Origin of the sequence: Mesorhizobium sp. B2-4-13 (assembly GCF_006658535.1) — a bacterium.
GTDB lineage: Bacteria > Pseudomonadota > Alphaproteobacteria > Rhizobiales > Rhizobiaceae > Mesorhizobium > Mesorhizobium australicum.
Genome location: NZ_VFVB01000002.1, coordinates 331,254 through 388,924, shown reverse-complemented (window position 1 = coordinate 388,924; position 57,671 = coordinate 331,254). Strand labels below are relative to the sequence as shown.

Sequence of the window (57,671 nt, the reverse complement as noted above, 5' to 3'; positions counted from 1 at the left end):
CAATCGCGGGCTCGCCTCGGCGCGCGCGGCCAGACGCTGTTCGTATGCGAGTTCGGCAAACTGGGGCAGAATTACACCGTCCGAATCAGGCATCCTTTCGATGCCGGGCAGGATTTCATCGATGGGCTCATGCCGGCTGGTGCCGGGCGCGCCTGAGCTTTTGGAGACGACGCATGGCCAAGACAAAGGTAGAAGCAGAGCTCGACCAGCCGGACGAGCAGCTCGATCGCGCCATCGAGGAATTGCGGGGGGTCTTGCACGAAGAAGAGCAGCGCCCCGATGCGGCGTTCCGGGCTGCCGCGGGGGCCAATTCAAGCGTTATCATGAACATCCCCGTCGATGTCCAGATCATCCTCGGCAGCACCGAGATGGCGGTTGCCGATCTGATGGCGCTGCAGAAGGGGTCGACGGTCGCGCTCAATCGCCGCATCGGCGAGCCGGTCGATGTCGTGGTGAACGGCCGCAAGATCGCGCGCGGCGAGATCACCGTGCTCGAAAGCGACCCTTCGCGCTTTGGCATCAGGCTGACCGAAATCATCGCCGGCACGAAGGGCGCCTAGACATGGATCGCGGAGCTCGCCGGTGGCGGCGGAGGCGAAAGGCATGACGACGCCGCTGACGACCCTGACGCGCGCGCAGAAGGCGGCCGCCATATTGGTGGCGATGGGCAAACCGTCCGCCAGCCGCCTGTTGAAATTCTTCAAGCAGGAAGAGCTGAAGGCGCTGATCGAGGGCGCGCGGCTGCTCAGGACCATTCCGCAGAGCGATCTCGAGCGCATCGTCGCCGAATTCGAGGCCGAGTTCACCGAGGGCGCCGGCCTGCTCGATTCCGCCGACAGGATGGACACCATTCTCAACGAGTCTCTCTCGCCCGAAGAGATGAGCGCCATCATGGGCGACAAGAAATTCGAGGTCGCGCCTGAAGGGCCGCCGCCGATCTGGCCCGATCTCGAAAAGCTCGAACCCTCGCGGCTGGGCGCCTTCCTGGCGGGCGAACACCCGCAGACGGCGGCCATGGTGCTGTCGAAACTGGCGCCGCAGGCGGCGGCGAGTGTGCTTTTGACACTGACGAAGCCGATGCGCGGCGAGATCATCAAGCGCATGGTGACGATGGCCAACGTTCCGGCCGCCGCCACCAGGATCGTCGAGAACCGGCTGCGCTCCAGCGTGCTGTCGGATACCTCCACCAAGGACACTTCGGCCGGGCAGGCGCGCGTCGCCAGCGTGCTCAACGAGCTGGAAAAGCCCCTGCTTGAGGAGGTCATGCAGGATCTCGAAGCCGCCGGCACGCCCGACCTCGACGGTGTCCGTGCCCGGCTGTTCGCTTTCGACGACCTGCCGCTACTCACCCAGAAGGCGCGCGTGCTTTTGTTCGACGGGCTGTCGACCGAGCTGGTCACGCTGGCGCTGCGCGGCACGTCGGCCGCACTGGCCGAGGCGGTGCTGTCGGCGATCGGCGCGCGCTCGCGACGCATGATCGAGGCCGAACTCGGGCAAGGCTCGGAGGGTGTCCCGGCCGCCGATATCATGGCCGCGCGCAAGACGATCGTGACGACCACCATCCGCCTGTCGCGCGAAGGGGCCTTCGAACTTCCCTCGACGCAGAACGCCGCCTAAGGCATGTCCGACGCCACCGACAAGGACTCGAAAACCGAAGAGGCGACGGAAAAGAAGATCCGCGATACCATCGAACAGGGCAAGCTGCCCCATTCGAGGGAAACGGCGCTCCTCGCCTCGTTCGTCGCCATACTGGTGTTCACAGTCTTCTATGCCAAGGACGCCGTCGTCGACCTCAGCACGTTCCTGTCGATGTTCCTGGAGAAGCCCGAGGCTTGGCCGATGGACACCGAGACCGATGTCATCGCGCTTTACAAGCAGGTCTTGTTCGAAGTGAGTCGCGCCGTCGTGAGCCTGCTGGTGCTGCTGACGGTTGCCGGCATCGGCGCCTCCGTGCTGCAGAACATGCCGCAATTCGTCGGCGAGCGGATCAGGCCGCAGATGTCGCGCATATCGATCGCCAAGGGCTGGAACCGGATGTTCGGCGCCCAGGGCTGGGTCGAGTTTTTGAAATCGCTCGCAAAGGTCGGTTTCGCCATCACCGTGCTCACCTTCACGCTGTCGGAGGACCACCGCAAGCTGCTTGCCGGGATGATCACCAATCCCGTCGCTTTCGGCCTCGTCATCCGTGGCATCGCCGTCGACATACTGGTGGCGATCGTGTTCGTCATGGGACTGATCGCGGCGATCGATATCGTCTGGTCGCGCTTTCACTGGAAGCAGGACCTGCGCATGAGCAAGCAGGAGGTCAAGGACGAGTTCAAGCAGTCCGAGGGCGACCCGATCGTCAAGTCGCGGCTGCGCTCGTTGGCGCGCGACCGGGCGCGTAAGCGGATGATGACGGCGGTGCCGCGCGCGACGCTCGTTATCGCCAATCCGACCCATTTCTCGATTGCGCTGAAATATGTGCGCGACGAAGATTCGGCGCCGCTGGTCGTAGCGAAAGGGCAGGATCTGGTGGCGCTGAAAATCCGCGAAATCGCCAAGGAGCATAAAATCCCGATCTTCGAGGACGTGGCGCTCGCCCGCTCCATGTACAAGCAAGTTTCGGTCGATAATGTGATCCCGTCACAATTCTACCAGGCCGTCGCCGAACTGGTGCGGATCGTCTACTCGAAAAAGGCTGAGCGCAGACAGATTTCATGAACCGGCAACCGCACGCAAAATCCCGCGAGATCATCGTCGCCAGCGCCATCGAACAGGTGGTGGTGGAGCTCAGGCTGATCGATGTCGCCGACTATATCGCCTTCATCCGGCTGGAGCATTTCGCCTGCCTGTCGGATCTGGTCGATTCAGCGGCGGAGCTGTTCTTCATGCCGGGTACGCTTAGGCTCGGTCATGGCGGCGAGGCACATGTCGACTGGAGCGGCAGCCCGCGCATCGTGCTCGATCTGGAACTCAGGCCGCCCGGCGTGACCGTCTATTTCCAGCTGACGCTGAGCGAGACCGGCAGCACGGTCCTGGTCAATTACGTGTCGTTTGAAAAGCCGGGCGAAGACCCCGGGCACAACACGGCGCTGCTGGAGGCGGTGATCGAACAGGCCCGCATTCGCAAGGTCGAACCGCTGGCGTTCTAAAGCGCTTCCTTCAGCCGAGAGCGGCTACTCGATAAGCCCCAGCCGCAACGCCTTGGCGACCGCTTGGTTGCGGTTGACCGCATTGAGCTTTTGGGTCGACTGGGTGAGGTACTGGTTGGCGGTGTGCACCGACAGTTTCAGGAGCCGCGCGATCTCCTCGCTGGTGTTGCCGTTGGCGGTCAGCTTCAGGCATTCAAGCTCGCGCTTGGAGATCGAGCGCATTCTGCCGACGTCTCCCGGACGCATCCGCGCGACGGCGGCGAACAGCGAGAAGCAGCGAGCGTGAATTTCGTAGAGCGCATCCTGCGGCAGCGCGATCTCCGATCCCAGGAAGACGACAAGACCGCATTGACCGCGATCGGCATGGACGGGGAAGGCAATGCCGCTCGACCCGGGTGTCAGCGGCGCCATCTGTCCGGTCCAGGCGAGATTGCCGAACATGTCGGCCATGGCCGCCACGCCATCATCCGTCCACCAGCGCGGCTCGGTCGAAATCCGGCTATGGCGAACGATGTCCTCGCCATTGGCGCCTGAAATGAACTTGGTGGCCACCGCGACGCCTGGATAATCTGAATCAAAGCACGGGACCAGCCGCGCGCGCTCCGGCGACGGGCTGACGAAGTACAGGCCGAAGGCCGAGGCATTGATGTCGACTGAGATCCAGCGGCAGCGGCGCACCGCATCGGGAATGGTGACGGCGTGATGTGTTTCGGATCCCAGCGAGAAGGCACCGAACGGGCTGCGCTGCTCGTTGAAAAGGGCCTCCGCGGCCTCCTTGATGTCGGCGTGTTTCAAATGATGCCACTCCTGATCGCCGTGGCGATGGCCATCGCACGGTTCGAGGCCGCGAATTTCTGGATGGCGTGGGTGATGTAGCTGTTGACGGTGTTGGAGGAGACGCCAAGGATCACCGCCACCTCGTCGGTGGTCTTGCCTTCCGAGACCCAGAACAAGCACTCGCGCTCGCGGTCCGACAGCGGATCCTGCATCGCCGCGGCGGCGATCAACTGCGGGATGTGCGAAAGCGCGTAGCAGCATTTCAGCTGCGCCTTCATCAGCGCCGGCTGGTCGATCCGGCCGGCGGCGGCCGCCGAGAACAAGGCGAACAGGCGCTGACGGCCGACATTCAGCCGCAGTGAATAGACCTCGGCATGGCCGAGCACGTCGAGGAGCCGAGCCTCTTCGCCCGAGACCAGCCCGCCGGCATCCGGCGCCTGGGCCGCAACCAGCGGCGTCGGACGGATACCGGGTGCGGCGGTGAGCGGGCCCTGTGCAAGGCCGGCGATCAGCCGCTTGCCGATCAACTCGATGGCGTCGAAGATCCAGTTCGAAGACACGATACGCGCATCGTTGCGGTCCTGGTCATGGACAATGGCGACCAGCATATAGCTGTCGGCGCCGATCTCGGCGGTCAGCTCCATGAAGAAGGAGGTGAGATCACCGCGCGACGTCAGGCGCGAGCCCAATGTGTCGGATTGAAGAGGCGCGGCGGGACTGCTCATCTGCTGCTTTTTGGTCGGAATCAATTCTGATGCCCGGCTGCTGGAGTGCCAGCTGCCGAACCCGAAAACGCGTTACTTTTACGAGACACACACGAGGCGCGGGGCCGCGCCCAACCAGACGGAATCCATTCAGGGAACGCGAGACATCCGCGTCTGGCGCCGGAAAAATTCCGGAACGTGAGACTTTGGGTGGTCGCCGCGCCCCCCGAGGACCGGCTGATTCGGGTCTAATCTACCCGCAGATGAATCCGACATCAAACGCGATTTGACAAAATCGAATCCGGTGGACTCGGCCCGCGACTCAGCGGCCAATTTCTCTGCACTTCCTGGCACGGAAATCGAGCCGCGCAGGCCGGTCATGATTTTTGCGATGGGCTTACGCGGCGCCTCTGGGTGCAAAAAAGGGCGGCTGCCGCCATCCTTCCTTTGTCCGTCCTCCCCGCAGGCGCTGCGCTTGCTGGACGACCGCTCTACCGATCCTCGAACCCAGTCAGCACGCCGACGGCATTGATGCCGATCTCCTCGACGGCATAGCCGCCTTCCTGGACGAACAGCGTCGGCAGGCCGAGCTTGGCGATGCGCTGGCCGATCTTCGGATAATCCAGGCTTTTCAGCTTGAACTGGCTGATCGGGTCCTTTTCGAAAGTGTCGACGCCGAGCGAGACGACGACGATGTCGGGAGCGTAGGCGGCGAGTCTGGCGCAGGCATCCTCCAGCGACACGTTCCAGGCATCCCAGCCGGTGCCGAAGGGCATGGGGTAGTTGATGTTGAAGCCTTCGCCGGCCCCCGCGCCACGCTCATCGGCATGGCCGAGGAAGAACGGGTACTCGACCATCGGATCACCGTGCAGGTTGAGAACCTGTACGTCGGCGCGGTCATAGAAGATCTCCTGCGTGCCGTTGCCGTGGTGATAGTCGACATCGAGGATCGAGACACGCTTGGCGCCCTGGTCGCGGAACCATTGCGCGGCGACGGCCGCGTTGTTGATATAGCAATAGCCGCCCATGAAGCCGGCCCCGGCATGGTGGCCGGGCGGACGGCAGAGCGCGAAGGCCGACCTCTCGCCGTCCTTGACCAGGCCGGCGGCGGTCAGCGCGACGTCAAAGGACGATTTGATCGCGGCCCAGGTGCCCTCGACGAAGGTGGCGCCGCCGTCGAAGGAATAATAGCCGAGCAGGGCGTCGATGCGCTTGGGCGGCACGTCGCCGCGCAGGCCGCGCGTCGGCCAGGTGAAGGGCATCGCGGTGCCCGCATGGCCCTCGGCGATCCATTGCGGCCAGACGGTCGGCAGGAAGTCGATGTAGTCGGCCCTGTGGACGCGCTTGGCGGCGGCGAGGTCGTGCTCGACCGGGGCAATGATCGGTCCGAGCTTCTCGCTTTCGACCCGCGCCTTGATGAACTCCGCCCGCGAGGGCTTTTCGAAGCCGGGCACGATGGCTGACGTGACCAGTTCCATCTGCCCGGCATGACCGGCGTGAAGTGGCGAATAGACAGTCTTCATGAATTTCCTCTCGAAGTGCGAAGCGGTTTTCCGTCCGGGATTGCATTGAAATCGGTCAGTCAAGGTTGAGGTAGGGGCTCACCAAGGCGAGCCACATGGTTTCCACATCGTCCTCGATGAGGTCGAATGTCCTGCGGTCCTTCTTCAGCCCAACGAGCCGGCAGACGTGCCCGACCTCCATCATCAGCACGCCGAGCCGGCTGGCGATCTTGCCTTCGAGTGCGGGGTTCACATGCTGCAGCCATGCAGCATAGAGGGCGATGATCTGGTCGTCATATTCGTTCTGGATCGGCCGCAGGTCGGCATTGCCTGAAATGGCCTCGATCACCGGCATCAGGGTGGCGTTTTCGAGGTAGAGCTTGGACGTGTCGATGAACAGCTTGCGCACTTCCCGCCGAAATTCTTCGCGGTTGGTGGGCGGGGCGACCTTGATGCGCCTCGCGATCACCTCGGGAAAGGATGACAGCCAGCGCCGGGCGAGATCCAGAAGAATGGCTTCCTTGTTGGGAAAGTACTGGTAGACCGAACCGACCGACAGGCCCGCGCGCTGCGCGATGGCGAGCGTCGTCGGTGTCCTGGTTCCTTGCTCCCGCGTCAGGATCAGCGCAGCGTCGAGGATCCTGTCGACCACCTTGCTGGACCGTTGTTGCCGCGGCTGCTTGCGCGGCTCGAGCGCTATCCTGGTTTTGCGGTCGAGACTGCGCTTCACTGCTTGATGCCCTCGTTCCCTGCCTGGTCCCAACACAAGCGGGGCGTGCTGTCCACAATACATTCTAAATCCGGCATGTTGACAAACGCGAATAATCAGTCGCATTCTTTATCCACGCTGTCTCTTGGGATAACAAGGGAAATTTCGAAGACAGCGTACTGGCATCTATTTTTGTCCCATGGCGCCGCTCCTGTGGAGTGGGTCGTTGGGCACGGGGTTGTCGGGTCTAAAATCAGTCGTCAAAAGCGCGGAGTCGCGATGTCTGTTACGGGTGCGGGTCACAATGCGGATCTGATTGTCATCAACGGTCGTGTGCTGACCATGGACGGTGACAATCCCGCCGCCGAGGCCGTTGCCGTCAAGGACGGCGCCATCATCGCCATTGGCAGCCGTGCTGCAATCGAAGAGTTCAGGGGAACGGGTACAAAGGTCATCGACGCCGAGGGCGGTTCGGTGATCCCGGGTTTCATCGAGGCCCATATGCATCTGTTCGGCGGCGCGGCTGAACTCGACAATCTGCACCTGGCTGGCGTGCATGGCTTCGATGCCTTGCGCGATGCTATCCAGCTCTTTGCCGCGGCGCGGCCCAATGCCAAGCTTCTGATCGGCGCCGGCGTCGACTATGCGGTTCTTCCCGAGCCGGTTACGCGGCATCATCTCGACCGCATCATTCCCGACCGCCCCTTCGCCATGTCGGCTTCCGACCATCATACGATGTGGGCGAACACCAAGGCGCTGGAGCAGGCAGGGCTTCTGCATGGCCGCCAATTGGGGCCGGGCAACGAAATCGTCATCGGCGCCGACGGACTGGCCTCGGGCGAATTGCGCGAAGGTGAGGCATTTGGTCCGATTCTGGAATTCTTTGGCCAGAACCGCACGCGGCTTGGCCTGACTGGCATGGAGCCGGAGCCTTATCCTTCGGCCGAGGAATTGGCTGCCGACCGCGATCTGATGCATCGCGGTCTCGAATGGTGCGCCAGGCATGGCATCACGTCGATCCAGAACATGGATGGCAACCTCTACCAGCTTGAATTGCTTGCCGGCCTGGAGGCGGAAGGGCGGCTTATATGCCGTACAAAAATCCCGTTCCATTTCAAGAACTTCATGACACTGGGCATGCTTGAAAAAGCGTCGGGTATGGCCGCGACCTATAACTCCGAATGGCTCTCCTCGGGCATGGTCAAGGTGTTTTACGACGGTGTGCTCGATTCTTGGACTGCCGTGATGGTCGACGACTACGCCGACCGTCCCGGCTGGCGCGGCGAGCCATTGTTCACGCCCGAGCACTTCGCCGAGGTGGCAGTGGAGGCCGACCGCAGAGGCCTGCAGATCGCCGTTCATTCGATCGGTGACGGCGCAGTCCGCGCGGTGCTGGACGGCTATCAGGCGGCGCGGGAGAACAACGGCAAGCGGGACAGCCGTCACCGCGTCGAGCATATCGAAGTCATCACCCCGACGGATGTACCGCGGTTCGCCGAACTTGGCGTCATCGCTTCGATGCAACCGCCGCATCCGCCCGGCGCCATGAACTTTCCGCTGGAGCCGACGATTTCGCGCATCGGTCGCGAAAGGTGGCCGCTGAGCTATGCCTGGCGCACGCTGAAGGATGCTGGCGCCCGCGTCGTGTTCGCTTCCGACTGGCCGGTCTCGCCGGTTGATCCGATCCTGGGCATCCAAGCGGCGGTGATGCGAAAGCCTTGGGCAGAGGGCTTGGCGGACCAGAGTTTCTCGCTGCATGAAGCGCTTGCCGGCTATACGGTCGAGGGCGCCTACAGCGAATTCATGGAACACCGCAAAGGCGTGCTGAAGCCGGGTTATCTGGCGGATCTGGTCGTTTTGTCGGCCGATATCGAGAGGACTGCCCCGGAAGCGTTGCATACGGTGCGGCCGGTGACGACCATCTGTGGCGGCAAAATCACCTACCAAGCCTGACTGTGGCATGGGGCTTGCTACCCCAAGAGTACACTGAACTGTGAGTCAATGCCGGGCTTGCCAACATACCGGGCGTGTGGTCACATCCAACAGGGGAACAGCTCCGCCAGCAAGAGCGGGGTCAACAGTGAGGCGTAATCGTGCCGGACAAACCGGATCGGAATGCGATTGAAGTAGTAAACGTCAGCAAAATTTTCGGATCGGGTGAGGGGCAGGTCGCTGCCCTCGACAAGGTCTCGGTCTCCATTCGCGAGAACGAGTTTTTCACGCTGCTTGGGCCGTCCGGCTGCGGCAAGACCACTCTTTTGCGGCTGATCGCCGGATTCGATTTTCCAACAGCCGGCGAAATCCTGCTCTACGGCCAGGACATCGCGCCCTTGCCGCCGTTCAAGCGCCCGGTCAACACCGTTTTCCAGTCCTACGCGCTGTTCCCGCACATGACGGTGGCCGAGAACATCGGCTTCGGCCTGGAAATGCTGGGCAAGCCAAAGGATCAGATCAAGGCGCGCGTCGCCCAGATGCTGAAGCTGGTCAAGATGGAAGCGCTGAGCAATCGCCGCACCAGCCAGATCTCCGGCGGCCAGCAGCAGCGCGTAGCGCTCGCGCGGGCGCTCGCACCGCAGCCGAAGGTGCTGCTGCTCGACGAGCCGCTCTCCGCGCTCGACTACAAGCTGCGCAAGGAGATGCAGATCGAACTGAAGCGGCTGCAGCACGAGACCGGGATCACCTTCATCTTCGTCACCCACGACCAGGAGGAAGCGCTGACCATGTCGGACCGTATCGCCGTGATGTCGTCGGGCAAGATCCTGCAGGTGGGTTCGCCCTGGGACATCTACGACAAGCCGGCCGAACGCTTCGTTGCCGACTTCATCGGCGAGACCAACTTCTTGACCGCCGCCATCTCTGGCGTCAGCGATGGAAAGGCCCGCGCGACGCTCAAATCCGGGGCGATGATAAATGCCACGGTGGCGGAAGGCTTCCAGCCCAAGGACAACGCCACCGTGGTGGTGCGGCCCGAACATGCCAAGCTGACAACGACCAAGGGTGATCTTTCCGGAACGGTCGAAAACATCGTCTATTTCGGCACCGATACGCACATTCAGGTCCGCCTCGACAGTGGCGAGGCCTTCACGGTCCGCCAGCAGAACACCCGTAGCGCAGGCTGCGGTTTCGAGCAGGGCGACAAGGTCGGCATTGCTATTGGCAACGACGCCGCACAGGTGTTGAGGGACTGATGGCAACCGCACTCTCAAAAGCCGCCTTGTTCGAAGCAGGTGCCGCCAAGGCCTCGGCACGGCGCAACCGATTGCTCTCCGTGCCGGCGCTGATCATCATCGGCATTTTCGGCGTGCTGCCGCTCATCATCATATGCGTTTATTCGTTTCTCCAGGCAGCGCCCTATGGCGGCGTGCAATGGCAGTTCTCGACCGACGCCTATCTGAACTTCCTGTTCCAGCGCGATATTTTCGATGACACGCTGCAGTTCACGCCGGACTTCCTGATCATCTACCTGCGCTCGTTCCTGTTCGCCGTGGTGACGACGGTCATCTGCCTGCTGCTTGGCTTTCCAACCGCCTACTTCATGGCGACGCGGCCGCCGGCGCAGCGCAACTGGTGGGTGCTTTTGATCACTATTCCGTTCTGGTCGAACCTTTTGGTGCGTACGCTGGCGATCATGTTCATCATCCGCGACGAAGGACTGGTCAACAATGCGCTGATGGCGTTGGGTGTGATCGATAAGCCGATCACGATGCTCTATACTAATTTCGCTATCCAACTCGGCCTGCTCTATTCCTTTCTGCCGTTCATGATCCTGCCGCTTTATTCAAGCCTGGAAAAAATGGATTTCCGGCTGGTTGAGGCCGGCTATGACCTTTACGCCACCCGTCGCAAAGTGTTGTGGCGCGTGATCATCCCGCTGTCGTTGCCCGGCATCATCGCCGGCTGCCTGCTCGTCTTCATCCCGGCACTCGGCGCCTACGTCACGCCGCTGATCCTTGGTGGCGGCATCCATCTGATGATAGGGGATCTCATCGCCCAGCAATTCGGCTCGGGACGCAACTGGCCGCTCGGCTGCGCGCAAGCGCTGATTCTAATGGCCGCGGTGCTCGTGGCGCTGTACTTCTACGTTCGCAATACGTCGGGGAAGGTGCAGCATGGCTGATCCCCGCAACGTAGATATCAAGGATCAGCCGGGGTTCCGCACGATAGCCATCATATGCGTTGCCGTGCTTTACGTGCCGATCCTGATCCTGATGATCTTTTCGTTCAACACGGGTTCGCTTGTCACCCATTGGGAGGGCGTCGGCCTGACCTGGTACGGCACCGCACTGCTCAATGAGGAATTCCACAACGCCGCCGAGAACACGCTGATCATCTCGGTGAGCGCGACGATCGTTTCGACGATCTGCGCCACGCTGGCGGCGATCGGTATGACCCGGGTGAAGCCGTGGCGTGGCCTTCCTGCCGCCTTCATGGTCATAAACCTGCCGCTGATGGTTCCCGAGATCATAACCGCGGTGGCGACATTGTCCTTCTTCGCCCTGATCGCCGGGGCCTTCGGCCTGAATTTCGGCATCGGCAATCTGATCCTCGCCCATACCGTGTTCTGCATCCCCTTCGCCTACATGCCGATCCGGGCACGTCTCGAGGACATGGACCTGACGCTCGAATCCGCCGCGGCCGATCTCTACGCCACGCCGTGGCATGCGTTCCGGCGCATAACACTTCCCTTGCTTGTTCCCGGTATAATGTCGGGTGCGGCGCTCGCCTTTATCGTCTCCTTCGACGATTTCACCATCACGCAGCTCGTCGCTGGCCCCGGCCAGACGACCTTGCCTCTCTACATCTGGAACCAGATCAGGCGGCCGATGACGCCGGAGATCAATGCCATCTCCACTATCCTGCTGTTGGTCTCGATCCTCTTCGTCTCGGTGTCATTCCTGATCGCGCGCCGACGCGCCAAGTGACCAAAAGCTCCACGACAACAATGGGAAGGCAAGGAGAACAAAAATGTCTAGAAAGTTGATGGCGGCCGTTTCGACGGCCGTGCTTATGTGGGCAGTGCCGGCACTCGCCGACGGCGAGTTGCATATCTACAATTGGGGTGACTACACCAACCCCAAGCTGATCGATAAATTCGAGAAACAGTACAGCATCAAGGTAACGCTGGACGATTATGATTCCAACGAAACCATGCTGTCGAAGGTACGCGCTGGCAATTCCGGCTACGACATCGTGGTGCCTTCGGACTACACCGTTAAGATCATGGTCGACGAGGGCCTGCTCGAAAAAACCGAGCCCAATGCAATGCCCAACGGCAAGAACATCGATCCGCGTTTCGTCGACGTCTATTGGGACAGCGGCCGCCACTACACCGCGCCGTGGCAGTTTGGCACCACGGCATTCGCGGTCAACACAGACAAGTTCAAGGGCAACATCGACTCGCTGGCCATCCTCTTCGACCCGCCGGCGGAGCTGAAGGGCCAGATCAATATGCTCGACGATGTCAACACCGTCATGCATGCGGCCGAGCGTTATGCCGGCGTGCCGCGCTGCGGTGCCGACAAGGCCAATCTGAAGAAGGTCAACGACATCCTGATGGCCGCCAAGCCGTCATGGAAGACCTTCAGCTACGACACCATCACCAAGATTACCTCCGGCGACGTGATCGTGACGGAGCAGTGGAATGGCGCGACCTATCGCTCGCGGCAGAAAATCCCGGCCATCAAATACGCCTATCCCAAGGAGGGCATCGAGGGCTGGATGGACAATGTCGCGGTGCTGAAGGGCGCCAAGAACCTCGACAATGCCAAGCTGTTCCAGGACTTTATCATGGCTCCGGAAAACGCTGCGCTGATCTCGGAATTCGCCGGTTACGACAACGGCATTGCGGGCAGCCACAAGTTCCTGCAGCCGGATTTCGCCAATTCGCCGGAACTCAATCCGCCGGCAGGCGCGCCGGTAGCGGAATTCGTTCCGCCCTGTCCGCCAGATGTGGTGGAGATTTACAACAAGATCTGGACCAATTTGCGCAAATAGGTTCGGTCTAAAATCCAGCGGGAGGGAGGCTTTGGCCTCCCTTCTTTGCGCTTACGGGGAGGGTTCCATGACATCTTACCGCAACAGCGATCCGCGGCCGCCGATCATGCAAGGCTCGCCGCCCGCCATGCTGCCGCCGAGGCTCGACTGGGACAGGCCGCCCTGGAACCGCTGGGCTTTCCAGCACATCCGGGAAATTCTGCCGACCGTGGAAGTCTGGCGCGGCGCTGGCCATCGCCACCGTCTCGAACGCGCCGAGGCCGATCTCGACGGGCTAGCGGTCGAGGACAGCGAGGGCAGGCCTTCGACACTCGCCGGCTTGCTCGACGAGACCTATACGGACGGCTTCCTGGTGCTCAAGGACGGCAGGATAGCCTATGAGCGCTATTTCAACGGCATGGACGAGCGCACGCTGCACCTGTCGCAGTCGATGGCCAAGTCGGTCACCGGCTCGGTGTTCGGCATATTGGCCGGGCGCGGCCTGATCGATCCGGCGAAGCCAGTGACGGACTACCTGCCGGAACTGAGCGCGACCGGGTGGGCCGGCGCCAGCGTCCAGCATGTGCTTGATATGACCACCGGCGTGCGGTTTTCGGAGGAATACACCGACCGCTATTCCGACATTGGCCAGGTCGATGTCGCCACCGGCTGGAAGCCGGTGCCACCGGGCAGCGACCCGGATTTCCGCTGGCCATCGCACATGTTCGAGCTGATCCTGGGCTTGAAGGACACGGTTCGCCCGCATGGAGCCGCGTTCGAATATCGCTCGATCGAAACGGACGTGCTCGCCTTCATCATGGAACGGGTGACCGGCAAGCGGCTGGCGCAACTGGTTTCGGAAGAACTTTGGCAAAAGCTCGGGCCTGACGAAAGCGCCTGCTTCACCGTCGACAGTGCCGGCTATGCGCTGGCCGATGGCGGCTTCAACGCGACGCTACGCGACTACGCCCGCTTTGGCCAGCTGATCCTCGACAATGGCGGCGGCATCGTGCCGGCGGACTGGATCGAGGCGACGCGTACCGGCAGGCATGGTCCGGATTTCACGGCCAGCCTGCCCGAGGGCAGCTATCGCAACCAGTTCTGGATCGAGAATCCCAGCTCGCGGGCACTGATGTGCCGTGGCGTGTTCGGACAGTTGATCCATATCGACTGGAACACAGGAATAGTCGTGGTGAAGCTGTCGACCTGGCCGGATTTCAGCAACATGGCCTATTCCAAGGCAACGCTGAAGGCCGTGCACACCATCGCCGCGGCGCTTGCCTGAGCTTCATGACCAATGGACTGGGAGGAAACGCCATGACCGGCAAGACCGCGTTCGAGACTCGATACGGATTCCGCCGCAACGAGGTGCTGCTCGGCAACTGGCGTGTGAGCCCGTTCAATCGGTGGTCGTTCCAGAATCTCGGCGAACTGGTGCCGACCGCCCGGGTGGCGGCAGCGCCCGGCGCCGCAGAAGCCCCTCCGCGAGACATGGACGGCTTGCTCGGGGAAAAGGTCACGGTCGCGACTGCACCGGAGACGGTGGCTGAATTCCTCCTGCGCTCCAGCACCGACGCCCTGACGGTGATGAAGGGCGGCAAGATCATTGGCGACTGGTTCGCGCCGCATATGGAGTTCGGCGCGCGCCACATCATCTTCTCGATCAGCAAATCGGTGACCGCGATCATCGCCGGCATACTGGAAGGCGAGGGGGCGTTCGATCCGGAAGCGCCGGTGACGGACTATATCCCTGAAGCAGCCGGCTCGGCCTATGGCGATGCAAGCGTTCGGCATGTGCTCGACATGAGCGTCAGCCTCGATTTCGAGGAGGCCTATCTCGATCCGGAAAGCGCCTTCGCCCGCTATCGCCGAGCGACGCTGTGGAATCCGGGCGGCGGCACCGAAAGCCTGCGTGAATTCATCCTGACCCTGCAGCGGCTTGCCGAGCCGCATGGCCAGACCTTCCGCTACCGCTCGCCCAATTCCGACCTGCTCGGCCTGCTGCTCGAGCGCGCCTCGGGCCAGCGCTTCACCGACCTCATGCGCGAGAAACTATGGCTGCCGCTTGGCGCCCTCAGCGAGGCCTCTGTCGGCGTCGACATGGAAGGCACGGCACGCACCGCCGGCGGCATTTCGGTGACGCCGCGTGACCTGGCGCGCCTCGGCGAGATGATGCGGCAGGGCGGCACCGCCAATGGCCGCCGCATCGTGCCCGAGGCCTGGGTGCGCGACACCACCAGCACCGGCGGCAGTTCGGAAGCTTGGCGGCGCGGTGCCATGCTGCCGTTGTTCCCGAAAGGCCGCTACCGCAACAAATGGTACCAGACAGGACACGAGAACGGCGCCTATTGCGGCATCGGCATCCATGGCCAGTGGCTTTATGTCGATCCCAGCACCGAAGTGGTGATCGCCAAAATGTCGTCGCAGCCGGAGCCGGTCGACGATCCGCTGGATATCGAGATCGTTGCGTTTTTCGAGGCGCTGAGCCGGATGGTCTAAGTGGGCAGTCGCGTGCGATTGGTGATGTCGGCGCTGCCCCTCATCCGCCTGCCGGCACCTTCTCCCCGTATAGTGACGGGGAGAAGGGATCTGGTCGCTACGCCGGCGCCCCTTTGCACCGTTGGCGATTGGCGAAATCGGCGATGACAGCGCCCTCTCCCCGTCACTATACGGGGAGAGGATGCCGGCAGGCAGGTGAGGGGCGGCGCAGACATCTCAGTATCAGCAAATTCCTGCGGTACCCAGATCCGGTGAACGCATCGCGTTTTCCTGTGGACCTCCGCCGCCGTTGAAAACGTCGCGGTTGGCGGACCTGATGTCTGCGCTTATGGTCGCCGCTCTTTTCGACGAGAGTGGGAAGACATGGCATCCGACATCAAGCGCATCGCAGCCATCATCGCGGCCGAAATCAAGGCGCGGCCGGAACAGGCGGCCGCGGCGATCGGACTCCTCGATGAGGGGGCGACGGTGCCGTTCGTGGCACGCTACCGCAAGGAAGTGACCGGCGGGCTGGATGACACGCAATTGCGCGACCTTGCCGAGCGTCTTGTCTATCTGCGCGAACTCGACGCGCGCCGCGACACCATCCTGGGCTCGATCCGCGAGCAGGGCAAGCTGACGGAGGAGCTTGAAACCAAGATCGCGGGCGCCGCGACCAAGGCGGAGCTCGAGGACATATACCTGCCCTACAAGCCGAAGCGCCGCACCAAGGCCGAGATCGCCCGCGAGCGTGGATTGGGGCCGCTGGCCGAAGCCATTCTCGCCGACCGCTCGCTGGTGCCCGCGGACGTCGCGCTCGCCTATGTCACCGGCGAGGTGGCCGATGCGAAGGCGGCGCTCGAGGGCGCGCGCGACATCCTGTCGGAGCAATTCGCCGAAAATGCCGATCTGGTCGGCAAGCTGCGCAGCTACATGAAGGAACGCGCCTTCCTGCGCGCCAGGGTGGTCGACGGCAAGCAGGAAGCCGGCGCGAAATTCTCCGACTATTTCGACCATGTCGAACGTTGGGCGACCGTGCCAAGCCACCGCGCGCTCGCCATGCTGCGCGGCCGCAACGAGGAGGTGCTGTCGCTCGACATCGAGGTGGATGCCGATGACGGCTCGCCGGTGAAGCCGGTCGAGCGGATGATCGCCAACGCCTACGCCATCGGTGCCAGCCTGCCAGGCGACCGCTGGCTGATGGAAGTGGCAGGCTGGACCTGGCGCATCAAACTGTCGCTGCACCTGACGCTCGACCTGATGCGCGACCTGCGCGAGCGGGCCGAGGAAGAAGCGATCCATGTCTTTGCCCGCAACCTCAAGGATTTGCTGCTGGCGGCTCCCGCCGGCTCGCGGCCGACGATGGGGCTCGATCCCGGCATCCGCACCGGCGTCAAGGTGGCGGTGGTCGATGGCACCGGCAAGCTGCTGGCGACGACGACGGTCTATCCGTTTCCGCCGAGGAACGATGTGCGTGGCACGCAGGCCGAACTTGCGGCGCTTATCCGCCAGCACAAGGTCGAGCTGATCTCGATCGGCAACGGCACCGGCAGCCGCGAGACGGAGAAGCTGGTCGCCGACATGCTGTCCGACATGCCTTCGGACGGCGGCCCGAAGCCGCTCAAGGTGATCGTCAGCGAGGCGGGAGCGTCGGTCTATTCGGCCTCGGCGACGGCTGCCGCCGAGTTCCCCGGCCTCGACGTGTCGCTGCGCGGCGCGGTGTCGATCGCGCGACGGCTGCAGGATCCGCTGGCCGAACTGGTCAAGATCGAGCCGAAATCCATCGGCGTCGGCCAGTATCAGCACGATGTCGACCAGTACCGGCTCGGCCGCTCGCTGGAAGCGGTGGTGGAGGACGCCGTCAACGCGGTAGGCGTCGACCTCAACACCGCGTCGGCGCCGTTGCTGGCGCGGGTTTCAGGCCTCGGCGCGTCGCTCGCCGATGCAATCGTCGCGCATCGCGATGCGACCGGCCCGTTCGCCAGCCGCAAGGATCTGCTGAAGGTGGCACGGCTTGGACCGCGCGCGTTCGAGCAGTCCGCCGGCTTCCTGCGCATCGCCAATGGCAGCGAGCCGCTCGATGCCTCGTCGGTGCATCCGGAGGCCTATGGCGTGGCCAAGAAGATCGTCGCCGCCTGCGGCCGCGACGTGCGTTCGCTTTTGGGCGACAGTGCCGCGCTCAAGGCGCTCGACCCGCGCGTCTTCGTCGATGAGCGGTTCGGCTTGCCGACGGTGCGCGACATTCTGGCGGAGCTGGAGAAGCCCGGCCGCGATCCGCGTCCCGGCTTCAAGACGGCGACCTTCGCCGATGGCATCGACGAGATCAAGGATTTGAAGCCCGGCATGCTGCTGGAAGGCACCGTAACCAATGTCGCCGCTTTCGGCGCCTTCGTCGATATAGGGGTGCACCAGGACGGGCTGGTGCATGTCTCGCAGCTCGCCGACCGCTTCATCAAGGATGCGCATGAGGTGGTCAAGGCCGGCGACGTGGTCAAGGTGCGCGTCGTCGATGTCGACATCAAGCGCAAGCGTATCGCGCTCTCCATGCGTAAGGATGCCGGCGAGGGCGGTGCATCGAAGGGCGGGCCGCGCGACAATGGCGGCGGCAGGCCGGCGCCACGCGGGCCTACGCCGCAACGCCAGCCGGAGCGGCCGGCACAGCAAGGTGCGTTCGGCGCCGCGCTGGCGGACGCGCTGAAGCGAAAGTAGCTACCACGCCAGAACAGCCGGCTCCTTCTCAAGTTGGCCGAGCAGCCAGTCCTGGAAACTGGCAACCGGCGGATAGCCGCGCTTGTCGTGAGGAATGACAAGGTAATAGGCGCTGCGGCTCTGCATCGGCTGGCCAGGCGCGGGCACAAGCTGGCCGCGCTGCAGTTCACCCTCGATAAGGATCTGCGGCAAGAGCGCCACGCCGAGCCCGGTCATGCAAGCCTGGGCGGCGGTGGCGAACTGCTCGAACTGCATGCCAGGCCCGGTCGGCGCGCTCAGGCCCTGATGCTCGAACCATTCGCTCCAGGCGCCGGGGCGCGTCGTCATGTGCAGCAGCGGCAGGCGGCCGATGTCGGCCGGCGTGGCGATGGCGCGGCCGGCGAGGAATTCGGGTGACACCACCGGCGCCACCGCCTCGCGCACCAGAAGGGTCGAGTCGGCGTCCGGCCAGTCCGGCAGGCCGTAGTGGATGGCGGCATCCAACCGTTCGCGAGCGAAGTCGAAGCGCCCGACGCGGGTGACGAAGTTGATGGTAATGTCGGGATTGTTCTCGACGAAATCGGGGATCATCGGCATCAGCCAACGTGTGCCGAAAGTCGGCAGAATGGCAAGATTCAAGATCCCACTATGCCGATTGCTCATCAATCCAAGGGCTGCGTCACGCAACTGGCCAAGCGCCGAGCGTACCGCTTCGGCGTAGATTTCACCTGCCGTGGAGAGCCTTACATTGCGGCTGTCGCGTTCGAACAGCCGGCGGCCGAACTGATCTTCCAAAAGCCTTATCTGGCGGCTGACCGCGCCTTGGGTCAGGTCCAGTTCCTGAGCGGCGGCTGTGAAGGAGCCAAGCCGCGCCACGGCCTCGAAGGCGGCAAGGGCGCTGATGTTGGGCAAAAGGCGGCGCTGGACACTCATGATCTATTCCTAACGCTCATTAATCCGTGAAGCAATTTCGTTTGATTTTTTCAGGCCACGAGCCGATAAGCCGGGCTTCACCTGTTTCAAGGATCGACAAGCCATGGCCGACAAGAATGCATTCGTGTGGGAAGACCCGTTCCTGATCGAGGACCAGCTTTCGGAAGACGAGCGCATGGTGCGCGATGGCGCTGCCGCCTTTGCCGCCGACAAGCTCGCGCCGCGCATCGAGGAAGCCTATCTCAACGAGACCTTCGACACGGCGATCTTCCGCGAGATGGGCGAGGCCGGCCTGCTCGGCATCAACATTCCGGAAGAGTTCGGTGGCCTCGCCGCCAGCTATGTCACCTACGGGCTGGTGGCGCGGGAAGTCGAACGCGTCGATTCCGGCTATCGCTCGATGATGTCGGTGCAGTCGTCGCTGGTGATGTACCCGATCCATGCCTATGGCTCGGACGAACAGCGCAGGAAATATCTGCCCAAGCTCGCCAGCGGCGAATGGATTGGCTGCTTCGGTCTGACCGAGCCGGATGCCGGCTCCGACCCCGGCGGCATGAAGACCCGCGCCGAAAAGACCGCCAGCGGCTACAAGCTCTCCGGCTCCAAGATGTGGATTTCCAACGCGCCGGTCGCCGACGTGTTCGTCGTATGGGCGAAGTTGAAGGGCGAGAACGGCAAGGACGAGATCCGCGGTTTCGTGCTGGAGAAAGGCATGAAAGGGCTGTCGGCGCCGAAGATCGGCGGCAAGCTGTCGCTGCGCGCGTCGATCACCGGCGAAGTGGTGATGGAAGGCGTCGAGGTCGGCGAGGACGCGCTGCTGCCCAACGCCAAGGGCCTCGGTGGACCCTTCGGCTGCCTCAACCGGGCCCGCTACGGCATTTCATGGGGCTCGATGGGCGCGGCGGAAGATTGCTGGCATCGCGCTCGCCAATATGGGCTTGACCGCAAGCAGTTCGGCAAGCCGCTGGCCGGCACGCAGCTCTACCAGAAGAAGCTCGCCGACATGCAGACCGAGATCGCTCTGGGGCTACAGGCCTCCTTGCGCGTCGGGCGCCTGCTCGATGAAGGCAAGATGGCGCCGGAAATGATCTCGATCGTCAAGCGCAACAATTGCGGCAAGGCGCTCGACATCGCCCGCCAGGCCCGTGACATGCATGGCGGCAACGGGATCCAGATCGGCTATCACGTCATGCGCCACGCGCAGAACCTGGAAACCGTCAACACCTACGAAGGCACCCATGACGTGCACGCGCTGATCCTGGGACGGGCGCAAACGGGGATACAGGCCTTCTTTTGATCCTCGGCTTCGTCATCCTAGGGCGGAGCAGTCGCGAAGCGACCTCGCGGAGACCCTAGGATCCATGCCGCGACACGGAAGCGCTGCTGCGCTGAAGGATGTGTGCACGGCCGAATCGCAACAGAATGACCTCATTCTGCGCCGCTGGTATTCTTCGATCAATGTAACGGCATGGATCCTAGGGTCTGCGCCGCGTCGCTTCGCTCCTTGCTTCGCCCTAGGATGACGACGGGAGAGGCGCTTCCACCAATCATCAGTGCTGGAGACGGTAGCGAGCAACCAGTCGAACCAGATGATATTGTCCGTTCGATAGCCGTTTAATTTAGGTGCACCGCAACATCCGCTTGGAGAATGGCGGCCAGATGTGTCAGGGTTCGGCTGATGAAACGCCGATCTCCGGGGCCCCATGGCAATTCTGGCAGCCGTCTACCACCTGACCCACTATAAATACGACCGGCCGGTGGTTCTCGGGCCCCAAATCATCAGGCTTCAGCCGGCACCGCATTCCCGCACCAAGGTGTTGAGCCATTCGCTCAAGGTCGAGCCGGCGAACCACTTCGTCAATCTGCAGCAGGATCCTTACGGCAACTTCCTCGCCCGTTTCGTCTTTCCGGAGCCGGTGACGGAGCTGAAGATCGAGGTCGACCTCGTCGCCGACATGACCGTCTACAATCCGTTCGACTTCTTCGTCGAACCGTCGGCCGAGGCGTTCCCGTTCGACTATCCCGAGGAGATCCGTGACGACCTCGCCATCTACCGCACGCCGGAGCCGGCCGGGCCGCTGCTCCAGGCGTTTCTGAAAACCGTCGACCGCAGCGCGCCCAACACGGTCAATTTCTTCGTCGATCTCAATGCGCGCCTGCAGCGCGAGATCACCTATATCGTGCGCATGGAAACCGGTGTCTTCTCACCGGAGGAAACGCTGGCAGCGGCCAAGGGCTCCTGCCGCGATTCAAGCTGGCTCCTGGTGCAGATCCTGCGCAATCTCGGCATCGCCGCGCGCTTCGTCTCGGGCTATCTGATCCAGCTCAAGCCCGACCTTGTCGCGCTGGATGGGCCGGCCGGGACAGCGGTCGATTTCACCGACCTGCACGCCTGGTGCGAGGTCTATCTTCCTGGCGCCGGCTGGATCGGCTTCGATCCGACCTCGGGCCTGCTCACCGGCGAGAGCCATGTGCCGCTGGCAGCGACGCCGCATTTCCGCAATGCGGCGCCTATTTCCGGCATGGCGAGCTTTGCCAATGTCGAGTTCGGCTTCGAGATGCGGGTCGACCGCATCGCCGAGCATCCGCGCATCACCAAGCCGTTCTCCGACGAGAGCTGGCAGGCGCTCGACGCGCTCGGCAACAAGGTCGATGCCGCGCTCGCGGCCGGGGATGTGCGGCTGACCATGGGAGGCGAGCCGACCTTCGTTTCGATAGACGATTTCGAGGCCGCCGAATGGAACACCGCCGCCGTTGGGCCAACCAAGCGCGAAAAGGCCGATGCGTTGATCCGCAGGCTGCGCGAGCGTTTCGCGCCCAGCGGTTTTCTCCACTACGGCCAAGGCAAGTGGTATCCCGGTGAAAGCCTGCCACGCTGGACGTTTTCGCTCTTTTGGCGCGCCGACGGCGAGCCGGTGTGGAGCGACCCGTCGCTGATCGCGCGGGAAGATAGTTCGGCTGATATCGGCCCGAAACAAGCCGAAAGCCTGCTGACGGCGATCGCCGGCGAACTCGGCATCGACACGTCCATGGTCAGCGAAGCCTATGAGGATCCGGCCGAATGGCTGCTCAAGGAAGGCAAGCTGCCCGAGAATGTCGACCCGTCGAATTCGAAGCTAGAAGATCCGGAGGAACGCAGCCGCATGGCGCGTGTCTTCGAACGCGGGCTGACCAAGCCGTCCGGATATGTGCTGCCGGTGCAACGCTGGAACAGCCAGGCCTCCGATCCGCGCTGGCGCTCGGAGAAATGGAAGACGCGGCGCGGCCGGCTGTTCCTGGTGCCGGGTGATTCCCCGGTCGGCTATCGTCTCCCACTGGGCACGCTGCCCTATGTGCCGCCGGCGCAATTCCCCTACATCGTGCCCGTTGATCCGTCGCTGCCGCGTGGCCCTTTGCCCGTGCGCGAAGCGATCTTGCCAGCGGCCGCTCCTGCGGAACTCGAAGGCGCCGACGAAATGGCCCGTCGCCAGCAGGCAGCCTCGTTCACGGCGACGACCGGCCAGCAGGAGCGCGTCGAGCAGGAGATCACCGAGATCGGCGGCGCGGTGCGCACGGCACTTTCGGTCGAACCGCGTGACGGCAGGCTGTGCGTGTTCATGCCGCCGGTCGAGGCGCTCGAGGATTACCTCGAGCTCGTCGCCGCGGCCGAGAACGCGGCAAAGGCAATTGGCCTTCCCGTGCACATCGAGGGCTACGGTCCGCCGCATGACCCGCGCCTTAACGTCATCCGCGTGGCACCCGATCCCGGCGTCATCGAGGTCAACATCCACCCAGCCTCCAACTGGCAGGACTGCGTGGCGACAACGACGGCGATCTACGACGAGGCGCGGCAGACGCGGCTTGGCGCCGACAAGTTCATGATCGACGGCCGCCACACCGGCACCGGAGGCGGCAACCATGTCGTGGTCGGCGGCGCCACGCCCAATGACAGCCCATTCCTGCGCCGGCCCGACCTGCTGAAGAGCCTGGTGCTGCAATGGCAGCGGCATCCCTCGCTGTCCTATCTGTTCTCCGGCCTGTTCATCGGCCCGACCAGCCAGGCGCCGCGCTTCGACGAGGCGCGCCACGACTCTCTTTACGAGCTTGAAATCGCGATGGCGCAGGTGCCGCATCCCGACCAGGGTGCCGCACCCTTGCCGTGGCTGGTCGACCGGTTGTTCCGCAACCTGTTGACCGACGTCACCGGCAATACGCATCGCTCGGAAATCTGCATCGACAAGCTGTTTTCCCCGGATGGTCCGACTGGCCGGCTTGGCCTTGTCGAATTCCGCGGATTCGAGATGCCGCCCAATGCGCGCATGTCTCTGGCGCAGCAATTGCTGGTGCGGGCCATCATCGCCCGCGCGTGGAAGAACCCGCTCGACGGGCGCTTCGCGCGCTGGGGCACCTCGCTGCATGATCGCTTCATGCTGCCGCACCATGTCTGGGCGGACTTTCTCGACGTGCTCGACGACCTCAAGCTCAATGGTTTCGAATTCCGGCCCGAATGGTTCGATGCCCAGCTCGAATTCCGCTTTCCCTTCTGCGGTGAGGTGCAGCATGCCGGGATCAAGCTGGAGCTCAGGCAAGCGCTGGAACCATGGCACGTGATGGGCGAGCAGGGCGCGATCGGCGGCACCGTGCGCTTCGTCGATTCATCGGTCGAACGGCTGCAGGTCAGGACCGAAGGCCTCAACCCGGAGCGTCATGCGATCGTCTGCAACGGCCGCATCGTGCCGATGAGGATTACCGACAACAGAGAGGTCGCGGTGGCCGGCGTGCGCTTCAAGGCCTGGCAGCCGGCCTCGGGCCTGCATCCGGCGCTGCCGGTCAACACGCCGCTGGTGTTCGACATCTATGACCGCTGGTCCGGCCGGGCAATCGGCGGCTGCGTCTACCATGTCGCGCATCCCGGCGGGCGCAGCTACGACACTTTCCCCGTCAACGGCAACGAGGCGGAGGCACGGCGGCTCGCCCGCTTCGAACCGCGCGGCCACACACCCTCGGGCTATGTGTTGCGCGAGGAACAGCCGGCGGAAGATTTCCCGATGACCCTTGACCTCAGGCGTCCACCAAGACTGTGATCTGACATGGCAAAGGGGAATCACAAAAGGGTGCGCGGCAAGCCGCAGGCCCATAGCCTGCTGGAGCACTACCAGCCGATCGACGGCGTCGTCGACGAGATGGTCGACGCGTCAGGCAATCCCCGTCCGGTCTGGAAGCATTTTGTCGAAGCGCTGGACGAACTCGGGGCCGAAAAGCTCGGCCAGCGCTTCGCCCGCGCCGACCAGTATCTGCGCGATGCCGGTGTCTACTACCGCGTCTACGACAAGGCGGGCGCCAACGAGCGCGAATGGCCGCTGGCGCATATTCCCTTGCTCATCGAGGACAGCGAGTGGCAGGCGGTCAGCGCCGGCTTGGTGCAGCGCGCCGAACTGTTCGAGGAAATTGTTGCCGATATCCACGGGCCGAACCGGCTGGTCGAAAAAGGTATCCTGCCGGCAGGACTGATCGCGGCGAGCCCTGAATATTTGCGGCCCGTGGTCGGCACCAGGCCGGCCGGAGGGCATTTCCTGCACTTCTGCGCCTTCGAACTCGGCCGCGGTCCGGACGGCCGCTGGTGGGTGCTGGGCGACCGTACCCAGGCGCCTTCGGGCGCCGGCTTCGCGCTGGAAAACCGGGTCGCCACCACGCGCGCTTTGTCCGACATCTATGGCGAGATGCATGTGCACCGGCTCGCCGGCTTCTTCCGCCGCTTTCGCGATGCGCTGATCGGCATGGCAAAGGAGAGCGACGGCCGCGTCGCCATCCTGACGCCGGGGCCACTCAACGAGACCTATTACGAACACGCCTATATCGCCCGCTACCTCGGCATCATGCTGCTCGAAGGCGAGGACCTGACCGTTTCCGGCGGCAGGCTGATGGTGCGGACCGTGTCCGGCCTGATGCCCATCAGCGTGCTGTGGCGGCGGCTCGATGCCGCCTTCGCCGATCCGCTCGAGCTGCGCCCGGATTCGCAGATCGGTACGCCGGGGCTGGTCGAGGCGATCCGGCAAGGCTCGGTGTCCACCGTCAATGCGCTGGGCTCGGGCCTGATGGAGACGCGCGCGCTGCTCGCCTTTCTGCCCAAGATCGCGCGCGAATTGTGGGGCGAGGAACTGCTTTTGCCCAGTGTGGCGACATGGTGGTGCGGGCAGGAGACGGAGCGCGCCCATGTGCTCGCCAATATCGACCGCATGGTGGTCGGCCCGGCGCTGTCGACAAGACTTGCCTTCGAAGATGACGGACAGACGAAGCTCGGCTCGGCGCTGTCGGTCGGGGAGCGGGCGGAACTGGTGGCGCGCATCGAACGCGACGGCGAGGCCTTCGTCGGCCAGGAGGCGGTGACGCTTTCGACGACGCCGGTCTATGTCGGCGGCTGGCTGGAACCGCGGCCGGCGAGCCTGCGCGTCTATCTGGCGCGTACGCCCGAGGGCTGGACGGTGATGCCGGGCGGGTTTGCGCGCGTCGGCCTATCGCTCGACCCGACGGCGATCGCCATGCAGCGCGGCGGCCAGGCGGCTGATGTCTGGGTGGTCAGCGACAGACCCGTGGAGCGCGAGACGCTGCTGCCGCAGGAGAGCGACAGCTTCAACCGGACGAGGCCCGGTAGCCTGCCCAGCCGCGCGGCGGAAAACCTGACCTGGCTCGGCCGCTACATCGAACGCTCGGAAGACACGGTGCGTATCCTGCGCGCCTATCACGTGCGGCTCGCCGAAACGTCCGATCCGGACATGCCGCTGCTGGCCGATATCAGGGATTATCTCGAACCGTTCGGCATCGATGTCGAAACGGCGATCCCGCCAGGGCTGATCGGCACGCTCGACAGCGCGGTGTACAGCGCCGGCCAGATCCGCGATCGTTTCTCGCCGGATGGCTGGCTGGCGCTCAAGGATTTGTCAAAAACGATCCATCAGTTCGCCACAACCGTGGCGCCCGGCGACGATGCGACGCGGGCCATGACCGTGATCCTGCGCAAGCTTGCCGGATTCTCGGGCCTTTTGCATGAGAACATGTACCGCTTCGCTGGCTGGCGTTTCCTCGAGATCGGCCGGCGGCTGGAGCGCGGCATTCAGATCGCCAGCACTCTGGCCCGACTGACCAGCAGCAAGGCGCCGGACGGGGCGCTGGACATGATGCTGGAGATCGGCGACAGCGTGATGACCCATCGACGGCAATATCCGGTGCAGGCCGGCCGGCGCACGGTGATCGATCTCCTGGCGCTCGATCCGCTCAATCCACGCTCCATCCTGTTCCAGCTCGAGAGGCTGAAAGCAGAGATAGGGCTGTTGCCGGCGACCGGCGGCGAGGGGCACATGTCGGCGGCGGCCAAGGAGATCCTGCAGCTCAACACGTCCATCGCCATCAAGGAACCGGCAGACATGACGGTGAAGGCGTTGAACGATCTCGCGGGCGAAATAGGCGGGCTCTACAGCAGCCTCGCCAAAGCCTATTTCGGCTAGAAAGAGATGGCCATGCTGTACGACATCAGGCTTCTGCTCCACTACGACTATGCTGCCGCTGCTGGCGGCGGACGCCATCAGGTGCGCGTGCTGCCGTCGACCATTGACGGTGTGCAGCGTGTCATCGCCGCTTCGCTTTCTTTTTCACCGGCACCCAACGAACGGTCGGATTTTTCCGATTTCTTCGGCAACAATGTCACATCGATCGCGTTTCGCGACGCCCATGACACGCTCGACATCAGGATGAGCGCGCGTGTGTCGGTGGCGCGGCCCGAGCCAGGGCTCGATGTGTCGCCCGATCTCCGCCGCCTTCGACAGGATCTGGCCGCCGTGCGGTCGCTTGCGCCTGCCTCGCCGCACCATTTCCTGGCCGCCAGCAGCCATGCGGGCATTGATGCGGCGATCACCGCATTCGCGCAAGACAGCATCGGAAACTCGGCCGCGGGGACGGCGATGAACCTGTGCAATCGCATCCATCGCGATTTCACATACGATGACGAGGCGACCACGGTGCGGACCCGGGCCAGCGACGCCTTCCAGCTGAAGCGGGGCGTCTGTCAGGATTTCTCGCACATCATGATCGCCGGCTTACGCGGGCTCGGCATTCCGGCGGGCTATGTCAGCGGCTTCCTGCGCACCATTCCGCCCAAAGGCAAGCCCCGGCTGGAAGGCGCGGATGCCATGCATGCCTGGGTCAAGGTCTGGTGCGGGCGTGATGCCGGCTGGCAGGAGTTCGATCCGACCAATGGCATGCGGGCCTCCAACGACCATATCACCGTTGGTTACGGGCGCGACTATTCGGATGTGGCGCCCATCGTCGGCGTGCTGAAGACGACTGGCGGACAGGTCGGCGACCAGGCGGTCGACGTCATCCCGGTCGTGCTCGAAAAGGCGTGAAACGGGGCGCACTAACTTGCCCGGCGCCGCGAGTTCTCACAAGGATGGGGCAGACTTCTCAGACATCGATGCGGTCACTAGAGCAGCTCACCGGTTCACGGAAAAGGCGAGCCGATCCAAGTCTTTGATTTCGCGCAATTCCGGACGGGAAAAGCCGTTTCACACTTTTCCTGTAAGTGCTTAGTCTGTATTCGCCTTAAGGGGAGAATAGTCTTAGGCTGCCGCGCACAGGCATGAGGTTTGTCATTGAAAGCTGTCAGCGTCGTCATACCCGCCTACAATGCGGCGGCAACGATCGCTAAAACGCTGGCCTCGCTTGGCGGAGAGGCCGGGTTTATCGGCGAGGTCCTGCTGGTCGACGATCAATCGACCGATGGCACGGCCGATGCAGCCCGGCAGGCCGCGGCGCAATCATCGCTGCCTTTGCGTGTGCTGCCCGCCAGTTGCCGCGACGCCGGCGGCGCCCGCAACCTGGCGCTTGATGAGGCAGCCCATCCGTGGGTCTACCTGATCGACGCCGACGACCTGCACCTTCAGGGCGGCTTAAGCTCCTTGCTGTCGCAGGCGGAAACCCAGCCCAAGGCCGACATGATCGTCGGTGCCTTCCGGCGCAGGGTGAACGGCCAGGATCGGCAGATCAAGGTGCCAAACGGCTACACCGCGGCCTGCCTCACCAACGCCTCCGCCTACGTGAAGGGGGATATACGCTCGGTGGCGGTGGGCAGCGTGCTGGCTTCCCGGCGTCTCATCGGCGAGACCCGGTTCCCCGTCGGGCTCGCCTTCGACGAGGACACGCTGTTCTGGGCGCGGCTGATGAGCAAGGCGTCGCTGGTCATGGTTCAGCGCCCCGTCATGATCTACGAAGTTTCAGCGGAGCGTTCGGACGATCGCTTCACGGTCAACCCGGTGCGGCGCTTCCTGGACTGGCGCCGGGAGCTGCGTACGCTCACCGATTGCGGCATCCCGATTTCGGCACTGAAAGCCAGGGAGGGCCTCGTCGCGCTCAAGATCGCCCGTGTCCATTATGCGCGGGGCGACCTGGACATGGCCACGCGCTTTCTCGCAATAGCCTCAGTGGCGCCGAAGCGGCGCTCGGAAGCCTGGCGATGCCTGCGCTACAAATTCAAGCTCGCGGCGCGGCGCCGGCTGTCCCTTCCGCCGACACAGATGCAGCGCGCATTGTAGGCCTGACCGACGCCACCGGGATTGCCTTCTTTTCAGACGGGGTGTGGAACCAGCGGTCAGCCCGCAGCTTATCTACGGATATTTCGCGTGGAGCTTACATGCTGCAGAGAACCGGATCGTCGCGGAGCCGATTGGCCGACGGTAATAGCGTACCCAAGAATGGAGCACAGATTTCCGCCAGGGATGCCGCGCTGACCTATGTCAGCGATGCCGAGCCCGGCATCCGCCGGCTGAAGGCAGGCAAGGGATTTGCTTACAAGGCACCGGACGGGAAAGCGGTCTCCGATGCCGACAGAGCGCGCATCGCGGCGATCGTCATACCGCCGGCCTGGACCGATGTCTGGATTTCGCCCGATCCGAACGGGCATATCCAGGCGACCGGGAGGGATCAGCGGGGGCGCAAGCAGTATCGCTATCATCCGCAATGGGCCGAGGAGCGCGACGGCGCCAAATATTCGAGCCTCGTGGCTTTCGCCGAAAGCCTGCCGGACCTTCGGCGCAGGATCGACAGCGACCTGCGTCGTCACGGCCTGCCGCTCGAACGCGTCGCCGCCGCGGTGGTCTGGCTGCTCGACAACACGATGATCCGCGTCGGCAATGCCGCCTATGCTCGCGACAACAAGAGCTTCGGCCTAACGACATTGCGGGACCGGCATGTCGATATCAAGGGATCGAGCCTGCGCTTCGCCTTCAAGGGCAAGTCCGGCAAGGAATGGAAATTGAAGCTGGTTGACCGCCGGATCGCGGGGATCGTTCGGGGCGCGCAGGACCTGCCGGGCCAGAAACTGTTCCAGTATCTCGACGAGGACGGCAACAGACGCCCTGTCCGCTCCGACGACGTGAACCACTATATCCGCGAAGCGGTCGGCGATGCGTTCAGTTCGAAGCACTTCCGCACATGGGGCGGCACCATCCACGCCGCGTCGCTGTTTGCACAGACGGAACTGCCTGAAAGCCAGGCACAGCAAAAACGGGTGATGAACAACGTCATCGACAAGGTGGCCGAACGGCTGGGCAATACGCGCGCAGTCTGCCGCCAATGCTATATCCATCCGCAGGTCTTCAAGGCTTGGAGCGAAGGACGACTGCTTGCCGAAATGGCGGAAGCCAACAAGCGCAAGCGATCCATCGAAGGCCTCGATGAGGAGGAAGCGCTCGTGTTGAGATGGTTGAAGACGCAGGAGGACCGATCGGCGGCAATCGGCGGCCGCTGAATCCGCGGCGTCTCGATTTTTTTATCGACGCCATGTCGGCATCGGCCCTACTGTTTCGTCCTTTGCTACAGAAAGGACCGTCCATGCTCTACGCCATCCTCTGCTACGCCTCCGAAGATGTCGTCTGTTCCTGGAGCAAGGAACAGGACGACAAGGTCATGGCCGACCTGCTCGGCGTTCAGGAGAAGTATGCCAACGCCGGCCGGCTTGGGCCCGTGGCGCGGCTTTTGCCGACGACGGCGGCAACGACGCTGCGGAAAGTGAAAGGTGAATCGCTGGTCATCGACGGGCCGTTCGCCGAGACCAAGGAACAGTTCCTCGGTTTCTACACGCTCGATTGCGCCGACCTCGACGAGGCCGTCGAATTCGCCCGTGAGCTCTCCGAGGTCAACCCAAGCGGCGGTTCCTACGAAATCCGCCCTGTATCGGTGTTCCATCCGACCAGGGTTCCGGCATGACCGAACTCGCCTGGATAAGCTCCGCGATCAGCGCTGCCCGCCCACAGGCGATGGGCGCGCTGCTGCGCTATTTCCGCGATCTCGACACGGCGGAGGAAGCTTTCCAGGACGCCTGCCTCAAGGCGCTGAAGAACTGGCCGCAAAACGGGCCGCCTCGCGATCCGGCGGCCTGGTTGATCTTCGTCGGCCGCAACAGCGGCATCGACGCGGTGCGCAAGCGTGCCAAGCAGGCGCCGATGCCGGAAGAGGACCAGGTTTCCGATCTGGAGGACGCCGAAAGCGACATCGCCGAGCGGCTGGACGGAGCGCACTACCGCGACGACATATTGCGGCTGCTGTTCATCTGCTGTCACCCTGATTTGCCCGCAACGCAGCAGATCGCGGTGGCGCTGCGCGTCGTCTCCGGCCTCACCGTCAAGCAGATCGCGCGCGCCTTCCTGGTCGGCGAGAGCGCGATGGAGCAGCGCATCACCCGCGCCAAGGCGCGCATCGCGGACGCTGGCGTGCCGTTCGAGACGCCGGGCGCGGTCGAGCGCTCCGAGCGGCTCGCTGCGGTCGCGTCCATGGTCTACCTGATCTTCAACGAGGGCTATTCGACCAACAGCGGCGAGGCGCCGGCTCGCGCGCCCTTGTGCGAGGAAGCGATCCGGCTTGCCCGGCTGCTGCTGCGGCTGTTCCAGACCGAGCCGGAGATCATGGGGCTGACGGCGCTGCTTCTGCTGCAGCACGCACGCGCACCGGCACGTTTTGACGATGATGGCGAGATCGTGCTGCTTGAGGACCAGGATCGAAGCCTGTGGAGCCGCAAGATGATCGACGAAGGGCTGGCGCTCGTCGACAAGGCGCTGCGCCATCGCAAGCCAGGTCCCTATCAAGTCCAGGCGGCGATCGCAGCGCTCCACGCGCGGGCCGAGAAAGCCGAGGACACCGACTGGGTGGAGATCGACCTGCTCTACGGCCTGCTCGAGCAGATGCAGCCGTCGCCGGTCATCACGCTCAACCGTGCGGTCGCGGTCGCCAAGGTGCGCGGACCGGAAGCGGCGCTGGCGATGATCGAGCCGCTCGAGCCGAGGCTTTCGGGCTATTTCCATTTCTTCGGCCTCAAGGGCGGGCTGTTGATGCAACTCGACCGGGGCGAGGAGGCACGCATTGCCTTCGACCGCGCCATCGCGCTCGCCAATACGGCGGCGGAAGCTGCCCATATCCGCATGCATATCGACCGTCTGATCAAGGACGGCGCCGTACGCACGCCGGCGAAAAAGGCAAACTAGGCCCCTACGCCCGGTCGGCCCGAGCATCGCCTGGCTCAATCGTGCAGCCCGGGCTTGGACCATGCCGGGGTGGCGATTCTCCCCTGAAACAGGTAATGGCACGCCATGACAGCCCCTTCCAGCCGCGACGGCGCCGGGAAGGCATGGCGCAAGGCGTTGACCCGCGCCCTATGAGCGGCGGGATTCTGAAAGGGACAGAAATGACGATAGCGAAGGAAACGGCCGAGCTTCTGGCGAAACTGGGCGTGGCCAAGGAGGCGCTTGACGGCGGCGACCTGATCGTGCGCAGTCCGGTGACGGGTGAGCGGATCGCGGCGCTGAAGACGATCTCGCCGGCCGACGCGGCAAAGACCATCGATGCGGCCCACAAGGCGTTCCAGTCCTGGCGGCTGGTGCCGGGTCCCAAGCGCGGCGAACTGGTGCGGCTGCTGGGCGAGGAACTGCGTACGCACAAGACCGAGCTTGGCCGGCTGGTGTCGATCGAGGTCGGCAAGATCCCGTCCGAAGGGCTCGGCGAAGTGCAGGAGATGATCGACATCTGCGATTTCGCCGTTGGTCTGTCCCGGCAATTGTACGGCCTGACCATCGCCACCGAGCGTCCGGGCCACCGCATGATGGAAACCTGGCATCCGCTTGGCGTCGTCGGTGTCATCTCCGCATTCAACTTCCCGGTCGCGGTGTGGTCGTGGAATGCCGCACTGGCGCTGGTTTGCGGCGATGCAGTGGTATGGAAGCCGTCGGAGAAGACGCCGCTGACCGCGCTTGCCTGCGAGGCGATCTTCAAGCGTGCGGTCAAGCGCTTCGGCACTGACGCACCGCAAGGACTGGCACCGGTTCTGATCGGCGACCGTGCGGTCGGCGAAATCCTGGTCGACCATCCCAGGGTGCCGCTGGTCTCGGCCACCGGTTCGACTCGCATGGGCCGGGATGTCGGTCCGCGCCTGGCCAAGCGTTTCGCCCGCGCCGTGCTGGAACTGGGCGGCAACAATGCCGGCATCGTCTGCCCGACGGCCGATCTCGACATGGCGCTGCGCGCCATCGCCTTCGGCGCCATGGGCACCGCCGGCCAGCGCTGCACGACGCTGCGCCGCCTGTTCGTCCATGACAGCGTCTACGACGCCTTGGTGCCGCGACTGAAGAAGGCTTATCAGAGCGTCTCGGTCGGCAATCCGCTGGAGACCTCGTCACTGGTCGGTCCGCTGATCGACAAGGCCGCCTTCGATGCCATGCAGAAGGCGCTGACGGAGGCGGCCGCGCATGGCGGCAAGGTGACTGGCGGCAGCCGGGTCGAGAACGGCCATCCCGATGCCTATTATGTGCACCCGGCGCTGGTCGAAATGCCGAAGCAGGTTGCACCGGTGACGGAAGAGACCTTCGCGCCGATCCTCTATGTGATGAAGTATTCCGATTTCGACGCCGTGCTCGACGAGCACAACGCGGTCGGCGCCGGCCTGTCGTCGTCGATCTTCACCCGCGACCTGCAGGAATCCGAGCGCTTCCTCGGTGTCGACGGTTCGGATTGCGGCATCGCTAACGTTAATATCGGTACTTCCGGCGCGGAGATCGGGGGCGCTTTCGGTGGCGAAAAGGAAACCGGCGGCGGCCGCGAGAGCGGTTCAGATGCGTGGAAAGCGTATATGCGGCGCGCCACCAACACCGTGAATTATTCCAAGGCGCTGCCGCTCGCCCAGGGCGTCTCGTTCGACATCGATTGAGAACGCCGGCCCGGTTCGGGTGTCGTTGCACACCCGAACCGTTTGCGACCGGAGGTTGATTGCTGAGTGCAGTTATGCTACCATTTTCCGCATGGTGCCGACATGCGCCGATGACCCGCCGCAAGGCGGTTTTTTTGTTTCACGGTTCTTGTGTTTGGCTGGTTGTAGCCAACAGGCAGGTGACGCCGGCGACGCGGTTAAACCGCTCTACGGCATGTCGCGGCGAATAGGATTCGCCCGACCTGCTGTAAGCCCCTGATTTATGCAGGTCGTTGGCCCGGAGCCGGGTGCCATCCATTAAGTCCCTGTTTTTACGCGATTCCGGGCGGAAACATACCCTTCCTGGAAGCGCTTTGGAAACGGCCAAAAAGCACGCGCAGGTTGACAACCTTCCGGTTGCTGCAACATCCTGCCGATCTTTGACTCGGAGGTAGTTATGACTGTTTCGATCAACCGCCGCGCCTTTTCCATGGGCACAGGAGCTTTGGCTTTGGCCGCCGCCGGCCTTTCGCCAGCGCACGCGCAGCAGGCTTTTTTCCGCATCGGCACGGGTGGAACGTCCGGCACTTACTATCCGGTGGGTGGCCTGATCGCCAACGCCATCTCGGCAACGGGGCCGGCCGGCGTCGAAGGCCTGGTCGCCACCGCCACGTCCTCCAATGGGTCGGTCGCCAACATCAGCGCCATCCAGTCGGGCGCATCCGAATCAGGGTTTACGCAATCCGATGTCGCCTACTGGGCATATTCGGGCACTGGCCTCTATGAGGGCAAGCCCAAGGCCGATGACCTGCGCCTCATCGCGACGCTCTATCCCGAAACGATCCATCTGGTCGCCCGAGCGGATGCCGGCATCAAGACGGTGGCGGACCTGAAGGGCAAGCGCGTTTCCCTCGACGAGCCGGGCTCAGGGACCATTGTCGACGCGCGCCTCGTGCTCGGCGCATACGGGCTGACGGAGAAAGATGTGCAGCCCGAATACCTCAAGCCCGGTCCGGCCGGCGAGCGGCTCCAGGATGGCGCCATGGACGCCTATTTCTTCGTCGGCGGCTATCCGACCGGCGCCATCGTTGAACTTGCCAGCACCAACAACATCACCCTGGTTCCAATCACCGGCCCCGAAGCCGACAAGCTCCTGTCCGAGCAGAAGTTCTTCTCCGCCGACACCGTGCCGGAAGGCACCTACAAGAATGTCGGCGAGACCAAGACCATATCCGTCGCCGCGCAATGGGTGACCAGCGCCAAGCAGACCGACGACCTCGTCTACAAGATCGTCAAATCGCTTTACAGCGACGCGACCCAGAAGGCGCTGCAGGCCGGCCATGCCAAGGGCAAGCTGATCACGCTCCAGAACGCGGTCACCAGCGCAGGCATTCCGTTTCATCCCGGTGCGGAGAAATTCTACAAGGAAGTCGGCGCCCTGAAGTAGGAGCTACCAGCGCGTAGGACCGATGGACGACAGCGAGGCGGGAGGCGTGCTTTCCGCCTCTTTTGCCTGGAAACTCAGGACACGGAACCGGCCATGAGCGACGATGACAAAATCACGCTTTCCGCGATGGAGTTCGATGAGGAGAAAGCTCGCGAACTGGAGGAGAAATTCGACTCCGAAATCCGATTCCGGCCGTTGACCCAGGCCGCGGGCTGGCTGGTCGGCTTCCTCCTGGTGGCGCTGTCGCTGTTTCACTACTACACCGCCGGCTTCGGATTGCTGCAGGAGATGCTGCACCGAGGCATCCATCTGTCGATGGTGCTGGCGCTGATCTTCCTCGTCTTCCCGCTGGTGAAGAAGGGTTACGACCAGCCCGCGCAATCCAGCTTCCTGCGGCCGCTTGGCATACCGCTTTTCGACTGGCTGCTGGCGCTCGCCGCCGTGGTGGCCGTGCTGCACGTGCCGATGATCCCGCTCGACGATCTTGCCTTCCGCGTCGGCAACCCCACGACGCTCGATGTGGTGTTGGGCGTTATCCTGATCCTGCTCCTCCTGGAAGCGACGCGCCGCTCCGTCGGCATCCCGCTGCCGATCATCGCGTGCATCTTCATGGCCTATGCACTGTTTGGGCGGTACATGCCGAGCATTCTGGTGCACCCCGGCGCGTCCGTTTCCCAGCTTGTCGATCACCTCTATCTGACGACGCAGGGAATCTACGGCATCGCGCTCGGCGTCGTCGCCACCTACGTCTTCCATTTCGTGCTGTTCGGCGTCTTCGCAACCCGCATAGGCCTCGGCCAGCTCTTCCTCGACTGTGCCGCCTGGGTCGCCGGCCGCTACGCCGGCGGTCCCGCCAAGGTATCGATCTTCGGCTCGGCATTGTTCGGCATGATCTCCGGCTCGTCGGTCGCCAACACCGTCACCGTCGGCTCGCTGACCATCCCGGCGATGATCAAGCTCGGCTACAAGAAACATTTCGCCGCGGCGGTGGAGGCGGCGTCCTCGACCGGCGGTCAGGTCACGCCGCCGATCATGGGCGCGGCCGCCTTCCTGATGATCGAATTCCTCGAACTGCCCTACACGACCATCATTCTGGCCGCCATCGTGCCTGCCTTCATGCATTTCTTCGGCGTATTCATGCAGGTGCATTTCGAGGCCAAGCGCACCGGCCTCCGAGGGCTCAGGCCGGACGAGATGCCCGACGTCGTCGAGGCGCTGAAGCGGGACTGGCCGACGATCATCCCGCTCGTCGTCCTCATCGGCGTCCTGCTCTCGGGCTACACGCCCTACATGGCCGCCTTCTGGGGCATCACGCTCTGTATCGCCGTCGGCCTGCTCAATCCGCGCCGTCGCATGTCGGTTGCCGACATCGCAGTATGCCTGCGCGACGGCGCCAAATATGCGCTCGCCGTCGGTGCCGCGGCCGCCACCGTCGGCATCGTCGTCGGCGTCGTCACCCTGACCGGCGTCGGCTTCAAGCTATCCTACATCGTCACCTCGACGGCAGGCCAGTTGTCGCTCCTGTTCGGCACCTTCATCCCCGAGTCGATCTTCTCGGCTCAGGGCCTGACGCTGCTGTTCACCCTGCTCATGACCGGCGTGGTCTGCATCCTGATGGGCTGCGGCATCCCGACGACGGCCAACTACATCATCATGGTGACCATCGCGGCACCCGCGCTGGTCATGCTGGGCACCGAACCGATCGTCGCCCACTTCTTCGTCTTCTATTACGGCCTGCTGGCCGACATCACGCCACCGGTGGCGCTGGCCGCCTATGCGGCGGCCGGCATGGCGGGGGCGGACCCGTTCAAAACAGGCAACACCGCCTTCCGGTTAGGGTTGGGCAAGGCGCTGGTTCCTTTCGTGTTCGTCTTCTCGCCGTCCCTGCTGCTGGTGACAAAGGACTTCACCTGGCCGAATTTCTTCCTGGCCTTTGGCGGCTGCGTGCTTGGTATCACCTGCCTCGGGGCCGCCCTGTCGCGCTATCTGCTGGTGCGAACGCGCCCATGGGAGAACGTGCTCCTGGTATTTGCCGCCCTGCTGCTGGTGGCGCCCGAGCTCTATTCCTCGCTGCTCGGCCTGGCGCTCGTCGTTCCCGTCGTGCTGCGCCATTGGAGCGCACGTCATACCGAAGAGGCGCAACCAGTCTGACCAGCGCCGCTCCCGCGCGATCGACGCTTCAAATAGGCCTGCATCAGCTTCACAAGTTGGGAGGTGGCGGGACTCGGCGGTCGGTGGAAAAACACGCTGCAAAGGCGCTGTCGACGACGGCCAGCTTGGCGGCCTGGACGATCATGTATTCCTCGTAGAATCCGTGCGACACCCACATCACCGAATTGCCGCGCTGACCAAGCCAGCCAATGCTGCCGAGTTCCTCCGCCGTGCGCAGTTTACGGCTGAGATGGGTCCGCGACAGCTTGAGCCATTTGGCGAAGTCGCCGATCGAAACCACGCCGGTCGGAATTCGCTCCAGCCCGGCATGGTCGGGGTTGATGCCCGACATCAGCCAGTCCATGACGATGCCGCCATTGTTGAGCCAGATGAAAAGGGAAAAGGTCTGGTTGGGTTCGCGCACCGGCTTTGAGGCTAGCAAGCCGTCAGCCACCAGCGGCTGCAGCGTGGCAAGCATGTCGGGCCGCTCCAGGAACCTGGCCAGCCGGTTGCCGCCATCGATATGGTCGAGCGTGCGCAGATGGGCTGTTACCCAGCCGGTGAATCGCTCAATCGTCGCCGCCGTCGGTTGCAGGGGATGCGTGCGGCCGTCCCCACCCGCCACATACTCGGCGATGTTGTAGTGCAGCATCTCCTTGATGAAGGCGTCCGCCGTGTTGCGGCTGGCCACGGCGTTCTTGTGCACGACCTCGATGAAACGCGATACGGTCAGGTCCTTGCGGCGGTCGTTCGGGTCGCGCCTGAAGTGCATGGCAAGGCCGACATGGCCCAACAGCCAGCGTTGCTGCGTGGCAAAGACGGAAGCCAGCCGCGGGCTTTCCTCATAGATGCGGATCAGGGACTGCGACTGTTCCTGAACGTAGCGGTGCAAGGCTGGATGGCCGGCTATGTCTTGCGGATTCAGCGATGATCTCCCGATGCCTTGAATCAACTCGCATGGCGAGATTGCGTTCCCCATTTCCAGTCTTCGACATCTGTGTCCAGACGTACCAACTACGAAGAACAGGGCCAGCCGAGACACAGATCCACGGCAACGGTCATGCGTCTCGTTTGCCACGGCTTGAGAACCCCTTCCCGAATCGTTAGCCGAACGGCGAGATCCAGCCGCAGCGTGGCGCAACGGTCGTCAAGGGCGTTTCCAGTTTCTGGCCCATGGCGGCATCTTTCACCTCCATCAACCAAATGAGTCCCAGCCAGGTCGAATTAACCGTTGGACAGGTTGAAGCCCTTGCGGGTTCCGCCGATTTCGCAAGGCCGTGCCACTTTGCCAGGTGGGACGGACGCCTTCACTCGGCCGCCTGAACCCGACAGGCCTGGATGATCGTGCGGATTTCCGACCGGCAGGAACCGCAATTGGTACCTGCCTTCAGCGTGGCGCCGATGGCTTCGACACTGTTGCAGCCGGCCGCCACGGCCGCGGTAATCTGGTTCACCCCGATGTTGAAACAGGAACAGACGGTCGCGCCGGCATCGGGCCGCTCGGCACCGGCACGGCCGGCGACGATCCTGAAGCGTTCGCGCTGGCTGGCGTGGACCTCGCCGAGCTGCTCGGCGGCCCAGCCGCGCGACACCGCGACCGGACCGGGTGCGATGAACAAGGCACCCGCCAGATGCTCGCCTTGGAAGGCGGCGATGCGGTGCTGGCCGGCCTCGCGGTCGTGATAGGCGAGCATTTCGGCATCCGCGGCATCGAAGTGAGAGCCGGCGAAGGCCGTCCAGTCGATATCGTCATTGGCAAAGGCCAGTTCGACCCGCCAGCCGCCCCGGCATCTGGCGGTCGCCCAGTAGTCGGCGGCCATCGTCACGGGCCTTTTGCGTGTCACGGCAAAGCCAAAGGCCCCAGCGGTGAATTTCTCGATGCGAGCGGCGACATGCTTTAGCGCCGGCTGCCCCGACACGGGATCGGCAAGCGACGCTGTCAGCGTGTCGAGCCGGCCCCTGGCGGCGAACTGGTCGGTCCAGTGCATCGGGGCGAACAGGCTGCCCGGGCGCTGGCGCGTTGTCACCAGCACGCGGACCAGCACTTCGCCGCGCGGAGTCGAAACGCGCGCGATGTCGGCGTCGCCAATGCCGTGGCGTTGTGCATCCTCGGGATGGATTTCGACGAAGGGCTCGGCGATGTGCTGGGACAGGCGCGGGCTTTTGCCGGTACGCGTCATGGTGTGCCAATGGTCGCGGATCCGGCCGGTGTTGAGGACGAGCGGGAAGGCGGCGGTGATGCGGGTCTCGACGGTTGGGCGCAGAGCGATGAAGCGGGCCTTGCGGTCGGGCGTGTAGAAGTTGCCGTCGGCGAAGAAACGGGTTGGTTGGCGTTCAATCGAAGTGGCCCCCTCTGGCCGAGTTCCAGCCTGAGCACCCCCTTCTGATTGAAGCTGAGCTTGAGCACCCCCCTCTGGCCTGCCGGCAGGCCAGAGGGGGGTGCCTGGGCTCGGCGCCGGCCAATGGAACGGAGCCAATCCTTCGTAGTCCTCAACATCGATCGCAGCATAAGCGCTGATGTCGAAATCCCGCTCGCCATCATTTTCGAACCCCGACAGCGCGGCGTGCTCGGCAAAGATCCCCGCCGGGCTCTTATGCGCAAACGCCTCGCCAAAGCCCATCCGCCTTGCGACTTCCGCAATGATCCACCAGTCGGGCCGCGCCTCGCCGGGGGCGGCCAAAAACGGCCTCTGGCGCGAGATGCGGCGCTCGGAATTGGTGACGGTGCCGTCCTTCTCGCCCCAGGCCGTGGCCGGCAGCCGGACATGGGCGTGGCGGACCGTGTCGGTCTCGGCCAGCACGTCCGACACCACGACGAAGGGGCAGGCCTTGATCGACGCCTCGACTGCCCCTGCATCCGGCATGGAATCGACCGGGTTGGTGGCCATGATCCACAACGCCTTGATGCGCCCATCGGCCACCGCCTTGAACATCTCGACCGCCTTGAGACCGGGCTCCCCGGCAATCGCCGGCGCCTTCCAGAAGCGCTGCACGCGTTCGCGATGCCCGGGGTTTTCGATCTCCATGTGGGCGGCGAGCATGTTGGCCATGCCGCCGACCTCGCGGCCGCCCATGGCGTTGGGCTGGCCGGTGACCGAGAAAGGGCCGGCGCCCGCTTTTCCGATGCGGCCGGTGGCGAGATGGCAGTTGATGATGGCGTTGACCTTGTCGGTGCCCTGGGACGACTGGTTGACGCCCTGGCTGTAGACGGTGACGGTCTTTTCCGTCCTGGCGAACAGGCTGTAGAAACGGCTAAGTTCGTCCTCGCTGAGGCCCGTGGCGGCAGCGACGCCGGCAAGGTCCAGCGTCGAGGCGGCGAACAGGGCTTGTCCGAATCCGGCCGTATGCGCCGTGATATAGGCACGGTCGAGCGCATTGTGCTGGCCGAGCCAGGCGAGCAGGCCGGTGAACAGGGCGACGTCGCCATCCGGCGCGATCGCCAGATGCATGTCTGCGATGTCTGATGTCATGGTACGGCGCGGATCGACCAGCACGATCTTCATCTCGGGCCGCTTTTCCCGGGCAGCCGCGATGCGCTGATAGAGCACGGGATGGCACCAGGCGAGATTGGAGCCGACCAGCACGATCAGGTCGGCCAGCTCCAGATCCTCGTAGGTTCCCGGCACAGTGTCCGAACCAAACGCGCGGCGATGGCCGGCAACCGACGAAGCCATGCAGAGCCGCGAATTGGTGTCGATGTTGGCCGAGCCAATGAACCCCTTCATCAGCTTGTTGGCGAGATAATAATCCTCGGTCAGCAACTGGCCGGAGACGTAGAAGGCGACCGCGTCGGGGCCATGTTCGGCGATGGTGTGCTGGAAGGTCGAGGCGACGACGTCGAGCGCCTCGTTCCAGCCGGCGGGGCGGTCGTGGATTTGCGGATGGAGCAGCCGGCCGTCGAGGTCGATCGTCTCGGCCAGTGCGGAGCCCTTGGAACAGAGCCGGCCGAAATTCGCGGGATGATCGGGATCGCCGCGGACAGATACCTGCCCGTCCGCGGTGATCTTCGCCAGCACGCCGCAGCCGACCCCGCAATAGGGGCAGGTGGTCCTCACCTCGCGCGCTGCGTCAATCTCCATGGTTCAGGCCGCGCGGCTGGCCAGCGCTTCCAGCGCGACGAACAGGTGCTCGCCCTCCCGCTTCACGGGAATCGTGCGCACGGCGCCTTCGTCGGCGCCAAGCGCCTTACCCGTCTCCAGCGAGATCACCCAATTGTGCAAGGGGCAGGTCACCGCCGCGCCATGGACAATGCCCTGGCTCAGCGGTCCGCCCCTGTGCGGGCAATGGTCGTCAATAGCGAAAACCTGATCCTCGGCGGTGCGAAAGACAGCGATCTTGCCTTGCGGGGTGGCGACACAGCGCGCGCCACGGCGGGGAATGTCGGAGAGGGTGCCGATCGATGTCCAGGTCATAGGTGTGCCTTTGCTTGATAGGATTGCGCCAAGGCGCCCCCCTCTGTCCTGCCGGACATCTCCCCCGCAAGGGGGGAGATTGGCAGCTTGAGCGCAGGCGCATTTTCTTCAGCGCTGGAGATTGGCGAAAGCAGATATGACATCCGATCTCCCCCCTTGCGGGGGAGATGGCCGGTAGGCCAGAGGGGGGTGCCTCGCGCTGACATCGCCATCACTCCGCCGCCTGCGCAAACCCGACCGACGCCATCGGCCGAAACTCGTGCTTGTCCTTGCCGGACACGCGCTCGGACCAAGGGTCGACCTGGGCGAATTTTTGGGAAAAGACAAAGCGGTCGTAATAGGCCTCGCGCTTCTCGCCATCGTCCATGATCTGGCGCTTGATCTCGGCGATGCCGATGCGCTTGGCCCATTTGTAGATGCGTTCGAGATAGCGGCCCTGCTCGCGATACATCTGCGTCAGCGCAACGATGTGCTCCAACGCCTCGTCCTCGGTCCTGACCATGCCGAGCACCTCCGTGCCCTTGATGTCGAGCCCGGCGGCGCCGGCGAAATGGATCTCGTAACCGCTATCGACGCAGATGACGCCGACGTCCTTGCAGGTCGCCTCGGCGCAATTCCTCGGGCAGCCCGACACCGCCATCTTGACCTTGGCCGGCGTCCACGAGCCCCACATGAACTTCTCGATGCGGATGCCGAGACCTGTCGAATCCTGCGTGCCGAAGCGGCACCAGTCCGAGCCGACGCAGGTCTTCACCGTGCGCAGGCCCTTGGCATAGGCATGGCCCGAGACGAAGCCGGCCTGGCCGAGGTCGGCCCACACCGCCGGCAGGTCCTCCTTGCGGATGCCCAGCATGTCGATGCGCTGGCCGCCGGTGACCTTGACCATCGGAATCTCGAATTTGTCGACGACGTCGGCGATGGCGCGCAGTTCGGCTGCATTGGTGACGCCGCCCCACATGCGCGGCACCACCGAATAGGTGCCGTCCTTCTGGATGTTGGCGTGGACGCGCTCGTTGATGAAGCGCGACTGGTAGTCGTCGGCATACTCGTCCGGCCAGTCGCAGACGAGGTAGTAGTTAAGGGCCGGCCGGCATTTGGCGCAGCCGCAGGAGGTCTTCCACTCCAGCTCCTGCATGACCGCCGGAATGGTCTTCAGCCCCTTGGCCTTGATCAGCCTTCGCACGTCGTCATGGCCGAAAACGGTGCAGGAGCACATGGGCTGCACCGCGGCCGGGTTGTAGGTGTCACCAAGGGTCAGCACCATCAGCTTTTCGACCAGCCCGGTGCAGGAGCCGCAAGACGCCGACGCCTTGGTGTGGGCGCGCACGTCGTCGAGCGAAGTCAGGCCCTTGCCCGTGATCGCGCCCGTGATCTTGCCCTTGCAGACGCCGTTGCAGCCGCAGATTTCCGCATCATCCGGCAAGGCTGCAACGGCCGCCATAGGGTCCAGCGGGGCACCCCCCTGGTAGGACTGGCCGAAGATCAACGTATCGCGCATCTGCGATATGTCGGTCTGTTTCTTCTTCAGGTCGTTGAACCAGGTGCCGTCCGATGTCTCGCCATAGAGCACGGTGCCGATGATGCGGTCATCCCTGAGCACCAGCCGCTTGTAGACGCCGGCCGAGGCGTCGCGCAGCACGATTTCCTGGCGGTCGTCGCCATCGGCGAAGTCGCCGAGCGAGAAGAGGTCGATGCCGGTGACTTTCAGCTTGGTCGGCGTGTCCATGTGGACGAAGGCGGCGGTCTCGTCGCCGGCAAGCTGATGAGCGGCGACACGCGCCATCTCATAGAGCGGCGCCACCAGCCCGTAGACCATGCCGCCCACCTCGGCGCATTCGCCGAGTGCGTAGATATCCGGGTCGTTGCTGCGCATCCCGGCATCGACGACGATGCCGCGGTTGACGGCAATGCCTGCATCCCTGGCCAGTGCCGCATTCGGCCGGATGCCCACCGCCATGACGACCAGCGTCGCCGGGATGATTGTGCCGTCGGCGAGTTCCACCTGCTCGACTTTGCCATTGCCGGTGATTGCCTGCGTGTTGGCCTTGGTGACGACCTTGATGCCGCGCTGCTCCACCGCGCGCTGCAGGAGGTAGCCGGCGGCCGGATCGAGCTGGCGTTCCATCAGCGTCGGCATGACGTGCAGCACGGTGACATCCATGCCTTGCGCGTTGAGGCCGGCCGCCGCCTCCAATCCGAGCAGGCCGCCGCCGATGACGACGGCCTTGGCGCGCGACTGGGCGGCGAGCATCATCGCCTGAACGTCGTCGAGATCGCGATAGGTCAGCACGCCCGGCAGATTGTGGCCGGGCACCGGGATGATGAACGGCACCGAGCCGGTGGCGATGACAAGCTTGTCGTAAGGCTCGGTGACGCCGTGGTCGGAGGTGACGGTCTTCGCTTGCCGGTCGATGGCCATGATCTTGTGGCCCTTGTAGAGGGTGATGTCATTGGCGATGTACCAGCCGTCGCCATGGATGATGATTTCCTCATAGGCCTTCTCGCCGGAGAGCACCGGCGACAGCATGATGCGGTCGTAATTGACCCTGGGCTCGGCGTTGAAGATGGTGACGGCGTAGCGGCCTGGCGCCTGTTCCAGCAGATGCTCCAGCATGCGCCCGGGCGCCATGCCATTGCCGATGATGACGAGTTTTTCGGTCATGGCGTTACTCCGCGGCTTCGACGAAGCGGTGGCGTTCGTAGAGAAACTTCAGCACCGCCTCGCGGCAACGCAGGAATGTCCGGTCGGAGGCAAGTTCGATGCGTCGGCGCGGCCGCGCCAGAGGCACGGGCAGCACCTCGCCGATGGTCGCCGCCGGGCCGTTGGTCATCATGACGATGCGGTCGGACAGCAGCACCGCCTCGTCGACGTCATGCGTGATCATAATCGTCGTCGAACCGAGCCTGGAATGGATGTCCATCACCGCGTCCTGCAGATGGGCGCGGGTCAAGGCGTCGAGCGCGCCGAACGGCTCGTCGAGCAGCAGGATCTTGGGTTCCATGGCAAGCGCCCTGGCAATGCCGACGCGCTGTTTCATGCCGCCGGAGATTTCGGCCGGCCGCTTGTCGCTCGCATGCGCCATCTGCACGAGGTCGAGATTGCGCATGATCCAGTCATGCCGCTCGGCCTTGCTCTTCGAGCGGCCGAAGACTTTCGACACCGCCAGATTGATGTTCTCGTAGACGGTCAGCCACGGCAGCAGCGAGTGGTTCTGGAACACAACGGCGCGCTCGGGGCCGGGGCTGTCGACCTCCTTGTCCTCCAGCAACACCGCGCCGGCGGAAACCTTGGTCAAGCCGGCGATCAGGTTGAGCAAGGTCGACTTGCCGCAACCGGAATGGCCGATGATGGAGACGAATTCGCCCTTGTCGATGGTCAGCCTGATGTCCCTCAGGACTTCGCTGACCTGGCTGCCACGAGCGAAGGATTTGTCGATATGGTCGAGCTTGAGATAGGCGGTCATGGCGCTCTCCTCACTTTGCCGTCGTGCCGCGGGTGACAAAGGCGCCGACCGCCGCGACCAAGCGGTCGAGGCAGAAGCCGGTGACGCCGATATAGGCGAGCGCGACGATGATGTCGGGCAGCCGTGACGAATTCCACGCGTCCCAGATGAAGAAGCCGATGCCGACGCCGCCGGTCAGCATTTCGGCCGCGACGATGGCGAGCCAGGACAGGCCGATGCCGATGCGCAGGCCGGTGAAGATGTAAGGCGCAGCGGCCGGCACCATGATCTTGACGAAGAATTCGAGCTGGTTCAGCCGCAGGATGCGGGCGACATTGCGATAGTCCTGCGGGATGTTGCGCACGCCGACGGCGGTGTTGATGATGACCGGCCAGATCGAAGTGATGAAGATCACGAACAGAGCCGACGGGTTGGAGTCGCGGAAGGCGGCGAGCGACAGCGGCAGCCAGGCGAGCGGCGGCACGGTGCGCAGGATCTGGAACACTGGATCGAGGCCGCGCATCGCCCAGATCGACTGGCCGACCAGCGCGCCGAGCGCCACACCGACGACCGCCGCCATGCCGAAGCCGATCGCGACGCGCTGGAGCGAGATCAGCACCCGCCAGGCAAGACCGATATCCTGCGGGCCGTTGTCGAAGAATGGATGCGCGATCAGGTCATAGGCCTCGTTCCACACCTGGCTCGGCGGCGGCAGGCTTGCCGTCGGCGACGAGCAGGCGACCTGCCAGACGACAAGCAGAAGGGCGATGACGATGGCGGGCGGGACGAGAGCGCTGGCCACCTTGGCGGCGACCGCCACCGGATCGATACGGCGCCGCGCTTTGCCGGTGAAGGCGACCACCTCGGCTGGCTTGGCCGGGAATGCTTTCACCTTGGTGTCCTCGACGGCTTGGATGGACATGTCCTGGGGATACTCCGTGGTGTGCTGGTGCGGTACTGAGCGCCAAACGGCGATGGCGCCGTTTGTGTTGGGGCACAAACGGCCTGACTAAGCCGATGCCTTGATGGTCAGGCTGTCGAGATAGGCCGAGGGGTTGGCCGGATCGAAAGTCTTGCCGTCGAAGAAGGTCTCGACGCCGCGCGAGGACGAGGCCGGGATGTCGCTCGCGGCGACACCGAGTTCCTTGGCCGCCTCGCGCCAGATATCCTCGCGGTTGACCTGGTCGACCAGCGCCTTGATGTCGGTGGTCGGCGCGAACCTGCCCCAGCGGATGTTTTCGGCGAGGAACCAGCTGTCGTGGCTCTTGAACGGGTAGGAGACGCCGCCCTTCCAGAATTTCATGTAGAGGTCGGTGGCGCTGGCGACCCGGCCATTGCCGTAGTTGATGTCGCCCTTGAGGCGGCCGATAATGTCGGCGACGGGCACATTCATCCATTGCCGCTTGCCGATGATGGCGGCCATCTCGTCCTTGTTTTCCTTGGCGTCGCACCATTGCTGTGCCGCCATCACCGCCATGACGATCGCCTTGGTGGCGTTGGGATATTTTTCTATGAAGGCGGCGCGCAGGCCGAGCGCCTTTTCCGGATGGCCCTTCCAGAGTTCGCCGGTCGTGGCGGCGGTGAAGCCGACGCCCTGATGGACAAGCTGTTCGTTCCACGGCTCGCCGACGCAGAACACGTCCATATTGCCGACCTTCATGTTGGCCACCATCTGCGGCGGTGGCACGACGATGGTCGAGACGTCCTTGTCCGGGTTGATGCCGCCGGCCGCCAGCCAGTAGCGCAGCCACAGATCATGGGTGCCGCCCGGGAAGGTCATGGCGGCCTTGACCTCCTTGCCCTCGGCCTTCTTGGCGGCGAAGGCGTCCTTCAGCTTGGCGGCATCGAGGCCGACGCCGGTCGCGGCATATTCCTGTGCGACCGAAATGCCCTGGCAGTCGTAGTTGAGGCGGGCGACGATCGCCATCGGCAGCGGCTGGTTGTTCTGCGTCACCTTGCCGGTGTGCATGAGGTAAGGCATCGGCGTCAGGATGTGGGCGCCGTCGATGCCGTTGGCTTCGCCGCCGAGCACCAAATTGTCCCGCGTCGCGCCCCAGGAGGCCTGCTTGAGCACCTCGACATCAGGCATGCCGAATTTCGCGAACAGGCCCTTCTCCTTGGCGATGATCAGGGGCGCGGCATCGGTCAGCGCAATGAAGCCGAGCTTGGCGCCGGTTACTTCGGGACCTTTCCCTTCGGCATGAGCGCCGGCGGGAAACAATGTCTTTGCGGCGAGGAACAGTCCCGCCGTCAGCGCGCTACTGGCCAGAAAATCGCGGCGGGTGAAATCCTTGAGGGACGTGCCAGTTCCGATCCGTTTCGTCATCGTCGTCTCCGGTTGGGCGCGGTTGAAGCGCCGTCGATTGCGTGTTCGGCCAAAAACAAAAAAGCCGCCGGCCAGGCTTCGCGCATCCTGGGGATTGCGCAGTGACCTGAGCGGCAGCTTTGCCTGTGGCGCCCGCCATTGGACGCCTGTTCCGTTGCCCGTGAAGGCTCGTTTATTTCAAAGCAGGAACCGTGCCAGTTTACCTCTGGCCGAAAAATTCAAATGGGATCAATACGATGGGAGCTTTTTGCGGCGACCCGATCCGTCGCGACTAAGGTCAAACATTGGTCAGCTCACCTTTCGAGCGCATAATTTTTGTGCAATGCACAAGCATGGCGCTAAAATGATCAGGCTTCCCCGATGGCTGATTTTTGCCTCTCGATATAGGCGTCGATCTCGTCTGGATCGAAGATCTGGCCATCGAAGAAACCGTCCGGTCCGAGCATGAGGCCGGCTCCCGTCGCGCCTACCGCGGTCGCGGCCTTGAGCGCGCCTTCGACCTTGGCATTGGCGCCGGGCAGCGCCACCCCGAGTGGCTTCAGTGCCGAGCGGTAGAGATCTGGGCGGTAGCAGTCGCGGGCGATGGCGAGATTGTCGGGCGTGTGCGCGACGTGGCCCCAGCGTACCATCTGCGTGTAGAACCACAGCGAATGGCTTTTCCAGGGAAAGTTGGCGGCCTTGTCGAACGGCACGAAGAAGTCGTCGATGTCCAGCTCCGCCCCGCCGCCCAGCCGGAGATGGCCGGTCAGGATCGGCATCTGGACCGCCGGAGGCAGGCCAAGGAAGCCACGCTGCGCCATCACCGCGGCCAGTTCGTCGCGGTTCGCCGGATCCTGGCACCAGCGCGCCGAGTGATGCAATGCGCGCAAGAGGGCCGCCAGCGCCTCTGGGACCTGTTCGGCCCAGGCCTTGCGCACGCCAATCACCTTCTCCGGGCTGTTGCGCCATATCCGTGCCTTGACGGTGACGATATGGCCGGTGCCGGCCGCCACCGCGGCGCTGTTCCAGGGCTCGCCGACGCAATAGCCGTCGATGCGGCCGGCGGCCAGCGCGTCGGCCATGAAGGGCGGCGGCACGATGACGATCTCGATCTCGCGCGATGGATCGACGCCGCAGGCGGCAAGCCAGTAACGCAGTTCGTAATTGTGCCCGGAATGCGGATGCACGACGGCGAAACGCAGCGGGTCCCGGCCGGCGTCGGCCCGCTCGCGGATGAAGGCGCCAAGTGCCGCGCCGGCACGGGCCGGATCGAGATCGGGTGCCGCACCGTGCGCCGCCATGCCGGCCCAGACGGCGTTGGAGAGGGTGACGCAGTTGCCGCCGAGCCCCAGCGAAAAGGGCACGATGGTCTCGGAGGCGAGCGGGGTGAGGCCCAGATTGCAGGCGAGCGGCATCGGTCCGAGCATGTGCGCGAGGTCGAAATGGCCGATGGCGATGCGGTCGCGGATGTTGGCCCAAGAGGTCTCGCGGTGCAGGGTGAGATCGATGCCTTCGCGCGCGGCAAAGCCCAGTTCGCCGGCCGCGACCAGCACGGCGCTATCGAAAAGCGGCATGAAGCCGGCGGTGATCTGGTGCTCGGCGCCCATGCTCATTCGTCCTCCGCCGGTCCGAGAAGCCCGGCGGCAGTCACCAGGCTTTGGGCGATGTCGCCGATCTTGCGGTTCTGGTTCATCGCGGTCTTGCGCAGCAGCGTGTAGGCGGCCCCTTCGGTCAGGCCGCGCGACTTCATCAAGATGCCCTTGGCGCGGTCGATCACCTTGCGGCTCTCGAGTTCGCTGCGCGCCTCTTCCAGTTCACGTGCCATGCGCGAGAAAGCGTTGAAGCGGCTCACCGCCATGTCGAGGATCGGCTTGACGCGCTCCTGCCTCAACCCGTCGACGACATAGGCCGAAACGCCGGCATCGACCGCGGCCTCGATCGAGGCCTGATCCGAGCGGTCGACGAACATGGCGATCGGCCGCTTTACGGCCCGCGACAGCTGGAACATGTTTTCCAGCATGTCGCGGTTGGGATTTCCAAGGTCGATGACGATGACGTCGGGTTCGATCTCGGCGATACGGCGCGCAATGCCCGAGACGTCGTGGATGACGGTGACCCGCTGATGACCCGCCTCGCGCAATCCGGCTTCGATTATCGAAGCGCGGATGCGGTTTTCGTCGATCACCAGGACGGCGAGGGAAGTTCGGACCATGCACGCATTATGAGCAAGGCCGCAAATTTGTGCAATGCAGCATAGCCACCGACCATGGAAGGTCGGTGGCTATGCCCAGAAATGGCTGGTGGCGAAGGGTATCGGCTTGGCAGGAGACGTTGATCAGCCGCAGACGCGAACGTCTTCGACTACCCTGTGGTGGTGGCGCCAATGCACGACCGTCTCGATGTGGCAGCGGTGATGGCGGTGGTGACGCCAGCGGTAGCCGTCATTGTCATACTGGACGCTCTGGTCGCCATCATACTCGTTGTCGTAGCGGCGCTCATGATGACGGCGCACGACGATTCCGGAATCTTCGTCCGAGGAATATTGGTTGCCGTCGTCGGACTGGATAGTCACGCTGGCAGCCTGCGTGGGCGCAATCGCCGCAGCTGTCGCGGCAAACGCCAGCACCGAAGCCAAAATCAACTTTTTCATTCCGTCCTCCTGCATGTTCAACACACATAAACTCGCGGAACAACCGGGTGTTCCGCTCAAATCCACACGCTTTGCGACGCTGGCGACATCAAGCCGTTATCGGCCGTATATTACAAGTGGACGAAGGCGGTCAGCGGCAGATGGTCGGAGGCCACGCGCGACAATGGTGTGTCATGCGCTTCGATGGTCCCGATCATGCCGTGCCGGTTGGCCATGATCCGGTCGAGCGCCAGCAGCGGCAGATTGGACGGGAAGGTGGGGACGGCAGGGGGCTGCGGGCCGAAGCTCGCGTGCAGCGTGTTCAGCGCGGAGCGGTTTCCGAGCCGCCATTCGTTCAGGTCGCCGAGCAGGAGCGTCGGCTTCTCGTCGGGACTGTTCATGATATCCAGCACGACCTGGGCCTGCTGCGAGCGGGAGCGGCGCAGCAGGCCCAGATGGGCCGCGATGATGCGCAGGGACTGATTTCCGTCGAGATCGATTTCCGCGACCACCGCGCCGCGCGGTTCGAGACCCGGGAGCCTGATCTGGTGCACGTCGCGAACGACGCCCCTTTTGAACAGCAGGACATTGCCGTGCCAGCCATGGCCCTTGCCCGTTGCCGAAATGGGCACCGGCACGAGGCCGGTTTCGAGTTCTAGACGGTGCAGGTCGAGAAGCCCGTCACGGTCGCCGAAACGATTGTCGGCCTCCTGCAGGGCGATCACGTCGGGGGCGATCTCCCGGATGACCCGGCTGGTGCGGTCGGGATCGAACTTGCGGTCGACGCCGATGCACTTGTGGACGTTGTAGGAAGCGACCAGCGTCCCGGTGACGCCGTCCCTCTTCGCCGAGAAGGCGTTGGCCTTGCGCATCCGCCGGTCGCGAATGGACAGGAGCATATTGGCCGGCAGGCTGCGCCCGTTCATTCGCATCGCGCGCCGATCGTCCTTGCTGTTCTCACCATGCACCTAGAAATAGAGTCTTTCAGCCGATGTTCCATGGTTGGCGACACCCTATCCGGTAAACACGTCGTTTTCTTAAAGACAGGTTTTTTCCCAGAGATAGTTTCCTAGAGATAGGGCGATCCCAGCCAGAGCATGCGATCGAACAGCCGGATGATGAACGGACGCGCCCGCAAGGAGGCCAGCGTGACTGGGACGGCCGTTTCGATCGCCGATCCGATCCGGGTCTCGATCTCGGTGGCAAAAGCCGCATCGAGGACCTCAAGGTCGATCTCGAAGTTGAGCCGCAGCGAGCGGGCATCGAGGTTGGAGGACCCGACATAGGCCCAGACGCCGTCGATCGAAAGCAGCTTGGAATGGTCGAAGGGCCCTTCCGTGCGCCATATGCGGCAATAATTCTTCAGGATCTGGTCGAATTGCGCGGTCATGGCGCGATCGACAAGGAAGAGGTTGTTCACCGCCGGCACCACGACATCAATCTCGACGCCGCGCCTGGCCGCGGTGATCAAGGCACTGATCAATTCCCGGTCCGGCAGGAAATAGGGCGACATCAGCCGTATCGACTTGCGCGCGACCGAGAAGGCGCCGATCAGCAGTTTGTGGTTGGTTTCGTTGCTTGCATCGGGTCCGGATGCGACCGCACGCACCAGCATCGGTTGGCCGGCGGGTGGCGAAACCGGTGTGATCCGCCAGGCATCGCCCTTCAGCGCCTCCTTGGTGGCAAAGCGCCAGTCCTCGGCGGCGACGGAGAAGAGATCGGCGACAACGGGGCCGGTGACCTGGAAATGCGTATCCCTGGCGCTTTTCGACCCGGCGAACTCCGCCGAAAAACCCTTGCGGATGTTCATGCCGCCGGTAAAGGCAACCGTGCCGTCGACCACCAGGATCTTGCGGTGGGTCCGCAGGTTGGCATAGGGCAGGCGCAGGCCCATGACGATGTTGCCGTTGAAGACATCCGCCGTGATGTTGGCGCGGCGCAGATGCCCCAGGATGCTGGGCACGGAGTAGCGGGCGCCGACGGCATCGATCAGCACACGGACGGTGACGCCGCGCTGGACGGCGCCGGCCAGCGCTTCGACGAAAAGCAGGCCGACGGCGTCGTTGTCGAAAATATAGGTCTCGAGCAGGACGCTGCGCTCGGCCCCGTCGATCGCCGCGCACATGGCCGGGTAGGCCTCGTCGCCGCTTTCCAGCACCTCGATTGCATTTCCCGGGTTGAGCGTTCGCCGCGCCACCCTGTCGCCCAGCGTCCTGAGGCCAGTGAACCGCTGTCCATAGCGCTCGATGATCAACGCCTCTTCGAGGGCGACGTCGCGTTCATGCTTGGCCGACACCATGCCATCGGCGAGCGGGCGCTGGGCGCTGATCGTGGCGCGGCGGATGCGGTTGATGCCGGCCACGGAATAGATCAGCACGCCGAGGATCGGCGACAGCACCATGATGCCGACCCAGCCGGTGGCGGCGCGGACGTCCTCCTTGGTCATGACAGCATGGGCAATGCCGATGGTCGCCATCACCACCGAGATGATCGCCAGTATTTGGGGCCAGTGAATCGCCAGGGTCTCGAACATTGCCGGGACTATCCAGCGAGCGCCCGCATAAGGCAATGCAGCCGGCCGTATCCACGTCTCTGCATGTGCGAGAACGGCGGCGCACGGTTATTTGAGCAGGCCAACCAGGACGCTGAAAGCGGCGTCGATATCGGCGCGGACCGCGGCCTTGACGGCCTCGCCGTCGCGAGCACGGCAGGCCGCCGCTGGTCGCGAGAGCCTCGGCCGCCAAGCGTGGCTCTCCAGCTGGTGGGAACGTTCGTTTGAGGATTGAGCAGTTGGCTCGATCAACCTGCGATAAATTCCACCCGAGAGAGCCCAGCCTCACCGCGTGGGAAAGCATAGAGCCGGTGCGATCCGGCGTCATCCCGCGCTGCTTTGGTCATCGAGGCTTCCTGTACTTTGGTACCGCATCCATTGTATATCAGAGGGAATGAAATTAGCGATGTAACACTTCGGTTGATGGCGAGGGGGGCGCCGAATGATGACGTTCAACTTCGAGGGGCCACCAGTGGGCGACGGCGATGCGCCGGCCGATTGCCAGGACCAGTTGCTGCCTCTCGTCAATGAGATCGTGCAGGCCGCGGTGGCGGCCGGCTGGAAGCGGGACGATGTTCTTCTGGCTTTCGTGGAACTCGCCTGGGATCTGTACGAGAACCGGCGCGGTGATCTGTAGCAGCGGACTGCCAATCACCGGCTCCGAACGGCGGCTCCCATGCTCGACCTCGCGGGCAAGCCATCAATCAGCGCAGGCTGCGCCAGGCACCTGCCGTCAGCGGTTGACGAGAACACAGAATCGCGCGACCGGGCGTGTCAGCACCGATTGGCGAACTCCTGGATGGCGAAGACCTCGCGCCGAGCGAAAATGAAACGCTCGGCAACTCCCATTCGCCGCCATTCCTTGTTTCTTTTCTCGAATAAAGATTTTTCTTTGCACGTGGGAGTTCTTCCCAAGCGAAGATGGCTGCGTTACGCTGTCTTCGGGGCCGGGAAGGGGATGTGAGGCGTCGTCGAGACGGCTGAGGCAGTGCGAATGAAAAATGCGGACGAGGCACGGGAAAGCGGCATTTCCCGAGGCATCGATCGGGAGCGAGCAGCTCGATACGTCCTGGACATCATTCCTGAAAGTGCAGGTCCGCGCAGGGCCACAGCGCAAGGAAGCGTGATTTATTCCGTTTGCGGGCCCGGCTCGCAGACATTCCTGGCCAAGGAGTACTCCGCAGGGATCGTGCTTGCGCCCATGCAGCCTGCGCATCGTTCGCCGTCCGGACGGATCGCTCACATGAACGGGCCTCACGACGACGCCGGCCCGCGTCGCACAATCACGAATTGTTTTTCGCGGGAACGGCCAGGGAGGCCTCGGGTTGAACTTTATCTGGAACTTATCAGGAGGCCGAAGAATGCCGGGCGATGATGGTTTCCCCGGGTCAGTTTCTCGTATCAATTCGGCGCGGCAGCCGGCGCTCACTGCAAAAGGCGGGCTTTCTCCCCGCGCCGCACGCAAGGTGCAAGACTTCCTGCACGAGAACTTCACCCGCAAGCTGGCGCTTGCCGAGATGGCCGCGGTGTGCGGGTTGTCGCCTTCTCATTTCGTGCGGGCGTTTGCCAGGACGTTCGGCGTGCCGCCGCATCAATATGTTCTCGACCTGCGGTTGGACCTCGCCGAAAGGCTGCTTGCCGACAGCAGCATGACGATCGCCGACATCGCTCATTCCAGCGGATTTTCAAGCCAGAGCCATTTTACCACCGTGATGAAGAAATACCGGCAAGTGACCCCATTGCAGGCGCGGGTAGGAAAGCTTAACGCCAAGATTAGATGAAGCGTCGCCCGCACCGTTGCTTGATTACTTCGTTTTAAAGCAGTTGCTAAGGTAACGAGCTGTTAACCTCCGCCTATATGCTCGGGTCTTTTCTCACAAGACAGCAATTTCGTGAAATACGGCAAGCAGGAATCATGTCTTCCTGCCGTGGACTGGAATTGTCAGACGATTCCATGCCGGCCAGCGGAGGGCACCATGACCGACAATCAGATTTCGAGCGGCTCGCCTGTTGTGCAGCGTCGCGCGGCGCATTTTGCCGGCAACTGGATCGCCGGCACCGATCCCCGTTCCCGCTCAATTCGTCGTCGTTTGATGGCGGTGCTGCGCATGGCTCATCGCGCGCTGGGTATGGGACGCAAGCGCCTGGGGCTGGGAACGCTGGGCGTCGGCGGGGCGCCGGCCGCGATGCTGGGCGCCTTCGCGATCGGCATGGCTGCAACGCCGGCCCTGGCGCAATATCAGGCGGGCGGCGGGTCCGCGACAGGCGGCAACGCCGTCGCCATCGGTAACGGCGCGACGGCGAATGGCAATAACAGCACGGCGTTGGGCACCTCAAACAGTGCAACGGGCGACGCTACGATCGCCATCGGCTATGCGATGAGTGTCAATGGCCTCAATTCCATAGGCATAGGCGTGTTCGCGGGCGCGACCGGCGTCAACGCCCTCGCTTTGGGCGGGAACGCCCATGCCAACGGGGACGGAGCAAGCTCGATTGGCGTCAACTCGGTTGCAGCCGCAGGCGCGGCCGCCTTTGGCCTGAACGCGCGTGCCGACGGATTGAACTCGACGGCGATCGGCTACGTTACCCGGGCGACCGGGCTGCGCGCCACCGCGCTCGGGTTTGGAGCAACAGCGTCCGGGCTGGATTCGCTTGCCCAAGGTAATAGCGCCGTCGCAAGCAATCAGAACGCCATCGCCATCGGCTTCCAGGCGACCGCGACCGCGATCAATGCCGTCAATCTTGGCAACCGAACTGTTGCGGGAGGGGGCGCCCTTCAGGAAAGCGCCATCGCCATTGGCACGGACGTACTGGCGTCTCAGGTTGACTCCACTGCGATCGGGCGTCAAAGCAAGGCAACGGGCACGTCCGCCATAGCGATGGGCGTCACAGCCGCGGCATCGGCAACTAACTCGGTCGCCGTCGGCGCCAGCACGGTTGCATCGGGAGCCTTCGGGGTCGCCATGGGTAACCAAGCGCAGGCGCTTGCAGCCGGTGGTGCTGTTGCGATAGGCTCGGGCGCAATCGTTGCCAGCACCGCGACCTCGGGCCTTGCGCTCGGCAACAATGCAAATTCCGGTGGTATTTTATCGGTTGCCGTAGGCGCCGGTACCAACGCCAGCGGCGACAATTCCACAGCCACCGGACGCCAGGCTGTTGCGAGTGGCACAAACGCCTCCTCGTACGGGACAGGATCCAAGGCTACGGGAGACAATTCCCTCGCTGCCGGCGTCAGCTCCAACGCCAGCGGGGTTGCCAGCACCGCACTTGGCATCGGCGCCGCGGCGTCGGCTACGAGCGCCATCGCCATCGGCAACAATGCCGCGGCCAGTTCCACCAACGCGGTTGCCATGGGCACCAACGCCGTGGCGACCGGCGGCCAAGCCGTCTCGATCGGTGCGAACAACACCGCCTTTGGCGACGGCGCGGTCGCCATCGGCGATCCGAGCTTCGCCAGCGGCACCGGCGCCTTCACCGGCGGCGCCAACAACATCGCCAACAGCGACGGCACGGCGACCGCGACCGGAGCCAATATGGCCAATGGCGCCGTCGCCATCGGCAACAACAACAAGGCGATCGGGCAAGGCTCCGTCGCGCTGGGCAACGGCTCCACCGCGGGCGCCGCCGGTTTCGTCGGCAATGTCGCGCTGGGCAACGGCGCCTCGGCTGCGGCAAGCTCGGGCGACGTGGCGCTGGGCTCGGGCTCGGTGACCGCCGTGGCGGTCGGCACCGCCAGTGGGGTGGTGAACGGCACGACCTATGCCTTCCAGGGCACCAACCCGACCTCGACGGTCAGCATCGGCGCGCCGGGCGCGGAACGCACCATCACCAATCTGGCTGCGGGGCGGATCAGCGCGCTCTCGACTGACGCGATCAACGGCTCGCAGCTCGCCGCCACCAACCAGGCGGTCGACGCCATCGGCGCCGTCGTCAACAACATCAATGTCGGCGGCGGCATCAAGTATTTCCACGCCAACTCGACGCTGGCGGATTCGCAGGCGCTGGGAGCCGATTCCGTCGCTGTCGGCCCGAACGCGGTGGCCAACAATGCCGGCGACGTCGCGATCGGCCTGAATTCGACGTCGGGCGCCACGACCAATGTCGGCGGCACGACGATCGGCGGCGTCAACTACACCTTCGCCGGCGGCACGCCGGCGGGCGCCTTCTCGGTCGGCTCGGCCGGCGCCGAGCGCCAGATCCAGAACGTCGCCGCCGGACAGTTGAACGGCGGTTCGACCGATGCCGTCAACGGCTCGCAGCTCTTCGCCACCAACCAGCAGGTGACGCAGAACACGACCGACATCGCCAATATCGGCGGCAACATCACCAATCTCGGCAACACGATCAACAACATCGCCGGCGACACCTCGGCGATCTACACCAACGCCAATGGCGAGGGCATCCGCTATGCCCGCACCAACGAGACCGGCCTGGCGCAGACCGATTCCTTCGCGCAAGGCGTCGGTTCCACCGCAGTCGGCTACCAGGCGACCGCGACCGGCGTCAGCGCGCTTGCGCTCGGTCGCGACAGCGCGGCCAGCATCGACGGCAGCGTGGCGCTCGGTCAAGGTTCGGTCTCTGACCGCGCGATCGCTCCGGCTTCCGGGCAGATCGCGGCCGGCCCGTCCAACTTCATCCAGTACAACACGACCGACAAGACGCTGCTCGGCGCCGTGTCGGTTGGTACCGCCACGGCCTACCGGCAGATCACCAACGTGGCCGACGGCACGCAGGACCAGGACGCCGTGACTGTGCGCCAGCTGGCGGGAGCGATCGCGGCGGTCTCCGCCACCTCGACGAAATATTTCCATGCCAATTCGACAGCCGGCGACTCGCTGGCGGTCGGAGCGGAATCGGTCGCGGTTGGCCCGACCACGGTCGTCAATGGCGACAATGGCCTCGGCATCGGCAACGGCGCCGTCGTCGATCAGACGGCACCCGGCGGCACCGCCATCGGGCAGAACGCCCATGTCATGCTGGCCGACGGCATCGCGCTCGGCACCGACTCCACCGCCGCCGGCGTGCAATCCATCGCACTGGGCGCCGGCGCCCAAAGCACCTTCGCCAACAGCGTGGCGCTGGGCGCGTCGTCCATCACCACGGTCGGCGCGCAGGCCGGCTACACAGCCTTTGCCCTCGGCGCCGCGCAGACATCGGCCGGCGAAGTGTCCTTCGGTGCCGCCGGGGCGGAGCGCAAGCTCACCAATGTCGCGGCGGGTTCGGCCGATACGGACGGCGTCAACGTCTCGCAGTTGCGCGGTGTCTCACAAAACGTTTCCAACCTGTTCGGCGGCGGCACCACGGTCAATCCCGACGGCTCGATCACCGGGCCGACCTACAACATCCAGGGCAACAACTACTCGACCGTCTATGACGGCTTCACCGCCGTCAACAATGCGCTCACCACCATCAACAATGGCGGCGGCATCAAATATTTCCATGCCAATTCGACGCTGGCCGACAGCCTTGCTGGCGGCACCGACGCGGTGGCGATCGGGCCGGAGAGCGTGGCGAGCGGCACCGACAGCCTGGCCGCGGGCCATGGTTCGACGGCCACCGGGCAGGGCGCCGTGGCGCTCGGCCAGGGCGCGCAGGCCAACAATGCCAGCGATGTGGCGCTCGGCTCCGGCTCGGT

General features: G+C 64.0%; 44 protein-coding genes (2 of these 44 cut by a window edge). 27 read left to right on the top strand and 17 right to left on the bottom strand.

Annotated elements, in window-relative coordinates:
• The 5 genes in view from FJ936_RS06025 to FJ936_RS06005 are tightly spaced (at most 43 nt apart) and all read left to right on the top strand, a layout consistent with a single transcriptional unit that may run on beyond the window.
• Positions 1-156 carry the end of a FliM/FliN family flagellar motor switch protein gene (locus FJ936_RS06025; protein ID WP_140619462.1) on the top strand. Its footprint begins 792 nt before the window's first position, so 156 of the gene's 948 nt are visible here — the last part of the coding sequence; the start codon falls outside the window, past its left edge; it ends in the stop codon at positions 154-156.
• 17 nt (positions 157-173) lie between these two features.
• The gene (fliN, locus tag FJ936_RS06020; RefSeq protein ID WP_015315922.1) at positions 174-560 is read left to right on the top strand and encodes a flagellar motor switch protein FliN; all 387 of its coding nucleotides are present in this window, start codon (positions 174-176) and stop codon (positions 558-560) included.
• A 43-nt stretch (positions 561-603) separates the two neighbouring features.
• Positions 604-1,617, top strand: coding sequence for a flagellar motor switch protein FliG (locus FJ936_RS06015; RefSeq protein ID WP_015315923.1), 1,014 nt, complete (start codon positions 604-606; stop codon positions 1,615-1,617).
• A 3-nt stretch (positions 1,618-1,620) separates the two neighbouring features.
• Positions 1,621-2,703, top strand: coding sequence for a flagellar biosynthesis protein FlhB (flhB, locus tag FJ936_RS06010; RefSeq protein ID WP_141906224.1), 1,083 nt, complete (start codon positions 1,621-1,623; stop codon positions 2,701-2,703).
• Positions 2,700-3,134: a hypothetical protein gene (locus FJ936_RS06005; RefSeq protein ID WP_015315925.1), complete on the top strand. Its 435-nt coding sequence runs from the start codon at positions 2,700-2,702 to the stop codon at positions 3,132-3,134. Before flhB ends, FJ936_RS06005 begins: the two co-directional genes overlap by 4 nt.
• A gap of 24 nt (positions 3,135-3,158) precedes the next feature.
• On the opposite strand, the gene FJ936_RS06000 is transcribed toward FJ936_RS06005, so the two are convergent.
• The 4 genes from FJ936_RS06000 to FJ936_RS05985 form a co-directional block, all read right to left on the bottom strand.
• Positions 3,159-3,929: a helix-turn-helix transcriptional regulator gene (locus FJ936_RS06000; RefSeq protein WP_140619467.1), complete on the bottom strand. Its 771-nt coding sequence runs from the start codon at positions 3,927-3,929 to the stop codon at positions 3,159-3,161.
• A complete protein-coding gene (locus tag FJ936_RS05995) occupies positions 3,926-4,636 on the bottom strand; it encodes a helix-turn-helix transcriptional regulator (RefSeq protein WP_041163672.1) in 711 nt (236 codons plus the stop codon). The genes FJ936_RS06000 and FJ936_RS05995 overlap by 4 nt, the downstream gene beginning before the upstream one ends.
• A gap of 470 nt (positions 4,637-5,106) precedes the next feature.
• Positions 5,107-6,138: a histone deacetylase family protein gene (locus FJ936_RS05990; protein ID WP_140619469.1), complete on the bottom strand. Its 1,032-nt coding sequence runs from the start codon at positions 6,136-6,138 to the stop codon at positions 5,107-5,109.
• 55 nt (positions 6,139-6,193) lie between these two features.
• Positions 6,194-6,847: a TetR/AcrR family transcriptional regulator gene (locus FJ936_RS05985; RefSeq protein WP_015315929.1), complete on the bottom strand. Its 654-nt coding sequence runs from the start codon at positions 6,845-6,847 to the stop codon at positions 6,194-6,196.
• Between the two features lie 258 nt (positions 6,848-7,105).
• On the opposite strand from FJ936_RS05985, the gene FJ936_RS05980 reads away from it, so the two are divergent.
• The 8 genes from FJ936_RS05980 to FJ936_RS05940 all read left to right on the top strand — a co-directional run bounded on the left by FJ936_RS05980 (position 7,106) and on the right by FJ936_RS05940 (position 17,986).
• Positions 7,106-8,779, top strand: a complete 1,674-nt coding sequence (locus FJ936_RS05980; protein WP_140789097.1) for an amidohydrolase — start codon at positions 7,106-7,108, stop codon at positions 8,777-8,779.
• Between the two features lie 140 nt (positions 8,780-8,919).
• Positions 8,920-10,014 carry an ABC transporter ATP-binding protein gene (locus FJ936_RS05975; RefSeq protein ID WP_140713486.1) on the top strand — a complete coding sequence of 365 codons (1,095 nt, stop codon included), beginning with the start codon at positions 8,920-8,922 and terminating at the stop codon, positions 10,012-10,014.
• Entirely contained in the window at positions 10,014-10,943 is a 930-nt protein-coding gene (locus FJ936_RS05970) for an ABC transporter permease (RefSeq protein ID WP_224530184.1), read from the top strand. Before FJ936_RS05975 ends, FJ936_RS05970 begins: the two co-directional genes overlap by 1 nt.
• On the top strand, positions 10,936-11,748 hold the full coding sequence (locus tag FJ936_RS05965) for an ABC transporter permease (RefSeq protein ID WP_027060103.1): 813 nt from the start codon (positions 10,936-10,938) through the stop codon (positions 11,746-11,748). The genes FJ936_RS05970 and FJ936_RS05965 overlap by 8 nt, the downstream gene beginning before the upstream one ends.
• A gap of 43 nt (positions 11,749-11,791) precedes the next feature.
• Positions 11,792-12,820: an extracellular solute-binding protein gene (locus FJ936_RS05960; protein ID WP_181171167.1), complete on the top strand. Its 1,029-nt coding sequence runs from the start codon at positions 11,792-11,794 to the stop codon at positions 12,818-12,820.
• Positions 12,821-12,887: 67 nt separating this feature from the next.
• Positions 12,888-14,084 carry a serine hydrolase gene (locus tag FJ936_RS05955; RefSeq protein WP_140789100.1) on the top strand — a complete coding sequence of 399 codons (1,197 nt, stop codon included), beginning with the start codon at positions 12,888-12,890 and terminating at the stop codon, positions 14,082-14,084.
• Positions 14,085-14,116: 32 nt separating this feature from the next.
• Positions 14,117-15,298: a serine hydrolase gene (locus FJ936_RS05950; protein WP_140789104.1), complete on the top strand. Its 1,182-nt coding sequence runs from the start codon at positions 14,117-14,119 to the stop codon at positions 15,296-15,298.
• Positions 15,299-15,661: 363 nt separating this feature from the next.
• Positions 15,662-17,986, top strand: coding sequence for a Tex family protein (locus FJ936_RS05940; RefSeq protein WP_140792778.1), 2,325 nt, complete (start codon positions 15,662-15,664; stop codon positions 17,984-17,986).
• On the opposite strand, the gene FJ936_RS05935 is transcribed toward FJ936_RS05940, so the two are convergent.
• On the bottom strand, positions 17,987-18,898 hold the full coding sequence (locus FJ936_RS05935) for a LysR family transcriptional regulator (RefSeq protein ID WP_140792781.1): 912 nt from the start codon (positions 18,896-18,898) through the stop codon (positions 17,987-17,989).
• A 103-nt stretch (positions 18,899-19,001) separates the two neighbouring features.
• Between FJ936_RS05935 and FJ936_RS05930 the strand changes: the two genes are divergently transcribed.
• From FJ936_RS05930 to FJ936_RS05880, 11 genes are all read left to right on the top strand, one after another.
• Positions 19,002-20,195 carry an acyl-CoA dehydrogenase gene (locus tag FJ936_RS05930; RefSeq protein WP_140619487.1) on the top strand — a complete coding sequence of 398 codons (1,194 nt, stop codon included), beginning with the start codon at positions 19,002-19,004 and terminating at the stop codon, positions 20,193-20,195.
• Between the two features lie 406 nt (positions 20,196-20,601).
• A complete protein-coding gene (locus FJ936_RS05925; RefSeq protein WP_141906223.1) occupies positions 20,602-23,961 on the top strand; it encodes a transglutaminase family protein in 3,360 nt (1,119 codons plus the stop codon).
• A gap of 6 nt (positions 23,962-23,967) precedes the next feature.
• Complete coding sequence (locus tag FJ936_RS05920; protein ID WP_141906222.1) at positions 23,968-26,379, top strand: circularly permuted type 2 ATP-grasp protein; 2,412 nt, start codon at positions 23,968-23,970, stop codon at positions 26,377-26,379.
• A 12-nt stretch (positions 26,380-26,391) separates the two neighbouring features.
• On the top strand, positions 26,392-27,276 hold the full coding sequence (locus tag FJ936_RS05915) for a transglutaminase family protein (protein WP_141906221.1): 885 nt from the start codon (positions 26,392-26,394) through the stop codon (positions 27,274-27,276).
• 246 nt (positions 27,277-27,522) lie between these two features.
• Positions 27,523-28,461, top strand: a complete 939-nt coding sequence (locus tag FJ936_RS05910) for a glycosyltransferase family A protein (RefSeq protein WP_140792792.1) — start codon at positions 27,523-27,525, stop codon at positions 28,459-28,461.
• Between the two features lie 98 nt (positions 28,462-28,559).
• Positions 28,560-29,675, top strand: coding sequence for a DNA topoisomerase IB (locus FJ936_RS05905; protein WP_141906220.1), 1,116 nt, complete (start codon positions 28,560-28,562; stop codon positions 29,673-29,675).
• An 83-nt stretch (positions 29,676-29,758) separates the two neighbouring features.
• Positions 29,759-30,133 (top strand): YciI family protein, encoded by a 375-nt coding sequence (locus tag FJ936_RS05900; RefSeq protein WP_015315946.1) that lies wholly within the window; start codon positions 29,759-29,761, stop codon positions 30,131-30,133.
• Positions 30,130-31,404 (top strand): RNA polymerase sigma factor, encoded by a 1,275-nt coding sequence (locus FJ936_RS05895; protein WP_015315947.1) that lies wholly within the window; start codon positions 30,130-30,132, stop codon positions 31,402-31,404. The genes FJ936_RS05900 and FJ936_RS05895 overlap by 4 nt, the downstream gene beginning before the upstream one ends.
• A gap of 200 nt (positions 31,405-31,604) precedes the next feature.
• Positions 31,605-33,119 (top strand): aldehyde dehydrogenase family protein, encoded by a 1,515-nt coding sequence (locus tag FJ936_RS05890; RefSeq protein ID WP_140619496.1) that lies wholly within the window; start codon positions 31,605-31,607, stop codon positions 33,117-33,119.
• Positions 33,120-33,555: 436 nt separating this feature from the next.
• Positions 33,556-34,545 (top strand): TAXI family TRAP transporter solute-binding subunit, encoded by a 990-nt coding sequence (locus FJ936_RS05885; RefSeq protein ID WP_141906219.1) that lies wholly within the window; start codon positions 33,556-33,558, stop codon positions 34,543-34,545.
• A gap of 93 nt (positions 34,546-34,638) precedes the next feature.
• Positions 34,639-36,696, top strand: a complete 2,058-nt coding sequence (locus FJ936_RS05880) for a TRAP transporter permease (protein WP_140875284.1) — start codon at positions 34,639-34,641, stop codon at positions 36,694-36,696.
• Positions 36,697-36,745: 49 nt separating this feature from the next.
• Here the strand turns inward: FJ936_RS05880 and FJ936_RS05875 are convergent, their stop codons facing one another.
• The 12 genes from FJ936_RS05875 to FJ936_RS05820 all read right to left on the bottom strand — a co-directional run bounded on the left by FJ936_RS05875 (position 36,746) and on the right by FJ936_RS05820 (position 52,018).
• Positions 36,746-37,675, bottom strand: a complete 930-nt coding sequence (locus tag FJ936_RS05875) for a hypothetical protein (protein ID WP_141906218.1) — start codon at positions 37,673-37,675, stop codon at positions 36,746-36,748.
• 328 nt (positions 37,676-38,003) lie between these two features.
• Positions 38,004-40,775 carry a nitrate reductase gene (locus FJ936_RS05870; protein ID WP_141906217.1) on the bottom strand — a complete coding sequence of 924 codons (2,772 nt, stop codon included), beginning with the start codon at positions 40,773-40,775 and terminating at the stop codon, positions 38,004-38,006.
• 3 nt (positions 40,776-40,778) lie between these two features.
• Positions 40,779-41,108: a nitrite reductase small subunit NirD gene (gene nirD, locus FJ936_RS05865; RefSeq protein WP_140661842.1), complete on the bottom strand. Its 330-nt coding sequence runs from the start codon at positions 41,106-41,108 to the stop codon at positions 40,779-40,781.
• A gap of 211 nt (positions 41,109-41,319) precedes the next feature.
• On the bottom strand, positions 41,320-43,770 hold the full coding sequence (gene nirB, locus FJ936_RS05860; RefSeq protein ID WP_141906216.1) for a nitrite reductase large subunit NirB: 2,451 nt from the start codon (positions 43,768-43,770) through the stop codon (positions 41,320-41,322).
• A gap of 4 nt (positions 43,771-43,774) precedes the next feature.
• Positions 43,775-44,572 carry an ABC transporter ATP-binding protein gene (locus FJ936_RS05855; RefSeq protein WP_140792812.1) on the bottom strand — a complete coding sequence of 266 codons (798 nt, stop codon included), beginning with the start codon at positions 44,570-44,572 and terminating at the stop codon, positions 43,775-43,777.
• 10 nt (positions 44,573-44,582) lie between these two features.
• A complete protein-coding gene (gene ntrB / locus FJ936_RS05850) occupies positions 44,583-45,473 on the bottom strand; it encodes a nitrate ABC transporter permease (protein ID WP_140792814.1) in 891 nt (296 codons plus the stop codon).
• A gap of 87 nt (positions 45,474-45,560) precedes the next feature.
• Positions 45,561-46,877: a CmpA/NrtA family ABC transporter substrate-binding protein gene (locus FJ936_RS05845; protein WP_140792816.1), complete on the bottom strand. Its 1,317-nt coding sequence runs from the start codon at positions 46,875-46,877 to the stop codon at positions 45,561-45,563.
• Positions 46,878-47,224: 347 nt separating this feature from the next.
• Positions 47,225-48,463, bottom strand: a complete 1,239-nt coding sequence (locus tag FJ936_RS05840) for a CmpA/NrtA family ABC transporter substrate-binding protein (protein ID WP_181171468.1) — start codon at positions 48,461-48,463, stop codon at positions 47,225-47,227.
• Positions 48,464-48,465: 2 nt separating this feature from the next.
• Positions 48,466-49,068: an ANTAR domain-containing response regulator gene (locus FJ936_RS05835; protein WP_140792818.1), complete on the bottom strand. Its 603-nt coding sequence runs from the start codon at positions 49,066-49,068 to the stop codon at positions 48,466-48,468.
• 123 nt (positions 49,069-49,191) lie between these two features.
• Positions 49,192-49,506 (bottom strand): hypothetical protein, encoded by a 315-nt coding sequence (locus tag FJ936_RS05830; RefSeq protein WP_140661847.1) that lies wholly within the window; start codon positions 49,504-49,506, stop codon positions 49,192-49,194.
• A 110-nt stretch (positions 49,507-49,616) separates the two neighbouring features.
• A complete protein-coding gene (locus FJ936_RS05825; RefSeq protein WP_140792819.1) occupies positions 49,617-50,417 on the bottom strand; it encodes an endonuclease/exonuclease/phosphatase family protein in 801 nt (266 codons plus the stop codon).
• Between the two features lie 137 nt (positions 50,418-50,554).
• Entirely contained in the window at positions 50,555-52,018 is a 1,464-nt protein-coding gene (locus FJ936_RS05820; RefSeq protein ID WP_140792821.1) for a phosphatidylserine/phosphatidylglycerophosphate/cardiolipin synthase family protein, read from the bottom strand.
• Positions 52,019-52,478: 460 nt separating this feature from the next.
• Between FJ936_RS05820 and FJ936_RS05810 the strand changes: the two genes are divergently transcribed.
• From FJ936_RS05810 to FJ936_RS05795, 3 genes are all read left to right on the top strand, one after another.
• The gene (locus FJ936_RS05810; protein ID WP_015315963.1) at positions 52,479-52,673 is read left to right on the top strand and encodes a hypothetical protein; all 195 of its coding nucleotides are present in this window, start codon (positions 52,479-52,481) and stop codon (positions 52,671-52,673) included.
• A gap of 724 nt (positions 52,674-53,397) precedes the next feature.
• The gene (locus tag FJ936_RS05800) at positions 53,398-53,817 is read left to right on the top strand and encodes an AraC family transcriptional regulator (protein ID WP_181171466.1); all 420 of its coding nucleotides are present in this window, start codon (positions 53,398-53,400) and stop codon (positions 53,815-53,817) included.
• Positions 53,818-54,012: 195 nt separating this feature from the next.
• A protein-coding gene (locus FJ936_RS05795) for a YadA-like family protein (protein WP_141906215.1) crosses the window boundary here: on the top strand, positions 54,013-57,671 show its 5' portion. 760 nt of this gene lie beyond the right edge of the window; the window shows 3,659 of its 4,419 coding nt (coding positions 1-3,659); it begins with the start codon at positions 54,013-54,015; the stop codon falls past the right edge of the window.

Bases quoted from the DNA above. Each gene is read 5' to 3' on its own strand.
- FJ936_RS05915 (WP_141906221.1), top strand. From the start codon at position 26,392: ATGCTGTACGACATCAGGCTTCTGCTCCACTACGACTATGCTGCCGCT.
- FJ936_RS05990 (WP_140619469.1), bottom strand. From the start codon at position 6,138: ATGAAGACTGTCTATTCGCCACTTCACGCCGGTCATGCCGGGCAGATG.
- FJ936_RS06005 (WP_015315925.1), top strand. From the start codon at position 2,700: ATGAACCGGCAACCGCACGCAAAATCCCGCGAGATCATCGTCGCCAGC.
- FJ936_RS05845 (WP_140792816.1), bottom strand. From the start codon at position 46,877: ATGACGAAACGGATCGGAACTGGCACGTCCCTCAAGGATTTCACCCGC.
- FJ936_RS05905 (WP_141906220.1), top strand. From the start codon at position 28,560: ATGCTGCAGAGAACCGGATCGTCGCGGAGCCGATTGGCCGACGGTAAT.
- FJ936_RS05970 (WP_224530184.1), top strand. From the start codon at position 10,014: ATGGCAACCGCACTCTCAAAAGCCGCCTTGTTCGAAGCAGGTGCCGCC.
- FJ936_RS05900 (WP_015315946.1), top strand. From the start codon at position 29,759: ATGCTCTACGCCATCCTCTGCTACGCCTCCGAAGATGTCGTCTGTTCC.
- nirB (WP_141906216.1), bottom strand. From the start codon at position 43,770: ATGACCGAAAAACTCGTCATCATCGGCAATGGCATGGCGCCCGGGCGC.
- FJ936_RS05930 (WP_140619487.1), top strand. From the start codon at position 19,002: ATGGCCGACAAGAATGCATTCGTGTGGGAAGACCCGTTCCTGATCGAG.
- FJ936_RS05830 (WP_140661847.1), bottom strand. From the start codon at position 49,506: ATGAAAAAGTTGATTTTGGCTTCGGTGCTGGCGTTTGCCGCGACAGCT.
- FJ936_RS06015 (WP_015315923.1), top strand. From the start codon at position 604: ATGACGACGCCGCTGACGACCCTGACGCGCGCGCAGAAGGCGGCCGCC.
- FJ936_RS05885 (WP_141906219.1), top strand. From the start codon at position 33,556: ATGACTGTTTCGATCAACCGCCGCGCCTTTTCCATGGGCACAGGAGCT.
- FJ936_RS05810 (WP_015315963.1), top strand. From the start codon at position 52,479: ATGATGACGTTCAACTTCGAGGGGCCACCAGTGGGCGACGGCGATGCG.
- FJ936_RS05950 (WP_140789104.1), top strand. From the start codon at position 14,117: ATGACCGGCAAGACCGCGTTCGAGACTCGATACGGATTCCGCCGCAAC.
- FJ936_RS05940 (WP_140792778.1), top strand. From the start codon at position 15,662: ATGGCATCCGACATCAAGCGCATCGCAGCCATCATCGCGGCCGAAATC.
- FJ936_RS05825 (WP_140792819.1), bottom strand. From the start codon at position 50,417: ATGCGAATGAACGGGCGCAGCCTGCCGGCCAATATGCTCCTGTCCATT.
- FJ936_RS05870 (WP_141906217.1), bottom strand. From the start codon at position 40,775: ATGGAGATTGACGCAGCGCGCGAGGTGAGGACCACCTGCCCCTATTGC.
- FJ936_RS05925 (WP_141906223.1), top strand. From the start codon at position 20,602: ATGGCAATTCTGGCAGCCGTCTACCACCTGACCCACTATAAATACGAC.
- nirD (WP_140661842.1), bottom strand. From the start codon at position 41,108: ATGACCTGGACATCGATCGGCACCCTCTCCGACATTCCCCGCCGTGGC.
- FJ936_RS05980 (WP_140789097.1), top strand. From the start codon at position 7,106: ATGTCTGTTACGGGTGCGGGTCACAATGCGGATCTGATTGTCATCAAC.
- flhB (WP_141906224.1), top strand. From the start codon at position 1,621: ATGTCCGACGCCACCGACAAGGACTCGAAAACCGAAGAGGCGACGGAA.
- FJ936_RS05820 (WP_140792821.1), bottom strand. From the start codon at position 52,018: ATGTTCGAGACCCTGGCGATTCACTGGCCCCAAATACTGGCGATCATC.
- FJ936_RS05995 (WP_041163672.1), bottom strand. From the start codon at position 4,636: ATGAGCAGTCCCGCCGCGCCTCTTCAATCCGACACATTGGGCTCGCGC.
- FJ936_RS05855 (WP_140792812.1), bottom strand. From the start codon at position 44,572: ATGACCGCCTATCTCAAGCTCGACCATATCGACAAATCCTTCGCTCGT.
- FJ936_RS05935 (WP_140792781.1), bottom strand. From the start codon at position 18,898: ATGAGTGTCCAGCGCCGCCTTTTGCCCAACATCAGCGCCCTTGCCGCC.
- FJ936_RS05840 (WP_181171468.1), bottom strand. From the start codon at position 48,463: ATGGGCGCCGAGCACCAGATCACCGCCGGCTTCATGCCGCTTTTCGAT.
- FJ936_RS05875 (WP_141906218.1), bottom strand. From the start codon at position 37,675: ATGGGGAACGCAATCTCGCCATGCGAGTTGATTCAAGGCATCGGGAGA.
- FJ936_RS05960 (WP_181171167.1), top strand. From the start codon at position 11,792: ATGTCTAGAAAGTTGATGGCGGCCGTTTCGACGGCCGTGCTTATGTGG.
- FJ936_RS05895 (WP_015315947.1), top strand. From the start codon at position 30,130: ATGACCGAACTCGCCTGGATAAGCTCCGCGATCAGCGCTGCCCGCCCA.
- FJ936_RS05800 (WP_181171466.1), top strand. From the start codon at position 53,398: ATGCCGGGCGATGATGGTTTCCCCGGGTCAGTTTCTCGTATCAATTCG.
- FJ936_RS05965 (WP_027060103.1), top strand. From the start codon at position 10,936: ATGGCTGATCCCCGCAACGTAGATATCAAGGATCAGCCGGGGTTCCGC.
- ntrB (WP_140792814.1), bottom strand. From the start codon at position 45,473: ATGTCCATCCAAGCCGTCGAGGACACCAAGGTGAAAGCATTCCCGGCC.
- FJ936_RS05880 (WP_140875284.1), top strand. From the start codon at position 34,639: ATGAGCGACGATGACAAAATCACGCTTTCCGCGATGGAGTTCGATGAG.
- FJ936_RS05835 (WP_140792818.1), bottom strand. From the start codon at position 49,068: ATGGTCCGAACTTCCCTCGCCGTCCTGGTGATCGACGAAAACCGCATC.
- FJ936_RS05955 (WP_140789100.1), top strand. From the start codon at position 12,888: ATGACATCTTACCGCAACAGCGATCCGCGGCCGCCGATCATGCAAGGC.
- FJ936_RS05890 (WP_140619496.1), top strand. From the start codon at position 31,605: ATGACGATAGCGAAGGAAACGGCCGAGCTTCTGGCGAAACTGGGCGTG.
- fliN (WP_015315922.1), top strand. From the start codon at position 174: ATGGCCAAGACAAAGGTAGAAGCAGAGCTCGACCAGCCGGACGAGCAG.
- FJ936_RS05920 (WP_141906222.1), top strand. From the start codon at position 23,968: ATGGCAAAGGGGAATCACAAAAGGGTGCGCGGCAAGCCGCAGGCCCAT.